The sequence below is a fragment of the Paenarthrobacter sp. AR 02 genome (assembly GCF_021538675.1).
Taxonomy (GTDB): Bacteria; Actinomycetota; Actinomycetes; order Actinomycetales; family Micrococcaceae; genus Arthrobacter.
In genome coordinates, this window is the sequence record NZ_JAJUKH010000012.1 from 113,497 (window position 1) to 158,613 (window position 45,117).

General features: G+C 62.8%; 46 protein-coding genes (1 of these 46 only partly in view). 27 read left to right on the plus strand and 19 right to left on the minus strand.

What is annotated here, in order from left to right; translation table 11 throughout:
* The 10 genes from uvrC to LRQ04_RS18305 form a co-directional block, all read left to right on the plus strand.
* Nucleotides 1-640, plus strand: the final stretch of a protein-coding gene (gene uvrC / locus LRQ04_RS18260; protein WP_235521723.1) for an excinuclease ABC subunit UvrC. It extends 1,376 nt beyond the left edge of the window; only the last 640 of its 2,016 coding nucleotides appear in the window; its start codon lies beyond the left edge, outside the window; its stop codon occupies nucleotides 638-640.
* A gap of 53 nt (nucleotides 641-693) precedes the next feature.
* Nucleotides 694-1,614 (plus strand): RNase adapter RapZ, encoded by a 921-nt coding sequence (rapZ, locus tag LRQ04_RS18265; protein WP_235521724.1) that lies wholly within the window; start codon nucleotides 694-696, stop codon nucleotides 1,612-1,614.
* Nucleotides 1,614-2,630, plus strand: a complete 1,017-nt coding sequence (gene yvcK / locus LRQ04_RS18270; RefSeq protein ID WP_235521725.1) for a uridine diphosphate-N-acetylglucosamine-binding protein YvcK — start codon at nucleotides 1,614-1,616, stop codon at nucleotides 2,628-2,630. The genes rapZ and yvcK overlap by 1 nt, the downstream gene beginning before the upstream one ends.
* A gap of 9 nt (nucleotides 2,631-2,639) precedes the next feature.
* Nucleotides 2,640-3,620 carry a DNA-binding protein WhiA gene (gene whiA, locus LRQ04_RS18275; RefSeq protein ID WP_235521726.1) on the plus strand — a complete coding sequence of 327 codons (981 nt, stop codon included), beginning with the start codon at nucleotides 2,640-2,642 and terminating at the stop codon, nucleotides 3,618-3,620.
* Between the two features lie 172 nt (nucleotides 3,621-3,792).
* Nucleotides 3,793-4,416 (plus strand): superoxide dismutase, encoded by a 624-nt coding sequence (locus LRQ04_RS18280; RefSeq protein WP_211712622.1) that lies wholly within the window; start codon nucleotides 3,793-3,795, stop codon nucleotides 4,414-4,416.
* 270 nt (nucleotides 4,417-4,686) lie between these two features.
* Nucleotides 4,687-5,697, plus strand: a complete 1,011-nt coding sequence (gene gap / locus LRQ04_RS18285) for a type I glyceraldehyde-3-phosphate dehydrogenase (protein WP_235521727.1) — start codon at nucleotides 4,687-4,689, stop codon at nucleotides 5,695-5,697.
* Nucleotides 5,698-5,706: 9 nt separating this feature from the next.
* Nucleotides 5,707-6,933: a phosphoglycerate kinase gene (pgk, locus tag LRQ04_RS18290; protein WP_235521728.1), complete on the plus strand. Its 1,227-nt coding sequence runs from the start codon at nucleotides 5,707-5,709 to the stop codon at nucleotides 6,931-6,933.
* A gap of 75 nt (nucleotides 6,934-7,008) precedes the next feature.
* Nucleotides 7,009-7,824: a triose-phosphate isomerase gene (gene tpiA, locus LRQ04_RS18295; RefSeq protein WP_235521729.1), complete on the plus strand. Its 816-nt coding sequence runs from the start codon at nucleotides 7,009-7,011 to the stop codon at nucleotides 7,822-7,824.
* Between the two features lie 36 nt (nucleotides 7,825-7,860).
* Nucleotides 7,861-8,118 (plus strand): preprotein translocase subunit SecG, encoded by a 258-nt coding sequence (gene secG, locus LRQ04_RS18300; RefSeq protein ID WP_211712625.1) that lies wholly within the window; start codon nucleotides 7,861-7,863, stop codon nucleotides 8,116-8,118.
* 164 nt (nucleotides 8,119-8,282) lie between these two features.
* Nucleotides 8,283-8,678, plus strand: coding sequence for an RNA polymerase-binding protein RbpA (locus LRQ04_RS18305; RefSeq protein ID WP_235521730.1), 396 nt, complete (start codon nucleotides 8,283-8,285; stop codon nucleotides 8,676-8,678).
* Here the strand turns inward: LRQ04_RS18305 and pgl are convergent.
* From pgl to tkt, 6 genes are read right to left on the minus strand one after another with little or no spacing between them, the layout of a single operon-like run.
* Nucleotides 8,631-9,449 carry a 6-phosphogluconolactonase gene (gene pgl, locus LRQ04_RS18310; protein ID WP_235521731.1) on the minus strand — a complete coding sequence of 273 codons (819 nt, stop codon included), beginning with the start codon at nucleotides 9,447-9,449 and terminating at the stop codon, nucleotides 8,631-8,633. The two genes, LRQ04_RS18305 and pgl, sit on opposite strands and share 48 nt — an antisense overlap.
* Entirely contained in the window at nucleotides 9,439-10,380 is a 942-nt protein-coding gene (locus LRQ04_RS18315) for a glucose-6-phosphate dehydrogenase assembly protein OpcA (protein ID WP_235521732.1), read from the minus strand. The genes pgl and LRQ04_RS18315 overlap by 11 nt, the downstream gene beginning before the upstream one ends.
* Nucleotides 10,377-11,933: a glucose-6-phosphate dehydrogenase gene (zwf, locus tag LRQ04_RS18320; protein ID WP_235521733.1), complete on the minus strand. Its 1,557-nt coding sequence runs from the start codon at nucleotides 11,931-11,933 to the stop codon at nucleotides 10,377-10,379. Before zwf ends, LRQ04_RS18315 begins: the two co-directional genes overlap by 4 nt.
* A 15-nt stretch (nucleotides 11,934-11,948) precedes the next feature.
* On the minus strand, nucleotides 11,949-13,580 hold the full coding sequence (locus tag LRQ04_RS18325) for a glucose-6-phosphate isomerase (protein WP_235521734.1): 1,632 nt from the start codon (nucleotides 13,578-13,580) through the stop codon (nucleotides 11,949-11,951).
* 6 nt (nucleotides 13,581-13,586) lie between these two features.
* Nucleotides 13,587-14,705, minus strand: coding sequence for a transaldolase (gene tal, locus LRQ04_RS18330; RefSeq protein WP_235521735.1), 1,119 nt, complete (start codon nucleotides 14,703-14,705; stop codon nucleotides 13,587-13,589).
* A 31-nt stretch (nucleotides 14,706-14,736) separates the two neighbouring features.
* On the minus strand, nucleotides 14,737-16,854 hold the full coding sequence (gene tkt, locus LRQ04_RS18335; RefSeq protein WP_235521768.1) for a transketolase: 2,118 nt from the start codon (nucleotides 16,852-16,854) through the stop codon (nucleotides 14,737-14,739).
* 435 nt (nucleotides 16,855-17,289) lie between these two features.
* Between tkt and LRQ04_RS18340 the strand changes: the two genes are divergently transcribed.
* The 5 genes from LRQ04_RS18340 (at nucleotide 17,290) to LRQ04_RS18360 (ending at nucleotide 22,918) form a co-directional block, all read left to right on the plus strand.
* Nucleotides 17,290-18,252 carry a heme o synthase gene (locus LRQ04_RS18340; RefSeq protein ID WP_235521736.1) on the plus strand — a complete coding sequence of 321 codons (963 nt, stop codon included), beginning with the start codon at nucleotides 17,290-17,292 and terminating at the stop codon, nucleotides 18,250-18,252.
* A gap of 267 nt (nucleotides 18,253-18,519) precedes the next feature.
* Nucleotides 18,520-18,900: a peptidase inhibitor family I36 protein gene (locus LRQ04_RS18345; protein ID WP_235521737.1), complete on the plus strand. Its 381-nt coding sequence runs from the start codon at nucleotides 18,520-18,522 to the stop codon at nucleotides 18,898-18,900.
* Between the two features lie 139 nt (nucleotides 18,901-19,039).
* On the plus strand, nucleotides 19,040-19,813 hold the full coding sequence (locus LRQ04_RS18350) for a hypothetical protein (protein WP_235521738.1): 774 nt from the start codon (nucleotides 19,040-19,042) through the stop codon (nucleotides 19,811-19,813).
* Entirely contained in the window at nucleotides 19,800-20,966 is a 1,167-nt protein-coding gene (locus tag LRQ04_RS18355) for a hypothetical protein (RefSeq protein WP_235521739.1), read from the plus strand. The genes LRQ04_RS18350 and LRQ04_RS18355 overlap by 14 nt, the downstream gene beginning before the upstream one ends.
* A gap of 59 nt (nucleotides 20,967-21,025) precedes the next feature.
* Nucleotides 21,026-22,918 carry an ATP-binding cassette domain-containing protein gene (locus LRQ04_RS18360; RefSeq protein ID WP_235521740.1) on the plus strand — a complete coding sequence of 631 codons (1,893 nt, stop codon included), beginning with the start codon at nucleotides 21,026-21,028 and terminating at the stop codon, nucleotides 22,916-22,918.
* On the opposite strand, the gene LRQ04_RS18365 is transcribed toward LRQ04_RS18360, so the two are convergent.
* The 3 genes from LRQ04_RS18365 to LRQ04_RS18375 are packed head-to-tail and all read right to left on the minus strand — an operon-like array spanning nucleotide 22,915 to nucleotide 25,634.
* A complete protein-coding gene (locus LRQ04_RS18365; RefSeq protein WP_235521741.1) occupies nucleotides 22,915-23,859 on the minus strand; it encodes a heme A synthase in 945 nt (314 codons plus the stop codon). The genes LRQ04_RS18360 and LRQ04_RS18365 overlap by 4 nt on opposite strands.
* Before the next feature lie 48 nt (nucleotides 23,860-23,907).
* Nucleotides 23,908-24,672: an ABC transporter permease gene (locus LRQ04_RS18370; RefSeq protein WP_235521742.1), complete on the minus strand. Its 765-nt coding sequence runs from the start codon at nucleotides 24,670-24,672 to the stop codon at nucleotides 23,908-23,910.
* Nucleotides 24,669-25,634 (minus strand): ABC transporter ATP-binding protein, encoded by a 966-nt coding sequence (locus LRQ04_RS18375; RefSeq protein ID WP_235521743.1) that lies wholly within the window; start codon nucleotides 25,632-25,634, stop codon nucleotides 24,669-24,671. Before LRQ04_RS18375 ends, LRQ04_RS18370 begins: the two co-directional genes overlap by 4 nt.
* Nucleotides 25,635-25,744: 110 nt before the next feature.
* Between LRQ04_RS18375 and LRQ04_RS18380 the strand changes: the two genes are divergently transcribed.
* From LRQ04_RS18380 to LRQ04_RS18405, 6 genes are read left to right on the plus strand one after another with little or no spacing between them, the layout of a single operon-like run.
* On the plus strand, nucleotides 25,745-26,566 hold the full coding sequence (locus LRQ04_RS18380) for a metalloregulator ArsR/SmtB family transcription factor (protein WP_235521744.1): 822 nt from the start codon (nucleotides 25,745-25,747) through the stop codon (nucleotides 26,564-26,566).
* Nucleotides 26,566-28,029 carry a Fe-S cluster assembly protein SufB gene (gene sufB / locus LRQ04_RS18385; protein WP_235521745.1) on the plus strand — a complete coding sequence of 488 codons (1,464 nt, stop codon included), beginning with the start codon at nucleotides 26,566-26,568 and terminating at the stop codon, nucleotides 28,027-28,029. Before LRQ04_RS18380 ends, sufB begins: the two co-directional genes overlap by 1 nt.
* A 2-nt stretch (nucleotides 28,030-28,031) precedes the next feature.
* The gene (gene sufD, locus LRQ04_RS18390; protein WP_235521746.1) at nucleotides 28,032-29,345 is read left to right on the plus strand and encodes a Fe-S cluster assembly protein SufD; all 1,314 of its coding nucleotides are present in this window, start codon (nucleotides 28,032-28,034) and stop codon (nucleotides 29,343-29,345) included.
* A 21-nt stretch (nucleotides 29,346-29,366) separates the two neighbouring features.
* Nucleotides 29,367-29,723 carry a non-heme iron oxygenase ferredoxin subunit gene (locus LRQ04_RS18395; RefSeq protein ID WP_235521747.1) on the plus strand — a complete coding sequence of 119 codons (357 nt, stop codon included), beginning with the start codon at nucleotides 29,367-29,369 and terminating at the stop codon, nucleotides 29,721-29,723.
* 43 nt (nucleotides 29,724-29,766) lie between these two features.
* Nucleotides 29,767-30,552 carry a Fe-S cluster assembly ATPase SufC gene (gene sufC, locus LRQ04_RS18400; protein WP_235521748.1) on the plus strand — a complete coding sequence of 262 codons (786 nt, stop codon included), beginning with the start codon at nucleotides 29,767-29,769 and terminating at the stop codon, nucleotides 30,550-30,552.
* A gap of 13 nt (nucleotides 30,553-30,565) precedes the next feature.
* A complete protein-coding gene (locus LRQ04_RS18405) occupies nucleotides 30,566-30,898 on the plus strand; it encodes a metal-sulfur cluster assembly factor (protein ID WP_235521749.1) in 333 nt (110 codons plus the stop codon).
* An 86-nt stretch (nucleotides 30,899-30,984) separates the two neighbouring features.
* Here the strand turns inward: LRQ04_RS18405 and LRQ04_RS18410 are convergent, their stop codons facing one another.
* Nucleotides 30,985-31,890 (minus strand): neutral zinc metallopeptidase, encoded by a 906-nt coding sequence (locus LRQ04_RS18410; RefSeq protein ID WP_235521750.1) that lies wholly within the window; start codon nucleotides 31,888-31,890, stop codon nucleotides 30,985-30,987.
* 61 nt (nucleotides 31,891-31,951) lie between these two features.
* Here LRQ04_RS18410 and LRQ04_RS18415 point away from each other — a divergent pair, with 61 nt between their 5' ends.
* Together LRQ04_RS18415 and LRQ04_RS18420 are read left to right on the plus strand one after the other, a co-directional pair.
* Nucleotides 31,952-33,343, plus strand: a complete 1,392-nt coding sequence (locus LRQ04_RS18415) for a class I adenylate-forming enzyme family protein (protein ID WP_235521751.1) — start codon at nucleotides 31,952-31,954, stop codon at nucleotides 33,341-33,343.
* Between the two features lie 10 nt (nucleotides 33,344-33,353).
* Nucleotides 33,354-34,538, plus strand: a complete 1,185-nt coding sequence (locus LRQ04_RS18420) for a thiolase family protein (RefSeq protein ID WP_235521769.1) — start codon at nucleotides 33,354-33,356, stop codon at nucleotides 34,536-34,538.
* Here LRQ04_RS18420 and LRQ04_RS18425 read toward each other — a convergent pair.
* The 3 genes from LRQ04_RS18425 to LRQ04_RS18435 are packed head-to-tail and all read right to left on the minus strand — an operon-like array spanning nucleotide 34,527 to nucleotide 36,547.
* Nucleotides 34,527-35,162 (minus strand): energy-coupling factor transporter transmembrane protein EcfT, encoded by a 636-nt coding sequence (locus tag LRQ04_RS18425; protein WP_235521752.1) that lies wholly within the window; start codon nucleotides 35,160-35,162, stop codon nucleotides 34,527-34,529. The genes LRQ04_RS18420 and LRQ04_RS18425 overlap by 12 nt on opposite strands.
* Nucleotides 35,159-35,908, minus strand: coding sequence for an energy-coupling factor ABC transporter ATP-binding protein (locus LRQ04_RS18430; RefSeq protein ID WP_235521753.1), 750 nt, complete (start codon nucleotides 35,906-35,908; stop codon nucleotides 35,159-35,161). The genes LRQ04_RS18425 and LRQ04_RS18430 overlap by 4 nt, the downstream gene beginning before the upstream one ends.
* An 18-nt stretch (nucleotides 35,909-35,926) precedes the next feature.
* Nucleotides 35,927-36,547, minus strand: coding sequence for a biotin transporter BioY (locus tag LRQ04_RS18435; protein WP_235521754.1), 621 nt, complete (start codon nucleotides 36,545-36,547; stop codon nucleotides 35,927-35,929).
* Nucleotides 36,548-36,840: 293 nt separating this feature from the next.
* Here LRQ04_RS18435 and LRQ04_RS18440 point away from each other — a divergent pair, with 293 nt between their 5' ends.
* A complete protein-coding gene (locus LRQ04_RS18440; protein WP_211712652.1) occupies nucleotides 36,841-38,439 on the plus strand; it encodes an ABC-F family ATP-binding cassette domain-containing protein in 1,599 nt (532 codons plus the stop codon).
* A gap of 7 nt (nucleotides 38,440-38,446) precedes the next feature.
* On the opposite strand, the gene LRQ04_RS18445 is transcribed toward LRQ04_RS18440, so the two are convergent.
* Genes LRQ04_RS18445 through LRQ04_RS18460 form a run of 4 tightly spaced genes read right to left on the minus strand, consistent with a single transcriptional unit; the run spans nucleotide 38,447 to nucleotide 40,557 of the window.
* Nucleotides 38,447-38,914, minus strand: coding sequence for a YbaK/EbsC family protein (locus LRQ04_RS18445; RefSeq protein ID WP_235521755.1), 468 nt, complete (start codon nucleotides 38,912-38,914; stop codon nucleotides 38,447-38,449).
* Complete coding sequence (locus tag LRQ04_RS18450; protein ID WP_235521756.1) at nucleotides 38,915-39,784, minus strand: SURF1 family protein; 870 nt, start codon at nucleotides 39,782-39,784, stop codon at nucleotides 38,915-38,917. It lies immediately after the preceding gene.
* Nucleotides 39,785-40,060, minus strand: a complete 276-nt coding sequence (locus LRQ04_RS18455) for a hypothetical protein (protein ID WP_235521757.1) — start codon at nucleotides 40,058-40,060, stop codon at nucleotides 39,785-39,787.
* Nucleotides 40,057-40,557, minus strand: coding sequence for a DUF3099 domain-containing protein (locus tag LRQ04_RS18460; protein WP_235521758.1), 501 nt, complete (start codon nucleotides 40,555-40,557; stop codon nucleotides 40,057-40,059). The genes LRQ04_RS18455 and LRQ04_RS18460 overlap by 4 nt, the downstream gene beginning before the upstream one ends.
* Nucleotides 40,558-40,708: 151 nt before the next feature.
* Between LRQ04_RS18460 and LRQ04_RS18465 the strand changes: the two genes are divergently transcribed.
* From LRQ04_RS18465 to LRQ04_RS18475, 3 genes are all read left to right on the plus strand, one after another.
* The gene (locus tag LRQ04_RS18465) at nucleotides 40,709-41,434 is read left to right on the plus strand and encodes a beta-ketoacyl-ACP reductase (protein ID WP_235521759.1); all 726 of its coding nucleotides are present in this window, start codon (nucleotides 40,709-40,711) and stop codon (nucleotides 41,432-41,434) included.
* Between the two features lie 109 nt (nucleotides 41,435-41,543).
* Nucleotides 41,544-42,296, plus strand: a complete 753-nt coding sequence (locus tag LRQ04_RS18470; RefSeq protein ID WP_235521760.1) for an SDR family oxidoreductase — start codon at nucleotides 41,544-41,546, stop codon at nucleotides 42,294-42,296.
* A gap of 236 nt (nucleotides 42,297-42,532) precedes the next feature.
* Nucleotides 42,533-44,032, plus strand: a complete 1,500-nt coding sequence (locus LRQ04_RS18475) for an ATP-binding cassette domain-containing protein (protein WP_255774368.1) — start codon at nucleotides 42,533-42,535, stop codon at nucleotides 44,030-44,032.
* Between the two features lie 91 nt (nucleotides 44,033-44,123).
* On the opposite strand, the gene LRQ04_RS18480 is transcribed toward LRQ04_RS18475, so the two are convergent.
* Nucleotides 44,124-44,492, minus strand: coding sequence for a hypothetical protein (locus LRQ04_RS18480; RefSeq protein WP_235521762.1), 369 nt, complete (start codon nucleotides 44,490-44,492; stop codon nucleotides 44,124-44,126).
* A 502-nt stretch (nucleotides 44,493-44,994) separates the two neighbouring features.
* Nucleotides 44,995-45,117 (minus strand): integrase core domain-containing protein (locus tag LRQ04_RS20800; RefSeq protein WP_374198948.1); only part of this gene is annotated, 123 nt, incomplete at its 5' end.

Consider the following 45,117-nt stretch of genomic DNA (forward strand, 5'->3'; position numbering starts at 1 on the left):
GTTCCGGCATTACCTGGCGGACAAGGTGGCACAGGTCCCTGTGGTCTCCGGCGAAATCAGCAACCCCGCCCGGCCCGGAAGTGCCCGCGCAGGTGAGGCACCGCCGTCGGACCCCACCATGCCGGCACCGAAAGCCAAGTTCGCCTACCCACCCAACCTGGTGGTGGTGGACGGCGGGCAACCACAGGTCAACGCGGCATCGCGCGCCCTGGCGGAACTGGGAGTCGACGACGTCTACGTCGTAGGACTGGCCAAGCGGCTTGAGGAAGTCTGGCTGCCCGACAGCGACTTCCCGGTCATCCTGCCCCGAACCTCCCAGGGCCTGTACCTTCTCCAACGGATCCGGGACGAAGCCCACCGCTTTGCCATTACCTTCCACCGGCAAAAGCGTGGCAAGGCCATGACGGTTTCGGCGCTGGACGGGGTTCCTGGCCTCGGTGAAGCGAAACGCAAGGCGCTGGTGGCACACTTCGGCTCGCTGAAGAAAATCCGGGCCGCGTCCGTCGAGGAGCTCACCTCCGCCAAGGGCATCGGCCCGGCACTGGCAGCCGCTGTTGTCCAGCACCTGGGCTCCACTGCGGACTCCGAGGAGGCAACTCCGGCGATCAACATGACCACCGGCGAAATCCTTGAATCTTAGCTAGGGTAAGAAGTTGCGGCAACGACCATTCCGAACTGAACGGGGAACACTTGATGGATGAGGCAACAGGGTCCGGCACGGAGCAGGACGGCCTCACGCCGGTCAAACCACCGGAGGCGGAACTGCTGGTAGTGACTGGCATGTCAGGGGCAGGGCGCAGCACGGCCTCGGACGCCTTGGAAGACCACGGCTGGTACGTCGTGGACAACCTGCCCCCGCAAATGCTGGGTACGTTGGCTGAAATTGTTTCGCACGCCCCCAAATCGATACCCAAACTGGCCGTTGTGGTCGATGTCCGCAGCAAGGACCTCTTTACTGACATCCAAACGGCACTGGGAGCCTTGAGCGCCACGGGCATCACCTTCCGCGTGCTTTTCCTGGATGCCAGTGACGAAGTATTGGTCCGCCGGTTCGAGCAAGGCCGCAGGCCCCACCCGCTTCAGGGCGGCGGCAGGATCCTCGATGGCATCGGCATCGAGCGCGAGGTCCTGCGGGAACTGCGCGAACATGCTGACGTCGTCCTGGACACCACGGAGTACAACGTCCACGGGCTTGCCACGGCCATCACCGAACTGTTCAGCGACACCGGACCTGTCACCCTGCGTCTGAACGTCATGAGCTTCGGCTTCAAGTACGGGCTTCCCGTGGACGCCAACTTCGTTGCCGACGCACGCTTCATTCCCAACCCGCACTGGGTTCCGCAACTCCGGCCGCACACCGGCTTGGATGAGGACGTCAGCAACTATGTCCTCGCGGCCGATGGCGTCCACGAATTCGTGGACCGCTACGTCAGCGCCCTCGAACCGGTACTGGACGGCTACCGGCAGGAGAACAAGCATTACGCCACCCTGGCCGTTGGCTGCACTGGAGGCAAACACCGCTCGGTGGCCGTCGCCGTCGAGCTGTCCAAGCGCCTGGCGCAGTATCCACGCGTCACGGTCACCACCACCCACCGCGACCTGGGGCGCGAGTAGTGGGGGTCCTGACCGGCCCGTTGCCGCTCATTCCTCCAAAGGGTGTCCCCGGCAGCCAACAGAAGAAAAGCCCGTCGGTGGTCGCCTTGGGAGGCGGCCACGGGCTGGCAGCGTCATTGTCGGCGCTGCGGCTGCTGACGTCCGAGCTGACGGCAATCGTGACGGTAGCCGACGACGGCGGCTCTTCCGGGCGTCTCCGTGACGAGTACGGCGTCCTCCCGCCCGGGGACCTGCGGATGGCCTTGAGTGCGCTCTGCGACGATACCGACTGGGGACGCACCTGGCGGGACGTCATGCAGCATCGTTTTGACGCCGGCTCGGCCAAGGGCGGGTCGCTGGACAACCATGCCATGGGCAACCTCCTCATCGTCACCCTGTGGGAGTTGCTCGGGGACACGGTCGCCGGACTGAAATGGGCAGGAGCGCTGCTCGGTGCCCGCGGGCAGGTACTGCCCATGTCGAGTGTTCCCCTCACCATTGAGGGTCGGGCCAGGGTGGAGCTTCCAGACGGCGGCTACGAACTGCAGACCGTTCGTGGCCAGGCGAAGTGCGCAGTAGCCGGGAAGCTGGAAGACGTCACCCTCCTTCCCGAAGCCGCTCCGGCCTGCACGGAGGCGCTCACCGCCATCGAACTCGCCGACTGGGTGATCCTCGGGCCCGGCTCCTGGTACACCTCGGTGCTCCCGCACCTGTTGCTCCCTGAGCTCCGCCAGGCGCTGGGGGACACTGCGGCCAAGCGCTGCCTGACCATGAATCTGGACGTCGAGACCAAGGAAACCTCGGGTATGACGGCAGCGGACCATTTGGATGTCCTGCGCCGATACGCACCGGAGTTCAGCGTGGATGTGGTTCTCGCCGACCCCGCCGCAATCCAGGACCTGAAGGCCTTCGAGAAGGCTGCCGGGATGCTCGGTGCGGAAGTGGTGTTGGGTAGAGTAGGGGCGTCGAGGCGGCGCCCCGTCCATGATCCATTGCTGCTGGCAGCGGCCTACCACGATATTTTCGGGAACAGTTAGGAACACACGATGGCACTTACTGCGTCGGTCAAGGACGAACTGTCCCGGCTGGACATCAAGAAATCTTCGGTCCGCAAGGCCGAGGTTTCGGCAATGCTGCGCTTTGCGGGCGGCTTGCACATCATCTCCGGGCGCATCGTCATTGAGGCGGAGGTGGACCTCGCCTCCACGGCGCGGCGCCTGCGCGCTGCGATTGCCGAGGTTTACGGCCACCAAAGTGAAATCATCGTTGTTTCCGGGGGCGGCCTGCGCCGCGGGAGCCGCTACGTTGTCCGGGTAGTCCGGGACGGCGAGGCACTGGCCCGCCAGACGGGCCTGCTGGATGGGCGTGGCCGCCCGGTCCGGGGGCTCCCATCGGTTGTCGTCAACGGTTCAGCAGCTGACGCCGAGGCTGTCTGGCGTGGCGCTTTCCTCGCGCACGGGTCCCTTACGGAGCCGGGACGTTCGTCATCCCTTGAAGTTACTTGCCCCGGGCCGGAGTCGGCCCTTGCCCTGGTGGGTGCGGCCCGGCGCCTGGGAATCCAGGCCAAGGCCCGCGAAGTGCGCGGCGTGGACCGCGTTGTCATCCGTGATGGTGACACCATCGCCACCCTCCTGACCCGTATGGGGGCCCACGATGCCCTGATGGTCTGGGAGGAACGTCGGATGCGCAAGGAAGTCAGGGCCACGGCCAACAGGCTTGCCAACTTTGATGACGCCAACCTGCGCCGCTCGGCCCAGGCTGCCGTTGCGGCCGGCGCAAGGGTGGACCGTGCCCTGGAGATCCTTGGCGACGACGTTCCGGACCACCTGAAGTACGCGGGGGAGCTCCGCGTTGCCCATAAGCAGGCAAGCCTGGACGAACTGGGCCGGCTCGCTGATCCGCCCATGACCAAGGACGCCATCGCGGGTCGTATCCGCCGCCTGTTGGCCATGGCTGACAAGCGCGCCCTGGACCTGGGTATCCCGGGCACCGAGGCAAATGTGACTCCCGAAATGATGGACGAGTAGGCCACACCCATAGAATCGAAAAAGTGCGGAGGAAATACTGTGAGGGCCCGGCGGGTTGTTCCCGGTGGACGCAGGAGCAGGCTTCTTCGCCAAGGATTTCCGGCCGGTCCGCTGGCCGGATGAAATAACGAGTTACCAACCCGGACGTCAGTCCATTACATTGGAGGATTTCGTGACAGAGTACGTTCTGCCCGAGCTCGGCTACGACTACGCAGCACTCGAGCCGCACATTTCGGCAAAGATCATGGAGCTGCACCACAGCAAGCACCATGCGGCCTACGTCGCAGGCGCGAACAACGCGCTCTCCCAGCTCGCAGAAGCACGCGACAAGGGCGACTTCGCCAACATCAACCGCCTCTCCAAGGACCTCGCGTTCCACACCGGTGGCCACATCAACCACTCCGTATTCTGGAACAACATCTCCCCGGACGGCGGCGACAAGCCCGAAGGTGAACTGGCAGCAGCCATCGACGACGCTTTCGGTTCCTTCGATGCCTTCCGCGCACAGTTCAGCGCTGCTGCTCTGGCCCTGCAGGGTTCGGGCTGGGCATTCCTTGCCTACGAGCCCATCGGCGGAAACCTGGTCATCGAGCAGCTTTACGATCAGCAGGGCAACGTTGCGCTCGGCACCACCCCGCTGCTGATGCTGGACATGTGGGAGCACGCCTTCTACCTGGACTACGTCAACGTCAAGGCTGACTACGTCAAGGCTTTCTGGAACATCGCAAACTGGGCAGACGTCGCCAAGCGCTTCGAAGCCGCACGCACCAACGCCACGGGCCTCATCGTCCTCTAGTGGTGAGCAAGGGTTCACGCAGATGTAACAAAAGTCACTTTTAGCGTGAATTCCGGCTAAATGCTGAAAAGCCTGCCTCCGCAGTTGCGGGGGCAGGCTTAGTTAAACGTAAGATGGATCACGGAAGGCGGTTAGCCTTCAGCAACGTGGCTGGTCGCCCTCCGATCTGATAATCACCTCTGCCCAACGGCGTGCGGGGTCTGTTAGTTGGAAATATCTGATCCGACTCACTAGGCGTGCTTGCAAGAGCACCAAGGAGATTGACACATAGTGACCACCCGTATTGGTATCAACGGCTTCGGCCGCATCGGCCGTAACTACTTCCGCGCAGCACTGGCCCAGGGCGCAGACCTTGAGATCGTCGCAGTCAACGACCTCACCAGCCCCGAGACCCTCGCCCACCTCCTGAAGTACGACTCCGTCGGTGGACGCCTCGCCCAGACCGTGGAAGTTGTCGATGGAAGCCTGGTTGTCGACGGTAAGTCGATCAAGGTCCTGGCAGAGCGCGATCCCGCGAACCTTCCGTGGGGCGAGCTGGGCGTGGACATCGTTATCGAGTCCACCGGTTTCTTCACCAAGGCCGCCGCAGCGCAGAAGCACATCGACGCCGGAGCCAAGAAGGTCCTCATCTCGGCACCTGCCAGCGACGAAGACATCACGATCGTGATGGGCGTGAACCACGAACTCTACGACCCTGCAGCGCACAACATCATCTCCAACGCATCCTGCACCACCAACTGCCTCGGCCCGCTGGCCAAGGTCGTCAACGACGCCTTCGGCATCGAGCGTGGCCTCATGACCACGGTCCACGCCTACACGGCCGACCAGAACCTGCAGGACGGCCCGCACGGCGATCTCCGCCGTGCCCGTGCAGCAGCCATCAACATGGTTCCCACCTCCACCGGTGCGGCCAAGGCAATCGGCCTCGTCCTGCCCGAACTCAAGGGCAAGCTCGACGGCTACGCCATTCGCGTTCCCGTCCCCACCGGTTCCGCAACGGACCTCACGGTGACGGTTTCCCGCGAAGTCACGGTCGAGGAAGTCAACGCCGCAGTGAAGGCCGCAGCAGAGTCCGAACAGTGGGCTGGCATCCTCTCCTACACGGACGCTCCGATCGTGTCCTCGGACATCGTTGGCGACCCGGCGTCGTCCATCTTCGACTCCGGCCTCACCAAAGTCATCGGCAACCAGGTCAAGGTTGTTTCCTGGTATGACAACGAGTGGGGTTACTCCAACCGCCTCGTCGACCTCACGGAGCTCGTCGCATCCAAGCTGGGCTAGGGTAGACACATGACATCTCACACCCTCAACGAACTCATCGCTGAAGGTGTCCGCGGGCGGTACATTCTGGTCAGAAGTGACCTGAATGTGCCGCTCGACGGCTCTACAGTGACCGACGACGGCCGCATCAAAGCGTCCCTGCCGGTCATCAAGAAGCTCTCGGACGCCGGTGCCCGTGTGCTCGTAACCGCCCACCTCGGCCGCCCCAAGGGTGCCCCCGAGGAAAAGTACTCCCTGAAGCCGGCAGTGGACCGCCTGGCTGAACTCGCGGACTTCTCCGTGCAGCTCGCCAAGGATACCGTTGGCGCCTCCGCCAAGGAGCTTGCCAGTGGCTTGCAGGACGGGAACGTGCTGGTCCTCGAAAACGTTCGCTTTGACGCCCGGGAAACCAGCAAGGACGATGCCGAGCGCGGCGCGTTCGCTGACGAACTCGTTGCACTGACAGGTGGCAACGGTGCGTTCGTGGACGATGCTTTCGGTGCGGTACACCGCAAGCACGCCAGCGTTTACGACGTCGCCACGCGGCTGCCCTCTTACCTGGGCGACCTCGTCCACACCGAGGTTGAAGTTCTTCGGAAACTGACCAGCGACACGCAGCGCCCTTACGTCGTGGTCCTCGGCGGTTCCAAGGTCTCCGACAAGTTGGCTGTCATCGACAACCTGCTGGGCAAGGCTGACACCATTCTGGTTGGCGGCGGCATGCTGTTCACCTTCCTGGCTGCTGCCGGGCACAAGGTTGGAGCAAGCCTCCTGGAGGAAGACCAGATCCCTGTCGTCCAGGACTACCTCAACCGTGCCGCCGACGCCGGAACGTCGTTTGTCATTCCAACTGACGTGGTGGTAGCCAGCCGCTTCGCAGCGGATGCCGACCACGAGGTTGTCAGGGCCGATGCCATTGAAGAAAGCTCTTTCGGAGCTTCCGGCATCGGCCTGGACATCGGACCCGAAACGGCCTCGGCTTTCGCAGCACAAATCGAGGGAGCCAAGACCGTCTTCTGGAACGGCCCCATGGGCGTCTTCGAATTTGAGGCCTTCTCTGCCGGCACCCGTGCCATCGCGCAGGCGCTCACCGACACTGTGGCCTTCACAGTGGTGGGCGGCGGCGACTCAGCGGCCGCGGTTCGCACCCTCGGCTTTGACGATTCGCAGTTCGGCCACATCTCTACCGGTGGCGGCGCCAGCCTGGAATACCTTGAAGGCAAGGAACTTCCGGGGCTCAGCGTCCTGGACCGCTAAGCACCAAACCGGCCGGCAGGACGCCTATGCGTCCTGCCGGCCGTTCCACATCACAACGTAATCTTTGGAGTTCATGTGACTACCTCTGCCAACGGCAACTTCGTTCGCAAACCCTTCATCGCCGGCAACTGGAAGATGAACATGGACCATGTCCAGGGCATCACCTTGCTGCAGAAGCTCGCCTGGACCCTGTCCGACGCCAAGCACGACTACAACCGGGTAGAGGTAGCCGTCTTCCCTCCGTTCACCGATCTCCGCGGCGTCCAGACCTTGGTTCAGGGCGACGACCTGGAAATCGTTTACGGCGGCCAGGACCTGTCCCAGTTCGACTCCGGCGCTTACACCGGCGATATCTCCGGTCAGTTCCTCAACAAGCTGGGCTGCGCCTACGTCCTGGTGGGTCACAGTGAGCGCCGCACCATCCACAACGAGTCCGACGAAGTCGCGAACGCCAAGGTCAAGGCAGGCTTCCGCCACGGCGTCACCCCGGTGCTGTGCGTGGGAGAAGGCTTGGAAGTCCGCCAGGCCGGAACGCACGTCGAACACACTTTGGCCCAGCTGCGGGCCGGCGTTGAGGGTCTCACCGCCGAACAGGCTGCTGAGCTCGTCGTTGCCTACGAGCCCGTCTGGGCCATCGGAACCGGGGAAGTAGCCGGTCCTGAGGATGCACAGGAAATGTGTGCCGCCATCCGTGCCGAGCTTGCGGTGCTGTTTGACGAAACCGTCGCGTCCAAGACGCGGTTGCTGTATGGCGGTTCCGTCAAGGCCAACAACGCTGCGGCCATCATGGCTGAAACCGACGTTGACGGTTTGCTTGTGGGTGGCGCGAGCCTGGACCCGGCGGAGTTTGCTAACATTGTCAGGTTCGAGAACCACCTGGTCACCGACTAGTCCGGCTCCCGATTTCCGCTTCTTCGAAAGGCCGTCGTGGACGTTCTTCAAGTCATTCTGCAGATCCTGCTGGGCATCACCAGCCTCCTGCTGACGTTGCTCATCCTCCTGCATAAGGGACGTGGCGGCGGTTTGTCCGACATGTTTGGTGGCGGCATGAGCTCGGGTTTGAGCTCCTCAGGTGTTGCCGAGCGCAACCTGAACCGCTTCACCATTATTCTCGGAATTACCTGGGGCGTAGTCATCATTGGCTTGGGCCTGATCATGCGTTTTGCTTCAGGTGGCGACTCCTAGTCGTCCCTGAACAGGGGAGGTTCCTTCACGGGAGCCTCCCCTTTTTTCTTGATCCGCACCAAACAGCAGTGCCGCCGTCGGGCTCCCCGGATTAGAATTGGCGTGTCGGCCGCAAGGCCTGCAGGGCCGTGACGGCCGACCACCGACTCGCTAGGGGTTCGAAAATGGTTCATGGCACGCCCGGTTACCGGGGCACTCGAGTAGGGGTCGCCCAAGGATCCGCACCAAGAAATCACAGCGACCATGGCGAAGGGCAACAGCTGCCCCGCATCCGCGTGCCGTATTGGTGCGCCAAGGGCCACGAAACGCAACTGGTGTTCCTGAAGCTTCCGGAAGAGCAGATACCCAAGTACTGGGACTGCCCCAAATGTGGGCTTCCTGCTTCCAGGGACCCCAGCCATCCTGTCTCGTTGAGGCCGGAGGACGAAATCTTCAAATCGCACTTGGACTACGTTAAAGAGCGACGCTCCAGCCAGGACGCTGAAGTGGTCCTGGCTGGAGCGTTGGAGCGGTTACGCGCCCGCGGGGTCCTTCCGGACAAGTTGCTGGGGGACACGTGACGCTGCGTTCTCGTCGATAAGCCACAGCGTCCTCGAACGGCCCACAGGGCCCGCTGCCGGGACTTGTACCGGGTTGGCGCCGGCCAGGGCCAACCCAACGGCACCGGCCTTGTCCTCACCGGCCACCACCATCCAGATTTCCTGGGCGGTGTTGATGGCTGGAAGCGTCAGCGAGATGCGCGACGGCGGCGGCTTCGGCGAGTTCTCGACGCCTACCACCGTGCGGGTCTTCTCCCGGATGCCCGCCTGTTCAGGGAACAGCGACGCCACATGCGCGTCCGGGCCAACGCCGAGAAGAAGGATGTCGAATCGGGGGAGTACTCCCGGGCGCTCCGGCCTGTCATCGGACATGTCTGCTGCGTGTTCCGCTTCAGCGGCAGCCTTGAGCTCATCGGCGTAGGCAGCAGCTGCTTCCTCGGAGGAAGCGAACTGGTCGGTCGAACCGGGTTCGTGGACACGGGCCGGATCCACATCCAGGTGGGACAACAGAGCCTGGTGTGCCTGGCGGGTGTTCCTGTCATCGCTGTCCGCAGAAACGAAACGCTCATCGCCCCACCAGAAGTTGACCTTCGACCAGTCCACCGCGGGAGCCGCAGCCGAGTCGGCCACTGCCTTCAACGTTCCAATGCCAACAGTGCCGCCTGTCAGGACTACCGTGGCTTCACCGTGTTTGTCCTGGACGTCCACGAGCTTGGTGATCAGGCGGGCCGCAATGGCGGCCATCAACACCTTGGAGTCGGGGTGGATGCTTACTCTTGGCTCAGCGTGCACTGGTCTGGACTCTCCTCGGACTGGTAAGTGGCAGTCCCATCGTAATCACTTCTCCGAAGACTTCGTCGGGATCGAGACGACGCAGTTCCTCGGCCAGGCAGTCCTTGAGGCTCCGGCGGGGAAGTGTGATGCGCTGGGCCGGCTGACCGGGCTGGGTCAGTTCCGCCACGGACAGGCCGGGACGGAACAACTGCACGTCACCGCTGGCACGCGTCAGGCGTACCCGGCGAATGCCGGTGCCTGCCGGATCGGCCACAATCGTGACAGGGGCCTGCAGGGCAAGGCTCAACCACGCAGCGAGCAGCAACGTACTGGGAGAATCCGAGGCACCCTCGACAGCAATGGCCGAAACGGGGTCTCCGTCCACCTGGTCGAAGACTGCGGCCAATTGCATGCGCCAGTTGGTCAGGCGCGTCCACGCGAGGTCGGTGTCGCCGGCCTTGTACGTGGACCGGATGTTCTCCAGCGCCAGGCGAGGATCGGGTTCGTTGGCCGAGTCTGTGATCCGGCGGTGCGCAATGCGGCCGATCGACGTCTCGCACGCGCTCTCCGGTGCACCGTGCGGCCACCAGGCAACGATGGGGGCATCCGGAAGCAGCAAAGCGTTGACCAGCGATTCGCTTTCGTGGGCCATGTGGCCGTGTCCGCGCAGGACAATGACCTCCGACGCGCCGGCGTCGCCCCCGACGCGGATTTGCGCGTCCAGGCGGTCAGGGCCTTCAACGCCGGCGTCAGCGAGCACGATAATCCGGCAGGGGTGTTCCCGGCTGGCTTCGTTGGCTGCCTCGATGGCTTCCTCTTCCTGCCCGGACTTGGTGACGACCACCAAGGTGAGGACGCGGCCCAGGGCGATCACGCCGCCCTGTTCACGGAGCGACATGATCTTCTTGGAGATCTTGGAAGTGGTGGTATCGGGAAGATCTACGATCATGGCCTTCTCCAGGTTCGTCCGTCACGTGCCAGCAGGGCGTCGGCCGAGGCCGGCCCCCAACTGCCGGGGGCGTAGGGTTGCGGTTGTTCGTCGAGCCCGGCCCAGTAATCCTCGAACGGGTCGAGGATCTTCCATGACAGTTCGACTTCCTGGTGCCGGGGGAACAGTGGCGGCTCGCCCAGCAGCACGTCCAGGATGAGGCGTTCGTACGCTTCGGGGCTGGACTCCGTGAAGGAGTGTCCGTACCCGAAGTCCATGGTGACGTCGCGGACTTCCATTTGGGTGCCCGGTACCTTTGACCCGAAACGGATCGTGGCGCCCTCATCTGGCTGGACGCGGATCACCACGGCGTTCTGGCCGAAGTCGTCCTCACCGTGGTCACGGAAAAGCAGGTTTGGTGCACGCTTGAACACCACGGCAATCTCGGTGACGCGACGGCCCAGGCGCTTGCCCGCACGCAGGTAGAACGGAACACCGTTCCAACGGCGGGTGTTGATGTCCACCCGGATCGCAGCGTAGGTCTCGGTCTTGGAGTCGGCGGGGATACCGTCCTCGTCCAGGTATCCGAGGACTTCCTCGCCGCCCTGCCAACCGCCGGTGAACTGCCCACGCGCCGAATGGGTGGACAGGTCTTCGGGCAGCTTGACGGCGGCGAGGACCTTTTCCTTCTCAGCGCGCAGGTCATCGGCGTTGAAGGAGATGGGTTCTTCCATGGCCGTCAGGGCCAGAAGCTGCAACAGGTGGTTCTGGATGACGTCACGGGCAGCACCCACGCCGTCGTAATAGCCTGCACGGCCCCCTGTGCCGATGTCTTCGGCCATGGTGATCTGGACGTGGTCAACGTAGTTGGCGTTCCAGAGCGGCTCGAACAACTGGTTCGCGAAGCGCAGGGCGAGAATGTTCTGCACCGTCTCCTTGCCCAGATAATGGTCGATCCGGAACACGGCGTCCGGCGGGAACACCGATTCGACAATGTCGTTCAACTGCCGCGCGGATTCCAGGTCGTGGCCGAACGGTTTCTCAATGACCACACGGCGCCACTGGCCGGGCTTGGCCTGGGCCAAGCCATGCTTGGACAGCTGGCGGCACACCTGTTCGAAAGCCTTGGGTGGGATGGACAGATAGAAACCATGGTTGCCGCGGGTACCACGTGTCTCGTCAAGTTCGTCCAGGACGTCGCCGAGGCGCTCGAAAGCGTCGTCGTCGTCGAATTCGCCTTGGACAAAGCGGATACCGGACGCAAGCTGCTCCCAGACCCCTTCATCGAACTTTGTCCGGGCGTTGGCCTTGACGTTTTCCTTCACCTCAGCGGCGAAGTCGGCGTTGTCCCACTCACGCCGGCCGAAGCCCACCAAAGCGAAGCTGGGAGGGAGCAGGCCACGGTTTGCGAGGTCGTAGACCGCGGGCATGAGTTTCTTACGGGCGAGGTCGCCGGTGACTCCGAAGAACACCAACGACGAAGGCCCGGCGATGCGGTTCAGGCGCCGGTCCCGCGGATCCCGCAAGGGGTTCCGCAGGCCGGCGTTCTTCCTGCCGTTTTCAGTTTCTGGCATGTTGTGTATTGTGCCTTAGCTTTCGAGTGCGCTGGCCTGGCCGGCAAGCGCAGCGACGACATCCTGGAGCTGCGCTACACCTGCGGCGCGCTCGGTGAGGTGCAGGCGCAGCACGGGACGTCCGTGTCCTTCAAGGACCTGGGCGTCACCCGACGCCTGCGCCGCGATGAGCTGGCCGAACGTGAACGGACGCTCCGGGATTTCAAGATCTGTGGATGCGGCGGCGGTGACCTGCAGGAACACGCCGATGGCCGGTCCGCCCTTGTGGAACTGGCCCGTGGAGTGCAGGAAACGCGGACCCCAGCCGAACGTGACAGGGCGGCCGCTCACAGCAGCAAGTTCATCCCGGACACCTTCGAGGGGAGCATAGGAAATGCGGTCCAGGTACGCCTGGACGCTCAGGTAACCGTCAGCGCCGAGCTGGTCCAGAAGCGCCTGAACGGCTTCGGCCACGGTTGAGGCCGAGCCGAGCCAGTCGCCACCGCGAACCTCCACCACACCGTCGGTGAACGCGGCAGGTGTGGGCTCCGGGCGGGCATCAAGCAGGCCGCGGGCAGCCACTTTGGCGGCTTCGACGTCGGGCTGGTCAAAGGGGTTGATGCCCAAAAGACGGCCGGCAACCGCGGTGGCAAACTCCCAGACGAACATCTGGGTGGGCAGTCCGCCGGCGATTGCAACCTCGTTTTCGCGAAGTTCGACGTCGGCATCGGCACCTACCAGCCGAACCACCAGGACATCCTCGGCTCCGTTGAGGGCCTCCGGGGATTCAGGACCGGCCACGACCGGCAGGAGACCGGTCCCCAGCTTGCCTGTGGATTCCGCAATGAGCTGTTCAGCCCAGTCGGCAAAGCCAACAATGCCGGAGCCGTCCTCTGCAATGACGATCTTGTTGCGAAGGGGGTTGGTGCCGCCCAGGGCGCTGCCCAAAGCCAGGCCGATGTTGTCTGCCGAGTCCTCGTTGAGGATCTCGGCTGCTTCCTCGGCTTCATCCAGGAACGCCTGGATGTCCACTCCGGCAAGGCCACAAGGAACCAGGCCAAAAGCAGTGAGCGCAGAGAACCGGCCGCCGACGTTGGGATCGGCGTTGAACACCGCGCGGTAGCCTGCCTCGCGGGATGCCTTGTCCAAGGGGGAACCAGGATCGGTGACGATAACGATGCGGCTCTTGGCATCGATGCCGGCGTCTGTGAACGCCTTCTCGAATACGCGCCGCTGTGAGTCGGTTTCAACGGTGGAGCCCGACTTGGAGGAAACGACGATGGCCGTCTCCTCCAGCCGGTCAGCCAGGGCAGCACCTACCTGTTCGGGGTCGGTGCTGTCCAGCACGGTCAGCTCGACGCCGGCGGTGCCGGCAATAACCTCGGGAGCCAAGGACGAGCCACCCATGCCACAGAGGACAATGCGTGAGACTCCTTCGGCACGGAGGGAATCGCGAAGTTCCAGGATGTCCGCGACCAAGGCCTGGGACACAGTGGCGGCTTCTACCCAGCCGAGGCGGATCGCCGACTCGGACTCCGCATCGGGGCCCCACAGTGTGTGGTCCTTGGCGAAAATCCGCGTGGCGATCTTTTCCTCGACCAGGCCGTCGATGTGCTGGGCGATGGCCTGCTGGGCGGCACCGCTGGCGTCGTAGCTGATTGTGCTCATAGTGGGTTAGGAAGCCTTCCGTGCGGTGACGAGTGCGCCTTCGACGTCGGCGAGGAGTTCCTTCCAGGAGCCAACAAACTTCTCGAGGCCTTCGGTCTCCAGGAGGGTGACGACGTCGTTGTAGGAGACTCCCAGTGCTTCGAGGGCGTTGAGGGTCTCGTTCGCTTCGTCGTAGGTTCCCGTGATGGTATCCCCGGTGACGACGCCGTGGTCGAACGTAGCGTCGAGCGTTTTCTCCGGCATGGTGTTGACCACTCCGGCGGCAACGAGCTCGGTGACGTAAAGGGTGTCCGGGTATGCCGGGTCCTTGACGCCCGTGGACGCCCACAGCGGCCGCTGGGGCAGGGCCCCGGCCTCGGCCAGTACTGCCCAGCGCTCGGTGGAGAAGAGCTCTTCGTAGACCTGGTAGGCCAAGCGTGCGTTGGCTACGCCTGCCTTGCCCTTGAGTGCCTTGGCCTCCTCGGTGCCAATGGCGTCGAGGCGCTTGTCGATCTCGGAGTCAACGCGGGAGACGAAGAAGGAAGCCACGGAGTGGATCTTGGAGAGGTCGTGGCCGTTCTCCTTGGCCTGCTCCAGGCCGGACTGGAAAGCGTTGATGACGGCGCGGTAGCGCTCCAGGGAGAAGATCAGGGTCACGTTGACGCTGATTCCCTCGGCCAAGGTTGCCGTGATGGCTTCCAGGCCTTCCAGGGTTGCCGGGATCTTGATGTGGACGTTGTCCTTATTGACCTTGGCGTAGAGGTTCTTGGCTTCGGCGATGGTTCCCTCGGTGTCCCAGGCGAGGCGGGGATCCACCTCGATGGAGACCCGGCCATCGACACCGTTGGTGGCAGCGGCGATCGGTGCGAACAGATCGCAGGCGTCCGCAACATCCGTTGTGGTGATTTCGAAGATGGTCTCTTCGACGCTGGCGCCGGCAGCGGCCTTGGCGGCGATGGTTGCGTCGTAGTCGGTACCGGCGGTGATGGCGGCGTGGAAGATGGACGGGTTGGTTGTCACGCCAACCACGTTCTTCTCGTCAATCAGCTTCTGCAGGGTGCCGGTCTCAAGGCGTGTACGGGAGAGGTCATCGAGCCAGATCGAAACGCCGGCGTCGGAGAGTTGCTGCGTGGGAGTAGTAGACATGTGTTTTTCTCCTGTTTTGGGGTTCAGACTGTTACGCGTTGGTGTCCGCGAGGGAGTCTTTGGCTGCGGCGGCAACGGCTTCGGCGGTGATGCCGAACTCGTTGAAGAGCCGCTTGTAGTCAGCGGAGGCGCCGAAGTGTTCCAGGGAGATGGAACGGCCGGCGTCGCCGACGAATTCCTTCCAGCCCAATGCCAGGCCGGCCTCAACGGAAACGCGGGCCTTTACGGACGCGGGAAGGACGGACTCGCGGTAGGCTTCGTCCTGCTTGTTGAACCATTCAACGCAGGGCATGGAAATCACGCGGGCAGCGATGCCTTCGGCCTGCAGGGCTTCGCGGGCAGCGACCGCGAGCTGGACCTCTGAACCGGTGCCGATCAGGATCACCTGCGGGTCGACCGTCTCGCCGTCCTTGGAGGCTTCGGCCAGGACGTAGCCACCCTTGGCAACACCTGCGGTGGAGCCGAAGGTGTCACCGGCAGCCTCGCCTTCGCCGCGGGCGTAGGTGGGGATGTTCTGGCGGGTGAGCACGATGCCGGCCGGGTTCTCGTGGTTCTCCAGCATGGCCTTCCATGCGGCAGAGACCTCGTTGGCGTCGCCGGGGCGGACAACGTCCAGGCCCGGGATGGCGCGCAGCGACGCGAGCTGCTCGACGGGCTGGTGGGTAGGTCCGTCTTCGCCCAGGCCGATGGAATCGTGGGTCCAGACGTACAGGGACGGAACACCCATGAGTGCGCCGAGGCGGATGGCCGGGCGCTGGTAGTCGCTGAAGATCAGGAACGTACCGGAGAATGCCCGGGTGCGGCCGTGCAGGGAGATACCGTTCACGATCGACGCGGCAGCGTGCTCACGGATACCGAAGTGCAGGACACGTCCGTACGGGTTGCCCTTCCAAGCCTCCGTGGAACGCGACGTCGGGATGAACGACGGCGAATCTTCGATGGTGGTGTTGTTGGACTCGGCGAGGTCGGCGGAGCCGCCCCAGAGTTCGGGAAGGACCGGGCCGATGGCGTTCAGGACCTTGCCGGAGGCGGCACGGGTGGATACATCCTTGCCGGCTTCGAACACCGGAAGTGCGGCGTCAATGCCAACGGGAAGCTTCTTGGCTTCAACGCGCTCCAGCAGGGCAGCAGCGTCCGGGTTGGCGGCCTGCCATGCCTCGAACGAGGTCTGCCAGGCGGCACGCGACTCAGCGCCGCGGTCCAGGACCTTGCGGGCGTGGGCCAGGACTTCTTCGTCAACGTCGAAGGACTTGGCCGGGTCGAAACCGAGCACCGTCTTGAGCGCTGCGACTTCCTCGGCGCCCAGGGCGGAGCCGTGGATCTTGCCCGTGTTCTGCTTCTTCGGGGCCGGGTAGCCGATGATGGTGCGCAGGGAAATGATGGACGGCTTGTTCGTCTCAGCCTTCGCAGCCTGCAGGGCCGAGTACAGTTCCTGGACGTCTTCGACGTAGTCGCCGGTCTTGGTCCAGTCCACGCGCTGGGTGTGCCAGCCGTAGGCTTCGTAGCGCTTGAGGACGTCCTCGGTGAAGGCGATGTCGGTGTCGTCTTCGATGGAGATGTGGTTCTCGTCGTAGATCACTACGAGGTTGCCCAGTTCCTGGTGCCCGGCCAGCGAGGATGCTTCGGACGTGACGCCTTCCTGCAGGTCGCCGTCGGATGCGATCACCCAGATGGTGTGGTCGAACGGCGATTCGCCGGCGGGAGCATCGGCGTCGAACAGGCCGCGCTGGCGGCGCTGCGAGTAGGCGAACCCGACGGCGGACGCGAGGCCCTGGCCGAGCGGGCCGGTGGTGATCTCCACACCGGCGGTGTGCTTGTACTCGGGGTGGCCCGGGGTCAAGGAACCCCAGGTGCGCAACGCCTCAAGGTCCTTCAGTTCCAGGCCGTAGCCGGAGAGGAAAAGCTGGATGTAGAGCGTCAGCGATGTGTGGCCGGGGGACAGGACGAAACGGTCGCGGCCGATCCAGTCCGGGTTCTTCGGGTCGTGGCGCATCAGCTTCTGGAACAGCAGGTACGCTGCCGGAGCCAAGCTCATTGCCGTACCAGGGTGGCCATTACCGACCTTCTCCACGGCATCGGCGGCCAACACGCGAACGGTGTCAACAGCCTTCTTGTCCAGATCGGTCCATGACAGTTCTTGCTCTTCCAAATGTGGCACGAAAACCGAGCCCCTCTCTGTGCTGACGGCAGGCGTACGGACAGCACGCAGGAAGCACAGGATGGCGCCCGCTGCAATGTGTCTACCAGCCGTTCACCATTGAAACGTTGATCTCTCATCCAGACGCACGGATATCCGAGAATACGGTTTCCCGGATGGTCAACGTGTGCTGATCTGCTCACCAGCTTAGCCCCAAACGTGTCATGGAACTCAGGGAATCCCATTAACTGGACAGAAATTCCCTTATATGAATCACGATGGCCCGGCAGGGGAGTGAAGATTCGGAAACATTGACGAATTTTGCGGACATTGGGCCACTTCCGGCCACGGTATGATATTTGGAGGCCACCAGCGGTTCATGCGCCCGTGTTTGCTTTCGAAAACCGGGACGGCAGCCGCTGCGAGAACCCCAGAGCATAGAACAGAGTGACTGCCGCCGTGAGCACAACTGATACGCCCGTCAACGCGTCCCCGGCCCGGGGAAGCATTGGAATGTCCCGTAAATTCAAGGCGTATCTGGCTCTGACCAAACCCCGTGTCATCGAACTCCTGCTGGTCAGCACACTGCCCACCATGATCTTTGCGCAGCGGGGATTCCCTTCCATCGGGCTGATCCTGGCAACCTTGGTCGGTGGCGCATTCGCTGCCGGCAGTGCCGGCGTTTTCAACTGCTACATCGACCGGGACATCGACAAACTGATGCACCGCACGGAGAAGCGTCCGCTGGTTACCGGTGAAGTGACTCCGCGGGAAGCACTGGTCTTCGCCTGGATCCTGGGAGCCGCTTCCATCGCAATCCTCTGGTTCGGCGCGAATCCGTTGTCCGCATGGCTTGGCCTGGGGGCAATTGTCTTCTACGTGGTGATCTACACCATGATCCTCAAGCGCCGCACAGCCCAGAACATCGTGTGGGGCGGCGCCGCCGGTTGCTTCCCGGTCCTCATCGCCTGGGCCGCTGTGACCAACACCGTTGAGTGGCCGGCGATTGTCCTCTTCATGGTGATCTTCCTCTGGACGCCTCCGCACTACTGGCCGTTGTCCATGCGCTACGGCGAGGATTACCGCAATGCCAACGTACCCATGCTCGGAGCAATCGCCGGAGCCAAAGTGGTTTCAGTGCAGGTTGTCCTCTATGCCTGGGCCATGGTTGCCTGCTCGCTCCTCATGGTTCCTGTTGGCGGTGCCGGTTGGGTTTACACCATCGTCGCGGTTGCTGCCGGCGCCTGGTTCCTCTACGAGAGCCACGCCCTCTACAAGCGGGCACAGGTCGGCGACGTCTCCAACAAGGGCGCCATGAAGGTCTTCCACGGCTCCATCAGCTACCTGACACTGCTGTTCATCGCGCTGGCAGTCGATCCCTTCATTGGTTCACCGCTTATCGGCGGCTAAGCCGACTCTTCAGTTACCCCAACGCAAAGGCACGACGCCGCTACTCACCTCGGGTGCGGCGTCGTGCCTTTGCTTTCACCCACCACACCGCGCCTGCCCACACCACCTACATGGCACCCTTCAGCACCTAGTTCAGGGCTTCCACCACTCATTTTCAGCGCAAACAACACCTAGTTGTGGTGGATGGCGACTAGGTGTCGCAATACACCCCCTACCGTTCGAAGCGGAACAAGGCTGTTCCATTTCCGACGAAGACTTGGGGAAGCGATGAAGAAGCTATTGCGTACCACCGGAGTGATGACCATTGCAGGGGCTTCGGTCCTGACGGGCGTCTCCGCCGCCCAGGCTGCACCGGCTTGCTCCACGGCAAGGGTGTGCCTCTACGACGACTATTGGTTTACAGGAACGCAGCGAACCTTCGGCTGGGTAACCTCCAACGTCGGAACAGCAGCGAACGACAAGGCAAGTTCCTTGGTGGTAGGTCCAGCCGCTGATCCGGCTTCTCCGTACGTCTATTTCTACGTTGATGACAACTTCTCGGGTAACAGCATCATCTTCCGGGGCGGGAACGCCATGAACGACCTGAGGGGCAGTGCCATGGTGGCCGGCAGGAACTGGGACGACGAAATCACGAGCGTCTGGGGCTGACCGATTGCGCAATGCAACAACCCTGCTTCAAGCCGTAAGCGGCGCTGTGACGATGCTGGTGATTTCGGGCATCGTCACAGCGTGCTCGCCCGTGGGGCAAGTCGCGCCCGCGCCAACGTCAACGCCAAGCCTTCCTGTTGTGAATCGCGCAGCAGGAGCAGGTGCACGGGCGGTCCTCAATGATGCCACGGGAGAGGTAGTGCTCCCGATGAGTGCCTACTGGTACTCCGACCGGGAGAATGTCCTGGTCAATTCCGCGGTGGCATTCCTCGTCTACGACTGCGTCGAGCACGCAGGATTCACCGTGGCGCCCTGGGGTGGCGACGGGAAAGCGCTTCAAGACCGCCGTTACGGGCAGTGGTCCGCAACGCTGGCCGCGAAGAACGGTCAAAAGCCAGAGATCCGTAAGATACCCGGCGTGATGCCCGAACAGCCGGCCAGGCCTGCCTTGAGCCCGGAGCATCAGCGGGCAGAAACCACGTGCACGAACTCTGTAGGACGGGCCGGGTTCCCGGAGCTCCTTGAAGGGCTGGCAGGTGACCTGTCTGTCCAGCAACAGATAACCCAAAATGCTGTAGGGCTGACAGAACAGGATGCCGAGTACGTGGCATATCGCGAGGCCTGGCAGAAGTGCCTCGCCGCGAAGGGACTGAAGCTCAGGGCCGGCGATACGTGGACTGTTGAGTCGAGCGGGTCAAAGGAGGATGAAATCCGCGTGGCTTTGCTTGACGTCGAATGCAAGGAATCCAGTGGCGGAGCACGCAAGCCGTATGACATTTTTGCGCAGTACCAGGCGGCTCAAATGAAGGATCACCAAGCCGAACTGAACGCCTTGGCGGAACAAAAGAGCGCCGCGGTGGAGCGGGCCAGGCGAGTCCTCCGCGATCATGGCGTGGCTGATGCCCGACTCTGAGACGGCACTCAGCCGCCATGCCATGACGCGCGTGCCACGATGGTGGTTGCTCCTGTCCTGTGTCGCACTGGTGGTGGCAGGCTTGGTCGCAGCTTACTGGGCCGGATCGGCTGCAGCGGCTTCCGCAGGGCCACACTACGAGCCCCCTGCGGAGATTCCCGTCTCTGCAACTGTCCAGAAACGGGCGGTGAACCAGCAGGCCATCCTTACCGGCAGGGTGGTCGCCGGGGCAACGTCCGCTGTCCGGGCCAGCCTGCCTGAGGGTACAGACAGGCTGATTCTCACATCAACGCCGAAAGCGGCAGGGGACAGCGTGGCTCCCGGGGAACTGCTCGCCGTCGTATCCGGCCGCCCCCTCCTGATGATCCAGGCCAGCGTGCCGCTCTACCGCGACATCAAGCCTGGCGATGCGGGCATGGACGTCCAAGCGTTGCAGCGGGCCTTGGCCGGGCTCGGTCTTGCTGTGAAAATCAGTGGAATCTTTGATCAGCCCACGCAAAGTGCGTTGAAGACCTGGTACGGCAACGCAGGCTTCGAGGCGCCTTCACCGCTGGAACCTGTTTCCGCAGCCACGAACGGCGGCGGCAAATCCTCGAAAGCTTCGACCGTCATGTTTTCCTGGCGGGAATTTGTGCAGGTTCCTGGTGACACAGGCAGGATCGCCTCCATGGCCGCCGTCGGAACGCTGCTGCCGGAGGATGGTGTCGTTGCCCATATTGCCATTGCTGAGGACACGATCGTGGCGAGGGCGAATCTTCTTCAAGCCAAGGATTTCGCAGTGGGTGCGCCGGCCACCGTCAGGGCAGGCTCCACCAGCATGGATTCCGCGGTAGCCGCCGTCAGTGCCTTCGTAGAAGGAGATGAGAGCAAGAACGAAGTCCCGGGCGTGGACATCACCCTGCCCATACCCGCTGGAGCCCAGGGACTCAGTCCTGAACAGTCTGTGACCGTGACCTCGGGAAGTGTTCCTCCTGAATCGCTGGCGGTACCACTTATCGCAATCCGACAGGAGAACGGCATAGCATACGTCCAGCTCAGCGCCCCTGATGGCCCCCGCCGGATCGATGTGACCGTTACGGCGCAGGCCGACGGTTGGGCCGCCATAGACGACGGCGGAGGCCTCGCCGTGGGAGATTCGGTCCTGCTGCCATGAGGGAAGGAGAACATCAGCTACAGCCGCACGACGGAAGGCCGCTCCTTTCCCTGCGAAATGTGGGCCGTGCATTCCCGGGCACCAAAGTCCTGCAGGAGGTGGACCTCGATGTCCACCCCGGTGAATTCCTGGCGATCGTGGGCCCATCGGGTTCCGGAAAATCCACGCTCCTGAACATCCTTGGACTCCTTGATACCCCCAGTTCAGGCACCTACCTCCTCCACGGCGAGGACATTGCAGCAGTCCGGACCAAGCAGCGGGCAGAGCTGCGGGGGAGGGTCTTTGGTTTCGTCTTCCAGGAGTCGAACATGGTGGGCCGGGACTCAACGGCCCGTAACGCAGTACTTGGGCTTAGGGCGCGGGGCATTGCTCCGAAGACACAGGCACAGCTGCTGGTTCCGGCTTTGCCCAGGTTCGGGTTGGAGCACCGCAGGAACACACCGGCTTCCTTGCTCTCCGGGGGCGAACGCCAACGCCTTGCGATGGCGAGGGCCGTCATTGGAGCTCCCGAGGTGGTGTTGGCTGATGAACCCACGGGCAGCCTCGACTCTGCCAATGGGCAGATCGTTGTGGACCACCTCCGAGAGCTTCATCGGTCCGGCACGACCGTCATCCTGGTCACGCACGATCCGGGCCTTGCCGCCTCGGCGGACAGGGTCGTGACCATGCAGGATGGCTGGATCGTCGCTGATACCGGCAGCTGCGAACCCGCAAGGACCGCTGCAGGCACGGATCCTGCCCCAGCCTGCCACCGATCCGGGCTGGTACGGCGCCGTCGTCATGAAATCGTCGACCTTACGGCGGATGCACTCTCATCACTGACACTTCGCCCTGCGAAAGCCCTTCTCCTGGTTCTGGCGTTCCTGTTGGGAAGTGGTGGGCTTGGGGCGGCCGTGGGACTCAGTGAAAGCGCTGCCATCAAGGTTTCGACCCGCCTGGACGACGAAGCCCACGACGAGGTTAAAGTCTCAAGGAAAACCGGGTATTCATCCTGGGAAGCAGTGCGGAGCGACGTGTCGTCGGTGCTGGCGTTACCGGGGGTGGTTGACGCTGGTGTGGTGGCAGACCTTCCAGCCAGCGAGGTGCAGCCATCGACATTCCGTCCGGGGTCCCTGCCGGCACCGGATCCTTTCAACGGTGCCGTCCGTGTGGCGGATTCCGCCTATCTGCGCATGCAAGGAGCAGCTGTCCGGTACGGTGACACGGCTTTGCTTGACCAGTCATTCGGAAGGCCCGTCGCTGTCATTGGCTTGGACGCCGCCCGTCAACTGGGCGTCGGCAGGCCAGGACCCGGCGTCGTGCTCTGGCTGTATGGCCAACCCGTGCCCGTGGTGGGAGTGATCGAAGAACCGGGCCGCGATCCTGTGCTCTCGGGGGCCGTGGTGGTGGGCGTTGGTTCCTATCCGATGACGTCGAAAATGGCAGCGCAGGTGGTGGTGCGTACCCAGCCCGGAGCGCCTGCTGCCATAGCTGAAGCGCTGCCGAAAGCCCTGGATCCGGCAGCGACAGATGCTGATAAAGTACAGACCGTGGCGGACCTGAGGGACCTCAAGCACGGCATCAACACGGACCTCGGACGACTGGTGGCGATCGTTTCGGTGATCCTGCTTGCCATCGCCGGCCTCAGCGCGGGAACAACGATGTACGTGGGTGTTCTTGCAAGGTCGGCGGAGATTGCACTGAGGCTCGCCTTGGGCATGCGGAGAAGCACCGTAGCGGCGATGTTCCTGGTGGAGGGGGCAGTAGTGGGCGTCCTCGGAGGTGCTGCAGGGGCAACCGTTGGTATCTTCGCGGCGTTGGCCTATGCCTCCAGCGAAGGTTGGGTGCCGATCCTCCCCGATTACACGGCGAGCTGGGGAATCCTGGCCGGACTGCTCAGCGGGATTCTCTCTGCGGTCTACCCTGCAGTGATCGCCTCACGGGCCAACCCGGCCCAATTGATCCGAAGCTAGCGGACCGGGCTGGACGTTGCGATGTCGGCGGCATTGGTGGCGGCGCTCATCAGGACGGCCGCTCCGAACATGTGCGCACCAACAAGCAGGGCCGGAATACCGTTGTAGTACTGCGTGAAGCCGATCACGGCCTGGAGCAGTGTCACCCCTAGCAGCAAGTAGGCCGCAGTGCGGAAAAGCCCCGGTATGCGGTGGCGGAGTACCAGGTAGATGGCGAAGAGGGTGCCGCCGGTGATGAGGTACGCAGGCACGGCGTGGATGTGCGAGAAAAGGTCCCAGTCGAGGTCGTTGCGTGGCGCGTCGGCGTCGCCGGCGTGCGGCCCGGCACCTGTGACCACGACGCCCAGCATGACGGAGAGAGCAGAGAACACAGCAACTGCAAGCATGAGCGGACGGGCTAAGCTTGGGAGCGCCGGCAGGGTGCGGTTCATGAAACGGCCCGTCCGGCCGTAGGCCCGGTTCACCAGGAGTGTCGCAAAGACAACAAGTGCCATGGACACCAGGAAGTGCAGACCCACCACCCAGGGGTTAAGGCCGGACAGGACAGTGACTCCGCCGATGATGGCCTGCGCCGGGATGCTTGCCAGCAGGCCCAACGCCAAAAGGAAGAGATCGCGCCGTTCCTTGCGGAGGTTCCACAAGTAGACCAACATGAGCGCGGCGACGGCCGCGAGGGCGAATGTCAGGAGTCGGTTGCCGAACTCGATGAATCCGTGAACTCCCATTTCGGGAGTGTTCACCAGCGAGTCGCTGGTGCATCGGGGCCAAGTGGGGCAACCCAGGCCGGAGGCAGTGAGGCGGACAGCGCCGCCGGTGACAACCAGGACGGTCTGCCCGATCAGCGAGAACAGGGCCAGACGGCGGACAGTCGTGTTGACCTCGGTCGGCAACTTGGACGTCAGGCGCTGGACGGTTTTCGGAAGGCGCGAAGCCGTGCTCACAGTTTTCTCACTTCTCAGTTCTGCTTGGTTGGTTGATTGCGGGCCGGGTTAGTTCCACTTGAACCAGCGGATGGCCGCGGCACCGGCCAGTACCGTCCACAGGAGGAGGACCAGGACGGCGGGCAGGGCGACGCTACCGTGCAGGAACGCTTCCCGCATGGCCTCGCCCAACGCTCCGGATGGAAGGTAGTGCACAATGCTCTGCACCAGGGCGGGGAGGCGTTGGGCCGGTACGACGATTCCACCCAGGGCCCCGAAGAGTATCCACACCAGGTTGGTGATGGCCAGGGTAGCCTCAGGGCGAGCAGTGCCGGCCACCAGCAGACCCAATGCAGTGAAGGACGCAGCGCCTAGCACCAGCAGGCCAAGTCCAGGAAGCCAGGCTTCGGGACTGGGCTGCCACCCCAGGAAGCCCGCAACGGCCCCCACCACCAGGACCTGGAGTACCAGGACCACCAGGACTGCCAGGACTTTACCGGCGATCAGCCCGGTCCGGCCGAGGGGAGTGGTGGAGAGGAAACGCAGCACCCCGTAGCGGCGGTCGAAACCCGTGGCGATGCCCTGGCCGGTAAAGGCTGTCGACATGGCGCATAGGGCCAGGATTCCTGGAGTGGCAACATCTACCCGGGAACCGCCAAGGCCGTCGAGCAGGGGGGTAACAACCAAACCCACCAGCGCCATCAGCGGCAGGACGATCGCGAGGATGAGTTGCTCGCCATTGCGGAGCATAGTGATGGTTTCGTAGCGCCCTTGCTGCATGATCCTGCGGGGCAACGAAGCCGGCCCGGCGTTGGGTGTTAGCAGTTTGCTCATCGGACGTCCCTTCCGGAGATGTCAAGGAACACGTCTTCAAGGCTGCGGGCTTCCAGTCGCAGCGACGCGGGCATGATGCCCCGTTCAGCCCACCATGCGGTCAGGGCGGCCAGGTCACCTGGAGTGAGTTCGCCGGTAACTGAGTAACTGCCTGACCGGTTCTCGCTGACCCGCAGCTCGCGGCCAAGGACCCCTGTGAAGTCCAGGCCGGGGGGAGCGTCGAAGTACAGGGTCCGCTCGCCAATGCTGGCCTCAGTACCGTGGTCGTGCCGGAGGAGATCGGCAACAGTACCCTCCACGACGTTATGGCCGCCGTCGATGATGTAGACATAATCCGCAAGGCGTTCGGCGTCGTCCATGAGGTGCGTCGTCAGGACGATCCCCATACCGGCGTCGCGAAGTTCCGCAATCAGGTCGAAGACCACCTGCCGCGATTGCGGATCCAGTCCCGCGCTTGGCTCATCCAGGAACAGGATTTCGGGGTTTCCCACCAAAGCCGCTGCCAAGGCCAACCGCTGCTTTTGGCCCCCGGAGAGCCGGCGGACAGTGGTCCGGCTGAACTGGTTGATGCCGAGCCGCTCCACCAGCGCGTCGATGTCCATGGGGTTTTGGTACATTCCGGCGATGTGCCGAAGCAACGGGATGGGACGGGCCGACGGCGGCAGGCCACCGTCCTGGAGCATCACGCCGACCCGGGACCTCAGATGGGCACCCGCCGTGTCCGGGTCCTCACCGAGAAGGGAGATGCTGCCTCCGGTCCGCTTCTGCAGTCCCTGGGCACACTCAAGGGTGGTGGTCTTGCCTGCGCCATTGGCTCCAAGCAGGGCCGTCACTTGGCCGCGCTCAGCCACCAGGGACAGTCCGCTGACTACCCGGAGCATTTTGCCGTCAAGGGAGGCCAAAGGGCCTACATCCTTAATTAGTCCGTCTATGGTGAGGACAGGGGATTCGGGTGATCGCACCAAAGTATTCTACGTGAAGTAGTACGGTCACACTTGGTGGGCAGCCTGAGGTCAGTCTTGCCTTACTGGATGCATGAAACAAATTACGACATGATTGTGTTGTGTATTCCATGAGCAGTCCAGTTTCCATGCCCCCTAAACGGCATGCTGCAGCAGCAGGGGCACCCGTTGCCGCGCCTGCGTTGCCGGACGCGGATGACCGCACCCGTGACCGTGTCCTCAGCGCCGTGCTTGAGAACGGTCCCGTGAGTGCCGCCGAGCTCGGTGATCTCCTCGGATTTACGCCCGCCGCTGTTCGCAGGCACCTTGACCACCTGGAACGCTCGGGCGTCATCGAGGTCAAGCGGGTAGCGAAGGCCGGATCCGGCGCCGGCCGCCCCGCACGCCGGTACGTGCTCAGCTCCCAAGGACAGTCCAAGCTCGGCGACGACTACCTGAACATCGCCAGTTCCGCGCTCCGGCGCCTCCAGGAGCTGGCCGGCGAAGACGCGGTCCGCGAGTACGCAGAAGAACGCTTCTCGGATATGGAACGCCGGTACGCCCCGGAAGTGGAAGCGGCAGGGGACGACATCACAGCCCGGGCCTTGGCCCTGTCAATGGCCCTGAGCCGCGACGGATTCGTCGCTTCAGCTCATTCCATCGAAGCCAAGGCACCCCTTCCTGCGGCATTGTCGAGCGTGCAACTGTGCCAGGGACACTGCCCCATCCAGCGGCTCGCTGCGGAATTTCCCGTATTTTGCGACACCGAGACCAAGGTCTTTTCACGCTTGGTCGGTGTCGATGTCCGGCGGCTGTCCACGCTCGCGCAGGGCGGACACGTCTGCACCACCCATATACCTACCGGGCGCTTGGCTGCCACGGTGCCTACAGGCGTCGAAGTGCAGTCCGGGAACCCGTACCAGGAATCAAACAACCAGCAAGAAAGGCCGTGATGACGGACCAAATAGCAGAGAAAGCGGTAGCCGACGGCACTGTGATCTCGGAGATTCTGGAGAAGAATCCCGAACTGCACGGTATCGGAAACTACGAGTACGGCTGGGCCGACAAAAACGACGTAGGCGCAAATGCCCGTCGTGGCCTCAACGAGGAGGTCGTCCGCGACATCTCCTCGAAGAAGAACGAGCCCGAATGGATGCTCGATCTGCGCCTCAAAGGCCTGAAGTACTTCGACCGCAAGCCCATGCCCACCTGGGGTGCAGACCTCTCCGGCATCGACTTCGACAACATCAAGTACTTTGTGCGTTCCACCGAGAAGCAGGCGGCAACGTGGGAAGACCTTCCCGAAGACATCCGCAACACGTACGAGAAGCTCGGCATCCCCGAAGCTGAGCGCAGCCGCTTGGTATCCGGTGTCGCGGCACAGTACGAATCCGAGGTCGTGTACCACCAGATCCGTGAGGACCTGGAAGCCCAGGGCGTCATCTTCCTGGACACCGACACCGCACTGCGCGAGCACCCCGAGATCTTCCAGGAGTACTTCGGCACCGTCATCCCGGTGGGCGATAACAAGTTCGCTTCGCTGAACACTTCCGTATGGTCCGGTGGATCATTCGTGTACGTACCGAAGGGGGTGCACGTCGATATCCCGCTGCAGGCCTACTTCCGAATCAACACCGAAAACATGGGCCAGTTCGAGCGCACGCTCATCATCGCCGACGAAGACTCCTACGTTCACTACATCGAAGGTTGCACGGCTCCGATCTACACCTCGGATTCCCTGCACTCGGCGGTTGTGGAGATCGTGGTGAAGAAGGGCGCACGCGTCCGCTACACCACCATCCAGAACTGGTCCAACAACGTGTACAACCTGGTGACCAAACGCGCCATCTGCGAAGAGGGTGCCACCATGGAGTGGATCGATGGCAACATCGGTTCCAAGGTGACCATGAAGTACCCGGCCGTCTACCTCGTTGGCGAGCACGCCAAGGGTGAGACGCTCTCCATCGCCTTCGCAGGCGAGGGCCAGCACCAGGACACGGGTTCCAAGATGGTTCACATCGCCCCGAACACCAAGAGCTCCATCATTTCCAAGTCCGTGGCCCGCGGCGGCGGCCGTGCAGCTTACCGCGGCCTGGTCCAGGTCCGCGAGGGCGCCAAGCACTCGGCCAACACGGTCCGTTGCGATGCCCTCCTGGTGGACACCATTTCCCGCTCGGATACGTACCCGTACATCGACATCCGCGAGGATGACGTTGTCATGGGCCACGAGGCCACCGTTTCCCGCGTCAGCGAAGAGCAGCTCTTCTATCTGATGTCCCGCGGCATGCCCGAAGACGAGGCCATGGCCATGATCGTGCGCGGCTTCATCGAGCCGATCGCCCGTGAACTCCCCATGGAATACGCCCTTGAGCTGAACCGCTTGATTGAACTGCAGATGGAAGGGTCCGTCGGTTAACAATGACTGATATCACAACAGAAAAGGCGCGCATCGGCGCGCCCTCGGCCCAGCCGTTTATCGACGGCTTCACCGAGGAAGGCGAGAACCTCTCGCCCGTCAACACCGGAACAAACACCAGCACGACGGCGGAGCAGCCTTCCGCCGGCCCGCTCGGTGGCGCTTCGGCCAAGAGCCACTCGCACGGTGGCGGCGTGGGCATCCCTGACAGCTCCCGTGCAGGCCGTCTCACTTCGTACAAGCTGGCTGACTTCAAGCCGTTGAACGGCCTCGAGGAAGACTGGCGCTTCACCCCGCTGAAGCGCCTGCGCGGCCTCCACACCGAGGTGCTCAACGGTGCAGCTCCCACTGTCAGCGTCACGGCGCCTGCCGGCGTCGTGGTTGAGACTGTTGGCCGCGACGACAAGCGGATTGGCCAGGCAGCAATCCCGGAGGACCTCGTGTCCGCCAATGCGTGGGAGAACTTTGCCGAAGCCACGGTCGTCACCGTGCCTGCCGAGCTGCAGGCCGAAAGCGAAGTTTCGGTTCTGGTCACCGGCGCCGGCGAGGCACCGTCAGCCCAGCACATCGTGATTGTGGCGGAGCGCTTCTCCAAGGCTGTTGTCGTCCTCGACCACCAGGGAACTGCCGTGGTGTCCGAGAACGTCGAGATCATCGTCGAAGACGGTGCTGAGCTGACCGTTGTTTCGCTCCAGGAATGGGCTGACACAGCGGTTCATGCTTCCTCGCAGCAGGCAAAAATCGGCCGCGACGCCAAGTTCAAGCACATCGTGGTCAGCCTTGGCGGCGACCTCGTGCGTGTTACCCCGTCCACCCGCTTCACCGCACCGGGCGCCGACGTCGAGATGTTCGGTCTCTACTTCGCCGATGCCGGGCAGCACCTGGAGCAGCGCCTGTTCGTTGACCACGCGGTGGCCAACTGCAAGTCGAGGGTCCTCTACAAGGGCGCACTGCAGGGTCGGAATGCACACAGCGTGTGGGTCGGCGACGTCCTCATCCGCAAGGAAGCAGAAGGCACTGACACCTACGAGGCCAACCGCAACCTGGTCCTCACCGATGGCGCCCGCGCAGACTCCGTGCCGAACCTGGAAATCGAAACCGGTTTGATCGAGGGTGCCGGCCACGCCAGCGCCACCGGCCGCTTCGATGACGAGCACTTGTTCTACCTGATGGCCCGTGGCATTCCCGAAAAGGTTGCCCGCCGCCTGGTAGTCCGGGGCTTCCTCAACGAGATCATCCAGCAGATCAAGGTTCCGGCAATCGAAGAGCGCCTGACCGCAGCTGTTGAGCGCGAACTCGCCGCGACCGATAACTAAGACAGGCCAGGCAGGACAACCATGAGTGAAGAAACCAAGGGCGAACTGGTATGCAACGCCAATGACATCCAGGTCAAGCAGGCGCTGCGCGTCCTGATCGATGACTACCCCGTAGCCATCGTGAGGGACTCGATGGGCGAAATCCACGCCATCGGCGATACCTGCTCGCACGCAGACATCTCACTGTCCGAAGGCGAGGTTGAAGGCTGTGCAATCGAGTGCTGGGGACACGGTTCCCAGTTCGACCTGCGCAGCGGCCAGCCCCTCCAGCTGCCTGCCTATGACCCCGTCCCGGTTTTCGCCGTCACCATCGATGGCGACGACGTCTACGTGGACGTGACCAACGTTGTGAACGGTGCCTCGGTAGATAACTACTGAGCACTCAGTACCGCCAGACTTACGAACGAAAAGAAAGAAGAGCATGTCAACTCTTGAGATCAAGGACCTGCACGTCAGCATTGAGACGGAGCAGGGCACCAAGGAGATCCTGAAGGGCGTCAGCCTGACCATCAAGACCGGTGAAACCCACGCGATCATGGGTCCCAACGGTTCGGGCAAGTCCACCCTCGCCTCCACCATCGCCGGCCACCCGCGTTACACGGTGACCAGCGGTACCATCACCCTGGACGGCGAAGACGTCCTGGAGATGAGCGTCGACGAGCGTGCACGTGCAGGCGTTTTCCTGGCCATGCAGTACCCGGTAGAGGTTCCCGGCGTGACCATGACCAACTTCCTGCGTACCGCCAAGACCGCAATCGACGGCGAAGCACCGGCCCTGCGCACCTGGACCAAGGACGTCAAGGCAGCGATGCAGCAGCTTCGCATCGACGCTGACTTCGCGCAGCGCAACGTCAACGAGGGCTTCTCCGGTGGCGAGAAGAAGCGTGTTGAGATCCTTCAGCTGGAACTCTTCAAGCCGAAGTTCGCCGTCCTCGACGAGACCGACTCCGGCCTCGACGTCGACGCCCTGAAGGTTGTATCTGAAGGCGTTAACCGCGCGCACGAAACGGGCAACATGGGCACCCTGCTCATCACCCACTACACGCGCATCCTGCGCTACATCAAGCCCGACTTCGTTCACGTCTTCGTTGACGGCAAAGTTGTGGAAGAGGGCGGCCCCGAGTTGGCAGACCGCCTTGAAGAAGAGGGCTACGACCGCTACGCCGCAGGCGCCGGCGTTGCCGTTGCTCCTGCCGTACAGGCCTAGTTAGGATCATTCCATGACCGAAATCAACGCGGCGCGCACCAGCCTCGAAGACGTCGAGGAAGCGCTCAAGGACGTCATTGACCCGGAACTTGGAGTCAATGTCGTGGACTTGGGACTCCTCTACGGGCTCAAGTACTCCGAAGAGGACGGCGCCCTCCTGATCGACATGACACTGACAACAGCGGCCTGCCCGTTGACGGACGTGCTTGAAGAGCAGGTCGGCAAGTCCCTTGACGGAGTCGTTGACGATTGGCGCCTGAACTGGGTTTGGATGCCGCCGTGGGGTCCCGAGCGGATCACCGACGACGGCAAGGACCAGATGCGGGCCCTCGGCTTCAACATCTGATCAGCATGTTTCACCCGCTGCCGGCGGGCAAAAGAATGGTTCCGGGCGCTGTGCCCGGAACCATTCTTTTGTTAACGCCCGGCTACCTAGGGAGCCGCAACTCCGAACGTGTCGCACTTGTTGATGTCACCCGTGGAGTAGCCCTGGTAGAACCACTTTTGCCGTTGGGCGCTGGAACCGTGCGTCCATGATTCAGGGGACACACGTCCGGTAGCCGCCTTTTGGATGCGGTCATCGCCGACGGCGGAGGCAGCCGAGAGCGCGTCCTGCAGGTCCTGTTCGGTCAGTGGATCCAGGAACGGCTTACCGCTGGCATCGGTTTGCGTCGTTGCATGCCGGACCCACAATCCTGCGTAGCAATCGGCCTGCAGTTCCACCCTGACACCACCGGACTGGGGACCCTGCGGGTCCTGCTGGGCCTTGTCGAGGTTGCCCAGGATGTTCTGCACGTGGTGTCCAAATTCGTGGGCCACCACATATTCCTGCGCCAGGGGACCACCCGAGGAGCCGAAGCGAGTCACCAGTTCATCGAAGAAGCCGGGATCGAAATAGGCTTTCACGTCCGTGGGGCAGTAAAAAGGGCCCACATCCGTTGTGGCGGGGCCGCAGCCAGTGTTGGTTGCTTGGCTGAAAATGACGGTCCCGGGGCGGGAATACTTCACGTTGTACTGGGCCAGATACGTCGGCCAGAACGCGTTGAGGCTGTTCACCGTGCCCGTGATCCGGCAATCCAGTCGCTTGTCGGCGTCGGCGCCTGTCTGGCACTCCTGGAGGCCGCCGGCGCCTGCGGTACCGCTTTCGATGGCAGGCGGTTGGGTACCGCCGCCCGTCAGGTCTCCCAGGATGCTGGGGTTGATCCCGAAAAGGGCCAGGAGCAACACCACAATGCCGCCACCGATTCCACCACCGATCTTGGTTCCGCGGCCCATCCCGCTGCCACGTCGGTCTTCCACCTGGGAAGGGTCAAGCTGCGCACCGTCATTGAAACTCATACAGTCAGAATAGACGTCACTTTTGGTGCTTGGTGTTGGACACTGCCGTAAAATTGGCTGGATGCCATTCCTGGACAAACTTCAGCTCTGGGCCGATGAGCGCCCACACGACACCGCCGTCGTCGTGGGAAATGCCGGGCTCACCTGGGCCGGACTCCGCGACGCCGCAGCAGCGCTGCTCGGCACTGCGGGCGCCACCACTGTTCTTGCCGAACCCAACTCATTGCGTTTCGTGGAACGTTATGCGGCGGCCGTGGCCGGGGAACGGCGGTGTGCTGTCCTTGATCCGCAATGGCCGGCCCACATGGTTGCCGAAGTGACGGAACGCATCCTGGACCCGGGTGCCGCCGAAGGTTTGGGACTTCATGACGGTGATCCGTCCAGCACGTTCCTCATCGGCCTCACCTCCGGAACCACGTCCATCCCCAAGGCCTTCACGCGTTCGCGCAGCTCGTGGCAGGCGTCCTTCGAAGCATCCATAGAGTTCTTTGGCCTCACAACATCGGACCGGACATTGGCCCCGGGACCGTTGTCAGCCAGCCTTAACCTGTACGCCCTCTCGGAGTGCCTGTACGCGGGAGCGGCCTTCCACACGCTTGAATCCTTCGACGTGGGTGAAGCACACTCCGCAATCAGCCATGACGGCATCACGCGCCTGGTCCTTGCACCCACCATGCTGCGGCTGCTCAGCGAACGTGGCCTTGCGGGGGATGTTGACGCTTCGGGCCTTCGAAGCATCATTTGCGCGGGTTCAAAGTTGGACGCCCGCACCTTGGAAGCGGCCCGGCGATGGGCCCCGCATGCCGCAATTTACGAGTACTACGGCGCCTCGGAGTTGAGTTTCGTATCCGGTACCCGGCTCCCTGCGGGCGAACGGCTCGACGCCGGCGGCACCGGCATTGGCAAGCCGTTTCCAGGCGTGGAACTGCGCATCCTGGATGACAAGGGCCGGTCCCTTCCCGACGGCCGGCACGGAAACATCAGCGTGCGCAGTGCAATGGTCAGCAACGGCTACCTGTGGGGCGATGACGGGCAGGCCCTGCGTTGCCTGGACGGTTGGGACACCGTGGGTGACCAAGGCTATGTGGAGGACGGGACCCTCCATATCCTGGGGCGGCGCTCGGACATGATCCTTACTGCCGGTAAGAACGTCTACCCGCACGAGGTGGAGCTTGCCCTCGCCTCGGTTCCGGGGATAGAAGTGGCTGTTGCTGCCGGGGAGCCTGACGATATCCGCGGGCAAAAGGTGATTGCCGGCGTCGTACCTGCCTACGGAGCCGTCACCGCGACGCAGCTGCGCACCGGATTGGACGGACTGCTGGCAAGGGACAAGTGGCCGCTGCAGTTTTTCGTGCTCGCGGAGCTGCCCATGACGGACCGGGGCAAAATCAGCAGGAGTGTCCTTTTGGACTGGATCAAGAACCACGACCCGCGGGCGCAGCCCCTTGGCTGACTCAGCACCCATGAACGTGCACACGGACGAGTCCCTCCAACCGGTGATCATAGCGGCGCTCCGTACCCCCATTTGCCGTGCCAGTGGCCAATTGAAGCACTTCCGCGCGCCGGACCTCCTGGCGCCAGTGATCCGTTCGTTGGTTGAATCGGCGGGCGTGGATGCCGCCGCGGTGGACGACGTCATCATCGGCAACGCGGTGGGCGGCGGGGGAAATGTGGCGCGCTTCGCCGCGCTGCAGGCCGGTTTGCCAATCTCGGTTCCTGGACTCACGGTGGACCGGCAGTGCGGCTCGGGACTGGACGCCATTGCGTTGGCGTCCAGGCTGGTGTCGGCCGGAGGCGACCCGCTGTACCTGGCCGGTGGCGTTGAAAGCATCAGTACCGCTCCCGCCCGGGGCAACAGGAACGACGACGGCGGCCTGGACTTCTACTCGCGCGCCGCCTTTGTGCCAATGCAGTACAGCGACCCGGATATGGGGGTGGCAGCCGAAAACGTGGCACGGAAATATGGGGTATCGCGGGAACGACAGGACGATTACGCGCTCCGCAGCCATCAGAGGGCGCTCAGCGCTGAGGAAGACGGCAGGTTCGTGGACGAGATGGTCCCCCTGGGTGACCGTGGAACGTCGGTGGCCCGGGATGATGGTCCCCGTCCCTCGCTTCGCGCGCCGATGATGGCGCGGTTTCCTGCGGCCTTCGTGCCCGGAGGAACAGTCACAGCAGGGAATTCGTGTTTCGACGCGGACGGTGCCTCCGCCGTCGTCGTTACGTCCCTCAAGCGCGCACGGGCCATGGGCGCGAAGGACGGCTTGCTGGTTTTGGGCTGTGATACCAGCGGTGTAGATCCGGAACTCCTGGGCATCGGTGCTGCGTACGCGGCCGAAAAGCTCCTGTCGGAACTCGACGTGGCACCGGACGACGTCGACCTCGTCGAATTCAATGAAGCATTTGCTGCCCAGACTATTGCGTGCCTGGACCATCTGGGGATCCCGCCGCAACGGGCGAACCTGGACGGTGGAGCGTTGGCGCTGGGCCACGCCTACGGTGCGTCGGGGGCGGTCCTGGTGACTCGCCTCATGGCCCAGGCGCGCCGCCGGTACCTGCAGTCGAGGGAGTCGCCCTTGGGGCTGGCAATGATCAGCATCGCTGGCGGCATGGGAACAGCTGCACTTATGCGGTACTCAAGGCTCTAACGGGTCTTCCGGCTCACCCAGGCCGCGGGCAGCCAACGCATCGCCCGTCTGCCGGGCGTACGCCACGGTAGTGATGAAGACAGGGAGCACCAAGGCCCGGGGGTTGCGCTCCAGGCCACGGGCCCGGGCTGAGTCGCGCACATCGGCGAAAGCTCCGGCGATGAACGGAATGCTCCGCAGCATCACGGCGATGGTCAGGGCAAAGCGTTCGGGGTCGGCTCCAAAGCGCCGGAACGGCTTGGCCAGTGAGACAACGCCATCCAAGAGGTCCTGCACCGGAGTGGTGGCCGTGAGCACGGATGCTGCCACCACGCACACCAGGATATTGAGGACGATCCGGGCCGCCGTGGGTCCTCCGAGTTGCCACCACTGGAACAATCCAATGACCAGCACGATAGGCGCCACCATCCGGATGGCTCCGGCCAGTCGCCGCAGGCCTGCTCCGCTGAGCAGGAACAGGCCACACATGATGCAGAAGACCACCAGGGAAACGGCCCAGTCGACCACCAGGAAGGATGCTGCCCCGCAGGCAGCAACCACCAGGAACTTCAGCAACAGGGGTGCGCGATGGATCACGGAGTTCCCGGGAACGTAGTTGGCGATCAGGAAACCATGGCCCCTCACCTCGGCACGTCGCCTTTCCTGCTGCTGGTCGGAAGCTCGTCCAGCGCCGCCGCGCACAGCATCCGGTACCGTGCGACGCCTTCTTCCGCATCGCCGTCGAATACTATCCGGCCCGACTCGACAACCAGGACACGGTTCATATCCATCGCCAGGTCCAAATCGTGGGTGGACATGATGACCTGCTGGTCCAGGCCTGCGATGGTGCGGCGAAGGAGTTCCCGGTTGCGCAGGTCCAGCAGCGTGGATGGTTCGTCGAGGACCAGCACCTTGGGGTCAACCGCCAGGACGGCCGCCAACGCCAGCAACTGCCGTTCTCCGCCGGAAAGTTCGTAAATACTCTGGTCGGCCAGGCCCAGGAGGCCGAAACGGGCAAGGACTGTTTCGGCCCGGGCAGCGCGTTCTTTGGAGTTCTTGATGGAACGGCGGAGTGAAAGCTCTACGTCTTCACGGCCCGTCGGCATGACCAGCTGCGACAGGGGATCGGTAAACACGAAACCCACGTTTCGCCGAATCCTGCGAACGTTCGCCACGGTGTCATCGCCGTGGACTACGATCCTGCCCTCGCTGGGTGCAACCAAGCCATTGAGCAGGCGCAGCAGTGTGGACTTGCCGGAACCGTTGGCCCCTATGACGCCTATGCGCCGCTCAGTGAGCTCCAGCGAAACGTCATGCAGTAGGGTCTTGGCAGTGTCGCTGCCGTCGACCGAAACGCGTACCGAGACGCCGTCGAAATGGATGGAATTCATGCGGTGATAGTTCCTGGCCTACTTGACCCGACGGACCAGGACATCAGGAAAGGCCTTGTGGATAGCAAGTGCAATGACCACGGCAAGCACGTTCTTGAGAATGTCTCCCGGGTAGAAGGCCAGGTCGACAACGAAAGCCTTGCCAAAGTCCAGTTTGCCGTTCACCATCATGCCCAGTACACCGAGACCGTGGATGATGACGACGCTGCTGACCATGGCGGCGGCGAAAAGCCACAGCCCCCGGTACTTCACCGTCCGGCGGATCACGACGGCGGCCAGGTAGCCGGTAGCGGCAGCGGCCAAGGGGAAGGCCACAATGTAGCCTGCGGAAGGTGTCGCCAGGATCCCCAAGCCGCTGCGTCCACCACTGAAGATGGGCAACCCTGCCAGGCCGAGCAGGACATAAAGCCCGACGGCGGCGAAACCGCGTCCAGCACCCAACACCAGTCCGCTGAGCATCACGGTGAGGGTCACCAAGGTGATCGGGACTCCCAATGCTCCCACCGGGATTCCGGGGACGATCGAGGAGGCTGCGACGAGCGCTGCGAAGACGGCGATAAGGCCGATATCAGTAGCGGTCCACCGCCGACGGTCCGGTGTAGTGGTGCGCTGCGCTGTGGCAGAGTCGGTCTGGCTCATGAAGGGTCCAATCAGGTGTGATGCGGTGCGGTGTGTGCGGAACTTCCCCCTGTCTTCGAGGGTACGGACGCCACGGGACCCTCATTTTGGAGCCTTCCCACAACACACGCCGCGGAATCTTTGAAGGGTGCCCCAAAATTTCGCTGGGCGGGCAAATGCCAGTCCCCGGCCAGGGTACCGGTAGACTTGAACAGGCTGTTCTCACAGCCCACCCCGCCGCAGCTGTCAGGCTCCGCACCTGACCGGGCCCACCGGTCCCCGCAGGCGTTCCCCATTGAAAGGCATCACCCGAATTGATTACCGTCCAGGACCTCGAACTCCGCGCCGGCGCACGCCTGCTCATGGACCAGGTTAACTTCCGGGTGGACAAAGGGGACAAGATTGGCCTCGTTGGGCGCAACGGTGCCGGCAAAACCACCCTCACCCGCGTCCTCGCAGGCGAAGGGCTCCCCGCTGGCGGCAAGGTAACCCGCAGCGGCGAGATCGGCTACCTGCCGCAGGATCCGCGGACACCCGACATGGAGCAGCTCGCCCGCGACCGTATCCTCTCCGCCCGTGGCTTGGATGTCGTGGTGGGCAAACTCAAGAAGGCACACGAGGACATGGCCAGCGAGGACGCCGCCGTCCAGCGTAAAGCCATGGGCCGTTACGACCGTCTCGAGGCAGAATTCCTGGCAGGCGGAGGTTACGCTGCCGAAGCCGAAGCCGCGGCGATCTCTTCGAACCTGGCGCTGCCGGACCGCCTCCTGAACCAGCCGTTGAAAACCCTCTCCGGTGGACAGCGCCGCCGCGTGGAACTGGCACGAATCCTCTACTCCGACGCAGAAACCCTGCTTCTGGACGAACCCACCAACCACTTGGATGCCGACTCCATCACCTGGCTCCGGGACTTCCTGAAGAACCACCAGGGCGGCCTGATCGTGATCAGCCACGACACGGACCTGCTCGAGGCCACCGTCAACAAGGTCTACCTCCTTGATGCCAACCGCGCCCAGATCGACTACTACAACATGGACTGGAAGCGTTACCTGCTCCAGCGCGAAACCGACGAGCGCGCCCGCAAGCGCGAACGTGCCAACGCCGAAAAGAAGGCCCAGGTCCTGATCGACCAGGCGAACAAGATGCGGGCCAAGGCCACCAAGGCAGTAGCAGCCCAGAACATGGCCAAGCGTGCCGAGCGGCTCCTTAGCGGCCTGGAAGCTGTCCGTGAGAACGATCGCGTAGCAGCACTGCGCTTCCCGGATCCTTCACCGTGCGGCAAGACCCCTCTCACGGCCGAAGGACTCAGCAAGTCCTACGGCTCGCTGGAAATCTTCACGGATGTGGACCTGGCCATCGACCGTGGCTCCAAGGTGGTTATCCTGGGCCTCAACGGTGCCGGCAAGACCACCCTGCTGCGCATGCTCGCCGGAGTCGACAAGCCCGACACAGGCGACATCATCCCCGGGCACGGCCTCAAGGTGGGGTACTACGCCCAGGAGCACGAAACCCTGGATGTTGATCGCACCGTTCTCGAGAACATGCGCTCATCGGCGCCGGACATGAAAGACGCCGAAGTCCGCGGCATCCTGGGTTCGTTCCTTTTCTCGGGCGACGACGTCGACAAGCCCGCCGGTGTGCTTTCGGGTGGAGAAAAGACGCGCCTGGCCCTGGCCACCATCGTTGCCTCCAGCGCCAACGTTCTGCTGCTGGACGAACCCACCAACAACCTCGACCCTGCCAGCCGCGCCGAAATCCTGGGCGCGCTCAAGAACTACAGCGGCGCCGTCGTCATGGTCAGCCACGACGAAGGTGCCGTGTCGGCGCTGAACCCGGAACGCGTAGTGCTGCTTCCTGACGGCGTTGAGGACCACTGGAACGAGGACTACCTGGACCTCATTACGCTGGCGTAAGCGTCGCCTAGCGGACCGGCAAAGGTTCGGCGTCGGTGATGCGCGCCAGCTCTTCGTAGCTGATAGAGAACATGGAGTTGTGGTCTCCGGCTCCTGCCCAGAGCAGTGGGAATTCCCGCAGCGAACTGTCAAGGATGGTTCGGAGTTTTTGAGGGTGGCCTATGGGGGCTACACCGCCAACTTCCTGACCGGTGTGCTTCAGCACGAATTCCGGTGTGGCGCGGCGGATCTTGCCCGTGCCCAACTGTGCTGCAACCAATGCTGTATCAACCTTGGCGGCGCCGCTGGCAAGGATGAGCAGGGGAGCTCCGTCGAGCTCGAAGATCAGGCTGTTGGTGATTGCGGCGACGTCGCAGCCCAACACGGAAGCAGCGGCGGCCGCCGTGGGAACCTTGTCCTCGAAGATTTGCACCGTGTCCGAAACTCCGGCGGCAGTCAGGGCTGACTTTACGTTCAGTACAGGATCCGGAATCATTCAGTAGCCTTGGGCATCAAGGATGGCGTCTTCCTCTTCTTCGGACGTGGGCCTCTTGTTCTTTCGCGCCACCGGGGTGCGGGGCTTGGGTGTCCCGCCGGCGGCGGCAATGATCCCGTCGTCCTCTTCCTCTTCGGCGTCGATTGCCGCGTTGCGGGCCTGCTGGCGGGCGGCATAGCCGAAACCGATAAACATCAGCACACCGAAAGCGAACCATTGCAAGGAGTACGAAAGGTGCGTACCCTCTTCCGTGGCCGGCTTCGGGAACGGAGTGGGCATCGGTTGCACCGCGGGATCCTCACTGGCCAACTGCCCGTAGGCTCCCGTGGCGATGGGGTACGGGAGTTCTTTGGCGAAGCCGGCAAGGTCGATTGAGGCGAGCTGCCCATCCACGGCGCCGCGGTCAAGCTTCGGCTCGGCAGGTTTCAGCCGGGCGACTACGGTGACTTCGCCCGCCGGAGGAGCCGGCACGACGTCGGGTCGGCCGGGCGTGTTGTTGCCGATCGGCAACCAGCCACGGTCAATCACCACGTTCTCGCCGGTGCTTAGCCGGAAGGGAACCACGACGTCGTAGCCCGGCTGGCCGTTCAGCGGACGGTTACGGACGACCCGCTGCCCGTCGAGGTCGTAGCTGCCCCGCAGCTGGACCTGTGTCCACTCGCGTTCGGGGTCCAGGGCACGGAACTGGTCACTGATCTCAGAGAAGGGGATGGGGTTCGCTGAGTAGTTGCTGACCACGCGGTTGATTTCGGCAAGGGTCTCGGCCCTGCGGTCCATCTGCCAGCGCCCCAGGAAGACGCATGCGGTGGCAAAGATCACGGCCAGGACAAAATATCCCAGCCACTTGCTGGAGAACAGGAAACGGTACATTCAGCCGGCCTCGTTCGCAGGGTCCTGGTGGGCCACGAAGGGCACGGTTTCCTTCCACAGGCCGCGGGTCTGAAGGTAGTCTTCCAGCCACTCCCGGTGGTCCCCGCAGGAGAGCCACACTTTCCGCCGCTCGGGAGTATGGATGCGTGGGTTGTTCCACAGAAGCTGCCACTGAGCACCGGCACGGCATCCCTTCCTCGAGCATGTCGCCCGTCCCTGGGCCTGTCGGGATTCCTGGTCAGACAGACCAGGTCCGCCGAGGCTAAAGATGTTCATGAAGTCGCCTGTTCATCGCCGGGTTTCCCGGCCTCGCTTGCTTCGTCACTGGTGTGTTCGGCACTGCTGGACGGCGGATCATCATCCACCAGCTCGCCTTGGAGCACCGTTGGCGTGTCCGCGGATCCATCGTCCGCAGCTTGGTATGGCCTTTCGATTTCCGGCACCGCCACGTAATCCAGGAGGGACTCGCTGTGCACCTCGGCCTTGTCGCTGCCATTGGCGATGACGACGGCAATCCAAGGAAGGAAGACAGCACCTGCAATGGCGATGATTTTAAACCAGCCGTCCACCACAAAGATCAGGATGATGCAGACCATGCGGATTCCCATGGCGATCGCATACTTGGCCATGCGCTGGCGCATGTCCTCGGAGTGGGCAGCTGCCGCATCGGTGATGCTGTGGACTTCGGGGTCGCCGGAAACAGCGTCCGGATCTCCGGGCACTTGCTGCAGGGGACTGCTTCCTGGGGTCACAGTTGAATCATCACGCTCCAAAGGCCTCTTCCAATTCTCTCACCAAGCCGGTAGCCACCCAAACCGCGCAGTGCCCTTCATGCCCGCAGGTTGCTGCGCATGGCGGATAGGATCGACAAAGGAAAATCCCTGCCGCAGCGGCACCGAATGCCGCGGAACCTGGAGCACATGTATGTCTGAAGCAGTATCGGCCCCCCGCAGCGTCCTCATTACCGGTGGCAACCGCGGCATCGGCCTCGCCATCGCCCAATCTTTCCTCGCCAACGGCGACAAGGTCGCTGTCACTTACCGCAGTGAAACAGAACTGCCTGAGGGAATCCTGGGCGTCAAAGCCGACGTGACCGATGAAGCTTCGATTGATGCAGCATTCAAGATCATCGAGGAAGCGCACGGCCCGGTCGAGGTGCTGGTGGCGAATGCGGGGATCACCAAGGACACCCTGCTGCTGCGCATGAGCGAAGAGGACTTCACGTCGGTCCTGGACACCAACCTGACCGGCGCATTCCGCGTCATCAAGAGGGCCTCCAAGGGGATGATCCGTTTGCGGAAGGGCCGCGTGGTCCTGATTTCGTCCGTGTCGGGCCTTTACGGCGCTCCTGGCCAGATCAACTACTCCGCGTCCAAGGCCGGAATGGTGGGTATCGCGCGGTCGCTGACCCGCGAACTCGGTAGCCGCGGGATCACCGCGAACGTCGTAGCTCCGGGCTTCATCAATACCGACATGACTGCGGAACTGCCCGAAGAAACGCAGAAGTCGTATCTGGCCAACGTTCCGGCCGGCCGCTTCGCGGAGGCAGCTGAAGTAGCCGACGTCGTCCGCTGGGTAGCCAGCGACGAGGCTGCCTACATTTCAGGCGCTGTCATCCCCGTGGACGGCGGACTGGGAATGGGCCACTAGCCACTACGGCAGTTTTTTGTCCGGGGGCGACAAAGGCTTTGGTCCGTGCCACTGGCAAGATGGAAACCGAGTCCACGGAATTTGGATGAAGTGAACAAAAGGAGCACGAATGGGAATGCTGGATAACAAGACCGCGATCGTCACGGGGTCCTCCCGTGGTATCGGCGCGGAAGTTGCCAAGATCCTCGCTGGCGAGGGTGCCGCCGTCGTCGTCAACTACCGCCAAAAGGCGCCCCGCGCCAACAAGGTTGTAGCTGACATCCAGGCGGCTGGCGGCCGGGCTGCGGCCGTGGGAGCGGACCTCACCACGGACGAAGGCGTACACGCCCTGGCCAGCACCGCGATGGAGGAATTCGGCTCCTTGGACATCCTGGTGCTCAATGCTTCGGGCGGCATGGAATCCGGCATGGAGGAAGGCTACGCGCTCAAATTGAACCGCGACGCCCAGGTCAACATGCTCAATGCCGCTGTGCCGCTGATGCCGGAGGGCTCGCGGGTTGTCTTCGTCACCAGCCACCAGGCCCACTTTGTGGAAACCGTGCCCACGATGCCCGAATACGAGCCCGTTGCCAAGAGCAAGCGTGCCGGCGAGGACGCACTGCGCGCCCTCCTGCCGAACCTGGCCGACAAGGGCATCTCCTTGGTGGTCGTTTCCGGTGACATGATCGAAGGAACAGTGACTGCCACCCTCCTGGACCGTTCAAATCCAGGCGCCATCGAAGCACGCCGCGCCGAAGCCGGAAAGCTCTACTCCGTACAGGAGTTTGCCGCGGAGGTTGCCAAAATGGTTACCGCCGACGTGGAATCGGGACACACCGAATACGTTGGCGGCTCTGACTACTTCAACAAGTCAGGCGAGTAGCAGCAGTAGATCGCCTCATACGGAACGGCCCGGGACAGCGTCCCGGGCCGTTCCGCTTTAAGTCTCCGGCTGCATTTCGAGGTAGAACAATGCTCGATGACAATTAGATAAATATCACCAAAAACCGCGTCACGAATTTCAAAAATCTGTTTCGCGCTTTTCCTTTTGCATTTGTTCCGGACGTCTGATTGACTCTGAAAAGCGCCTCCTTCGAGGCCTGTCACACAGGAGTTTCTTTGGACTTACTACTGCATGCGGATGATATCCATGCGTCCTATGAACAACGGCAAATCCTCAATGGGGTCAGCCTTTCGCTGAATCGCAGCGAAATTCTCGGCATGATCGGAACCAACGGCGCCGGAAAAACAACGCTCATGGGCGTCCTCGCAGGAACCCATCAACACCAGGCCGGCCACATCATGCTGGCGGGGGAGAAGTATCGGCCTGAGTCCGCAGAGGAAGCGCGAGCTTGCGGCGTCGGGCTCATCCCGCAGAACTTCCGGTTGGACCCGGAATTGACCATCGCCAAGGCAATCTTTCGAGGAACATTCCAGGCCGGCAAGCCCCATGAAGAACTCCGCGGCCGGGCCGCCGAACTGATCCGGGACATCGGCGTCACCATGGATCCGGACGCCAAAGTGGGCACCCTGATCCGCGCCGAGCAGGCTCTTGTGGAAGTTCTCAGGATGGTTGCCGAAGAAGCCCAGTTGGTCATCATGGACGAGGTCGCCGCGTCACTTCCGGACCACGATGTTGCCGTCCTTCATCAGGTCCTGCGCATGCTGACCAGGCAAGGCCGCGCAATTATCTACATCACCCATCGCCTGGACGAGGTCCGTTCCATCGCCCACCGCATCGCCGTGCTCAGGGATGGCAGGGTCCATAAAGTCCTGGAAGCCAGCCGGACCAACGTCGACGAACTGGCGTTCCTGCTCCTCAATCACGAGCTGGAAGGCAACGCCAGGCCCACCGGGCGATCAGACACGGAGGAGGCCTTGCGCGTGGTCGACCTTAGCGTCGATGACGCCGTGAGGGGAGTCTCCTTTGACGTCTCCAAGGGGGAGTTTTTCGGACTGGTGGGAACACATCGCTCCGGCGTATATCAGCTGGTCGAGGCATTGGCAGGCGTACATCCAAGCACCTCCGGCGAGATCCGCATACGGGGTGAGCGCGTGGAGATCCGCGGGGTCCACGACGCAGCCAGGCTGAAGATCGGCTACCTCTCGGATTCGGCCGGGTCGGTGCCGACCGACGCCAGCATCACCGAAGGCCTGCAGAGCGGGAGCAACCCAAACCGGGCCCTGGAGGAGGAGATCGCCACCTTACGGAGCGTGGTTGAAGTGGTTCGCCGCATGCGCATCAACACCACCAACATCCACGGTGCCTTGGACACACTTTCCGGAGGTGACCGGCAAAAGGTGCAGCTGGCCAAATGGATGAGTGCCGGCTGCGATGTGCTGATCCTCAGCCACCCCAGCCGTGGCATCGATATTGGCGCCAAGGAAGTCGTCTACGAGATGCTGAGCGAACTCAGCGGGCTCGGGGTCGCGATCATCCTGTTGTCGTCGGATTTGTCGGAGTTGGTTGGCTGGTGCCATCGGATTGGGGTGATGCGCGAGGGCGAGCTGGTCACCATTGAGGCCAATGCCAACACGAACGAGGACGTCTTGGTCCACCACATGCTGGGCGTGAAGTTTGAGTCGGGGACCAGAGACGCGCGGCGGGTCATGACCTGAACAGCAGCCGGCTATCCGGAAGTGGTTACTGATGACGAAAAAGGACGGTCGCGGCATTCGCGGCCGTCCTTTCCCGTTCAAAACGCAGGAGCTAGATACTGACGCCCTTGGAGATGCTGCTGAGTTTGTGGCGTGCCAGGGCCAGGTTCGCGTACGTGCGATCAAGCACCAAATACACGAAAAGGCCTTTGGAGCCTTCAGAGTTCAGGACGTTGATCAGGTGGTACTGGGTGCCCAGGGTGATGAGGATGTCTTCGATGTTGCTGTCCAGCTTCAGATCCGCCATGGTCCGCAGTTTTGAACTGACCACGTTGGAGTTGCCGGCCGCGGCCACCCCGAGGTCGAAGCCGGGGTTTCCCCCCTGCGCCAGGGCCATCCCGCTGGAGTAGTCAACGATGGCCGCCCCCGTAGCGCCCTCTATGGACAGCAGTTGCTTCATGGCGTCATCAAGTGAGCTCATAATGGATTCTTCCTGTTCTTTTTCGTCATGGCTGGAATCCGTGAAGTACATGGTTCGGGTCTCCTGGTACCGAGGCGTTCCGCTCGAAGATTCAGGCTCGAACACCTCCGCTGCCGGCAGTTCGTCCCCATGAGGTTCGACCCCGAGGAATTCATGAAGTGGTGTCGGACTTTCTTCTGCGGCAAAGGACGTCAATTCCCCGGCATCCAGGCCGTCACTACGCTTCCACCATTTCCATGTGCGCCCCGAACGGTCCACCGCCTGCCCTGCACTTCCTTCATCCCGGACCGTTATTGCATAACGGATGTCCTTTTGAAGTTCTCATCCTCACACACGGAAATGGGCGCAGCATATTCCACTGGACATTTAATGCGATTGAGTGACAATCGAATAAACTAACGCGAATTCACCGTCATGAAATGCAATGCGCCTACACTTATGCGCTTTCAATCTCATGGCAAAGAGGGCAGGAGCCAAGGAAGACTACGGCCACCTAGATGTACTAACCCGGTAGGTTGGTGACGCGGCTGGCTGGGGAGGCGCCTTTGAGTGCCGTGTGTGGCCTGCTGCGATTGTAGTGCTCGATGAAGTCCTGGTAACAGGCTTGGCGTTCGGTTTCTGAGGT

Coding starts and splice junctions, on each gene's coding strand:
- rapZ (WP_235521724.1), top strand. CDS start 694: ATGGATGAGGCAACAGGGTCCGGCACGGAGCAGGACGGCCTCACGCCG.
- whiA (WP_235521726.1), top strand. CDS start 2,640: ATGGCACTTACTGCGTCGGTCAAGGACGAACTGTCCCGGCTGGACATC.
- pgk (WP_235521728.1), top strand. CDS start 5,707: ATGACATCTCACACCCTCAACGAACTCATCGCTGAAGGTGTCCGCGGG.
- LRQ04_RS18305 (WP_235521730.1), top strand. CDS start 8,283: ATGGTTCATGGCACGCCCGGTTACCGGGGCACTCGAGTAGGGGTCGCC.
- LRQ04_RS18315 (WP_235521732.1), bottom strand. CDS start 10,380: ATGATCGTAGATCTTCCCGATACCACCACTTCCAAGATCTCCAAGAAG.
- zwf (WP_235521733.1), bottom strand. CDS start 11,933: ATGCCAGAAACTGAAAACGGCAGGAAGAACGCCGGCCTGCGGAACCCC.
- LRQ04_RS18325 (WP_235521734.1), bottom strand. CDS start 13,580: ATGAGCACAATCAGCTACGACGCCAGCGGTGCCGCCCAGCAGGCCATC.
- tal (WP_235521735.1), bottom strand. CDS start 14,705: ATGTCTACTACTCCCACGCAGCAACTCTCCGACGCCGGCGTTTCGATC.
- LRQ04_RS18345 (WP_235521737.1), top strand. CDS start 18,520: ATGAAGAAGCTATTGCGTACCACCGGAGTGATGACCATTGCAGGGGCT.
- LRQ04_RS18355 (WP_235521739.1), top strand. CDS start 19,800: ATGCCCGACTCTGAGACGGCACTCAGCCGCCATGCCATGACGCGCGTG.
- LRQ04_RS18370 (WP_235521742.1), bottom strand. CDS start 24,672: ATGAGCAAACTGCTAACACCCAACGCCGGGCCGGCTTCGTTGCCCCGC.
- LRQ04_RS18380 (WP_235521744.1), top strand. CDS start 25,745: ATGAGCAGTCCAGTTTCCATGCCCCCTAAACGGCATGCTGCAGCAGCA.
- sufB (WP_235521745.1), top strand. CDS start 26,566: ATGACGGACCAAATAGCAGAGAAAGCGGTAGCCGACGGCACTGTGATC.
- sufD (WP_235521746.1), top strand. CDS start 28,032: ATGACTGATATCACAACAGAAAAGGCGCGCATCGGCGCGCCCTCGGCC.
- LRQ04_RS18395 (WP_235521747.1), top strand. CDS start 29,367: ATGAGTGAAGAAACCAAGGGCGAACTGGTATGCAACGCCAATGACATC.
- sufC (WP_235521748.1), top strand. CDS start 29,767: ATGTCAACTCTTGAGATCAAGGACCTGCACGTCAGCATTGAGACGGAG.
- LRQ04_RS18405 (WP_235521749.1), top strand. CDS start 30,566: ATGACCGAAATCAACGCGGCGCGCACCAGCCTCGAAGACGTCGAGGAA.
- LRQ04_RS18410 (WP_235521750.1), bottom strand. CDS start 31,890: ATGAGTTTCAATGACGGTGCGCAGCTTGACCCTTCCCAGGTGGAAGAC.
- LRQ04_RS18415 (WP_235521751.1), top strand. CDS start 31,952: ATGCCATTCCTGGACAAACTTCAGCTCTGGGCCGATGAGCGCCCACAC.
- LRQ04_RS18420 (WP_235521769.1), top strand. CDS start 33,354: ATGAACGTGCACACGGACGAGTCCCTCCAACCGGTGATCATAGCGGCG.
- LRQ04_RS18430 (WP_235521753.1), bottom strand. CDS start 35,908: ATGAATTCCATCCATTTCGACGGCGTCTCGGTACGCGTTTCGGTCGAC.
- LRQ04_RS18435 (WP_235521754.1), bottom strand. CDS start 36,547: ATGAGCCAGACCGACTCTGCCACAGCGCAGCGCACCACTACACCGGAC.
- LRQ04_RS18445 (WP_235521755.1), bottom strand. CDS start 38,914: ATGATTCCGGATCCTGTACTGAACGTAAAGTCAGCCCTGACTGCCGCC.
- LRQ04_RS18450 (WP_235521756.1), bottom strand. CDS start 39,784: ATGTACCGTTTCCTGTTCTCCAGCAAGTGGCTGGGATATTTTGTCCTG.
- LRQ04_RS18455 (WP_235521757.1), bottom strand. CDS start 40,060: ATGAACATCTTTAGCCTCGGCGGACCTGGTCTGTCTGACCAGGAATCC.
- LRQ04_RS18465 (WP_235521759.1), top strand. CDS start 40,709: ATGTCTGAAGCAGTATCGGCCCCCCGCAGCGTCCTCATTACCGGTGGC.
- LRQ04_RS18470 (WP_235521760.1), top strand. CDS start 41,544: ATGGGAATGCTGGATAACAAGACCGCGATCGTCACGGGGTCCTCCCGT.
- LRQ04_RS18480 (WP_235521762.1), bottom strand. CDS start 44,492: ATGAGCTCACTTGATGACGCCATGAAGCAACTGCTGTCCATAGAGGGC.